This window comes from Enterobacter sp. 4974935 (assembly GCF_058661735.1).
In genome coordinates, this window is record NZ_JBZWGT010000003.1 from 3,650,232 (window position 1) to 3,707,902 (window position 57,671).

At 55.1% G+C, this 57,671-nt stretch carries 49 protein-coding genes, 1 pseudogene and 1 other annotated feature (2 of these 51 cut by a window edge); of the genes and pseudogenes, 17 read left to right on the top strand and 33 right to left on the bottom strand.

The window, feature by feature from the left end; genetic code table 11:
* Positions 1-2,346, top strand: partial view of an RNA polymerase-associated protein RapA gene (rapA, locus tag AC4OVS_RS18730; protein WP_023299306.1) — the 3' portion only. The gene continues 561 nt to the left of window position 1, outside the view; only the last 2,346 of its 2,907 coding nucleotides appear in the window; the start codon falls outside the window, past its left edge; it ends in the stop codon at positions 2,344-2,346.
* 12 nt (positions 2,347-2,358) lie between these two features.
* Positions 2,359-3,018: a bifunctional tRNA pseudouridine(32) synthase/23S rRNA pseudouridine(746) synthase RluA gene (gene rluA, locus AC4OVS_RS18735; protein ID WP_003856412.1), complete on the top strand. Its 660-nt coding sequence runs from the start codon at positions 2,359-2,361 to the stop codon at positions 3,016-3,018.
* A gap of 31 nt (positions 3,019-3,049) precedes the next feature.
* Here the strand turns inward: rluA and djlA are convergent, their stop codons facing one another.
* On the bottom strand, positions 3,050-3,865 hold the full coding sequence (gene djlA, locus AC4OVS_RS18740; RefSeq protein ID WP_023299305.1) for a co-chaperone DjlA: 816 nt from the start codon (positions 3,863-3,865) through the stop codon (positions 3,050-3,052).
* Between the two features lie 239 nt (positions 3,866-4,104).
* Between djlA and lptD the strand changes: the two genes are divergently transcribed.
* From lptD to apaH, 6 genes are read left to right on the top strand one after another with little or no spacing between them, the layout of a single operon-like run.
* Entirely contained in the window at positions 4,105-6,456 is a 2,352-nt protein-coding gene (lptD, locus tag AC4OVS_RS18745; RefSeq protein ID WP_023299304.1) for an LPS assembly protein LptD, read from the top strand.
* Between the two features lie 53 nt (positions 6,457-6,509).
* Positions 6,510-7,796: a peptidylprolyl isomerase SurA gene (gene surA / locus AC4OVS_RS18750; RefSeq protein ID WP_003856417.1), complete on the top strand. Its 1,287-nt coding sequence runs from the start codon at positions 6,510-6,512 to the stop codon at positions 7,794-7,796.
* Positions 7,796-8,782, top strand: a complete 987-nt coding sequence (gene pdxA / locus AC4OVS_RS18755) for a 4-hydroxythreonine-4-phosphate dehydrogenase PdxA (protein ID WP_022647019.1) — start codon at positions 7,796-7,798, stop codon at positions 8,780-8,782. The genes surA and pdxA overlap by 1 nt, the downstream gene beginning before the upstream one ends.
* Positions 8,779-9,600: a 16S rRNA (adenine(1518)-N(6)/adenine(1519)-N(6))-dimethyltransferase RsmA gene (gene rsmA / locus AC4OVS_RS18760; RefSeq protein ID WP_003856423.1), complete on the top strand. Its 822-nt coding sequence runs from the start codon at positions 8,779-8,781 to the stop codon at positions 9,598-9,600. The genes pdxA and rsmA overlap by 4 nt, the downstream gene beginning before the upstream one ends.
* A 3-nt stretch (positions 9,601-9,603) precedes the next feature.
* Positions 9,604-9,981, top strand: coding sequence for a Co2+/Mg2+ efflux protein ApaG (gene apaG / locus AC4OVS_RS18765; RefSeq protein WP_003856425.1), 378 nt, complete (start codon positions 9,604-9,606; stop codon positions 9,979-9,981).
* 4 nt (positions 9,982-9,985) lie between these two features.
* Positions 9,986-10,834, top strand: coding sequence for a bis(5'-nucleosyl)-tetraphosphatase (symmetrical) ApaH (gene apaH, locus AC4OVS_RS18770; protein ID WP_022647017.1), 849 nt, complete (start codon positions 9,986-9,988; stop codon positions 10,832-10,834).
* Positions 10,835-10,873: 39 nt separating this feature from the next.
* Here the strand turns inward: apaH and folA are convergent, their stop codons facing one another.
* The 3 genes from folA to kefF form a co-directional block, all read right to left on the bottom strand.
* Complete coding sequence (folA, locus tag AC4OVS_RS18775; RefSeq protein ID WP_003856431.1) at positions 10,874-11,353, bottom strand: type 3 dihydrofolate reductase; 480 nt, start codon at positions 11,351-11,353, stop codon at positions 10,874-10,876.
* 114 nt (positions 11,354-11,467) lie between these two features.
* Positions 11,468-13,333: a glutathione-regulated potassium-efflux system protein KefC gene (gene kefC, locus AC4OVS_RS18780; RefSeq protein WP_063137944.1), complete on the bottom strand. Its 1,866-nt coding sequence runs from the start codon at positions 13,331-13,333 to the stop codon at positions 11,468-11,470.
* Entirely contained in the window at positions 13,326-13,856 is a 531-nt protein-coding gene (gene kefF, locus AC4OVS_RS18785) for a glutathione-regulated potassium-efflux system oxidoreductase KefF (protein WP_063137945.1), read from the bottom strand. Before kefF ends, kefC begins: the two co-directional genes overlap by 8 nt.
* Before the next feature lie 363 nt (positions 13,857-14,219).
* On the opposite strand from kefF, the gene AC4OVS_RS18790 reads away from it, so the two are divergent.
* Positions 14,220-17,225: an autotransporter family protein gene (locus AC4OVS_RS18790; RefSeq protein ID WP_491922763.1), complete on the top strand. Its 3,006-nt coding sequence runs from the start codon at positions 14,220-14,222 to the stop codon at positions 17,223-17,225.
* A gap of 50 nt (positions 17,226-17,275) precedes the next feature.
* On the opposite strand, the gene AC4OVS_RS18795 is transcribed toward AC4OVS_RS18790, so the two are convergent.
* The 10 genes and pseudogenes from AC4OVS_RS18795 to AC4OVS_RS18840 form a co-directional block, all read right to left on the bottom strand.
* Positions 17,276-17,509: a YgdI/YgdR family lipoprotein gene (locus tag AC4OVS_RS18795; protein WP_003856439.1), complete on the bottom strand. Its 234-nt coding sequence runs from the start codon at positions 17,507-17,509 to the stop codon at positions 17,276-17,278.
* A 182-nt stretch (positions 17,510-17,691) separates the two neighbouring features.
* On the bottom strand, positions 17,692-20,916 hold the full coding sequence (carB, locus tag AC4OVS_RS18800; RefSeq protein WP_032625437.1) for a carbamoyl-phosphate synthase large subunit: 3,225 nt from the start codon (positions 20,914-20,916) through the stop codon (positions 17,692-17,694).
* 18 nt (positions 20,917-20,934) lie between these two features.
* Complete coding sequence (gene carA, locus AC4OVS_RS18805; protein WP_023299297.1) at positions 20,935-22,083, bottom strand: glutamine-hydrolyzing carbamoyl-phosphate synthase small subunit; 1,149 nt, start codon at positions 22,081-22,083, stop codon at positions 20,935-20,937.
* Positions 22,084-22,537: 454 nt separating this feature from the next.
* A complete protein-coding gene (gene dapB / locus AC4OVS_RS18810) occupies positions 22,538-23,359 on the bottom strand; it encodes a 4-hydroxy-tetrahydrodipicolinate reductase (RefSeq protein WP_491922627.1) in 822 nt (273 codons plus the stop codon).
* Between the two features lie 205 nt (positions 23,360-23,564).
* Entirely contained in the window at positions 23,565-24,515 is a 951-nt protein-coding gene (gene ispH, locus AC4OVS_RS18815) for a 4-hydroxy-3-methylbut-2-enyl diphosphate reductase (RefSeq protein WP_022647010.1), read from the bottom strand.
* A gap of 1 nt (position 24,516) precedes the next feature.
* The gene (gene fkpB, locus AC4OVS_RS18820) at positions 24,517-24,966 is read right to left on the bottom strand and encodes an FKBP-type peptidyl-prolyl cis-trans isomerase (RefSeq protein ID WP_023299296.1); all 450 of its coding nucleotides are present in this window, start codon (positions 24,964-24,966) and stop codon (positions 24,517-24,519) included.
* Positions 24,967-25,082: 116 nt separating this feature from the next.
* Entirely contained in the window at positions 25,083-25,583 is a 501-nt protein-coding gene (lspA, locus tag AC4OVS_RS18825; RefSeq protein WP_048966494.1) for a signal peptidase II, read from the bottom strand.
* Positions 25,583-28,399: an isoleucine--tRNA ligase gene (gene ileS, locus AC4OVS_RS18830; protein WP_491922628.1), complete on the bottom strand. Its 2,817-nt coding sequence runs from the start codon at positions 28,397-28,399 to the stop codon at positions 25,583-25,585. Before ileS ends, lspA begins: the two co-directional genes overlap by 1 nt.
* Before the next feature lie 45 nt (positions 28,400-28,444).
* Complete coding sequence (gene ribF / locus AC4OVS_RS18835) at positions 28,445-29,371, bottom strand: bifunctional riboflavin kinase/FAD synthetase (protein ID WP_023299293.1); 927 nt, start codon at positions 29,369-29,371, stop codon at positions 28,445-28,447.
* Positions 29,372-29,378: 7 nt separating this feature from the next.
* Positions 29,379-29,596 (bottom strand): annotated as a pseudogene (locus AC4OVS_RS18840) (DUF2575 domain-containing protein).
* Between the two features lie 101 nt (positions 29,597-29,697).
* On the opposite strand from AC4OVS_RS18840, the gene rpsT reads away from it, so the two are divergent.
* Positions 29,698-29,961 carry a 30S ribosomal protein S20 gene (gene rpsT / locus AC4OVS_RS18845; RefSeq protein WP_003856458.1) on the top strand — a complete coding sequence of 88 codons (264 nt, stop codon included), beginning with the start codon at positions 29,698-29,700 and terminating at the stop codon, positions 29,959-29,961.
* A 58-nt stretch (positions 29,962-30,019) separates the two neighbouring features.
* Here rpsT and nhaR read toward each other — a convergent pair whose 3' ends face one another.
* From nhaR to dnaK, 4 genes are all read right to left on the bottom strand, one after another.
* Positions 30,020-30,919 carry a transcriptional activator NhaR gene (nhaR, locus tag AC4OVS_RS18850; RefSeq protein WP_003856462.1) on the bottom strand — a complete coding sequence of 300 codons (900 nt, stop codon included), beginning with the start codon at positions 30,917-30,919 and terminating at the stop codon, positions 30,020-30,022.
* A gap of 58 nt (positions 30,920-30,977) precedes the next feature.
* A complete protein-coding gene (gene nhaA / locus AC4OVS_RS18855) occupies positions 30,978-32,153 on the bottom strand; it encodes a Na+/H+ antiporter NhaA (RefSeq protein WP_038415304.1) in 1,176 nt (391 codons plus the stop codon).
* 173 nt (positions 32,154-32,326) lie between these two features.
* Positions 32,327-33,472 carry a molecular chaperone DnaJ gene (dnaJ, locus tag AC4OVS_RS18860; protein WP_008502040.1) on the bottom strand — a complete coding sequence of 382 codons (1,146 nt, stop codon included), beginning with the start codon at positions 33,470-33,472 and terminating at the stop codon, positions 32,327-32,329.
* A gap of 87 nt (positions 33,473-33,559) precedes the next feature.
* Positions 33,560-35,473, bottom strand: a complete 1,914-nt coding sequence (dnaK, locus tag AC4OVS_RS18865; protein ID WP_006810169.1) for a molecular chaperone DnaK — start codon at positions 35,471-35,473, stop codon at positions 33,560-33,562.
* 296 nt (positions 35,474-35,769) lie between these two features.
* Here dnaK and satP point away from each other — a divergent pair, with 296 nt between their 5' ends.
* Positions 35,770-36,336 carry an acetate uptake transporter gene (gene satP, locus AC4OVS_RS18870; protein ID WP_022647004.1) on the top strand — a complete coding sequence of 189 codons (567 nt, stop codon included), beginning with the start codon at positions 35,770-35,772 and terminating at the stop codon, positions 36,334-36,336.
* Here the strand turns inward: satP and AC4OVS_RS18875 are convergent.
* From AC4OVS_RS18875 to tal, 3 genes are all read right to left on the bottom strand, one after another.
* A complete protein-coding gene (locus AC4OVS_RS18875; RefSeq protein ID WP_023305417.1) occupies positions 36,313-37,635 on the bottom strand; it encodes an MFS transporter in 1,323 nt (440 codons plus the stop codon). The genes satP and AC4OVS_RS18875 overlap by 24 nt on opposite strands.
* A gap of 122 nt (positions 37,636-37,757) precedes the next feature.
* Positions 37,758-38,345 (bottom strand): molybdopterin adenylyltransferase, encoded by a 588-nt coding sequence (gene mog, locus AC4OVS_RS18880; RefSeq protein WP_003856479.1) that lies wholly within the window; start codon positions 38,343-38,345, stop codon positions 37,758-37,760.
* Positions 38,346-38,455: 110 nt separating this feature from the next.
* The gene (tal, locus tag AC4OVS_RS18885) at positions 38,456-39,409 is read right to left on the bottom strand and encodes a transaldolase (protein WP_003856481.1); all 954 of its coding nucleotides are present in this window, start codon (positions 39,407-39,409) and stop codon (positions 38,456-38,458) included.
* A 262-nt stretch (positions 39,410-39,671) separates the two neighbouring features.
* Here tal and AC4OVS_RS18890 point away from each other — a divergent pair, with 262 nt between their 5' ends.
* Positions 39,672-41,105: an alanine/glycine:cation symporter family protein gene (locus tag AC4OVS_RS18890; RefSeq protein WP_023299289.1), complete on the top strand. Its 1,434-nt coding sequence runs from the start codon at positions 39,672-39,674 to the stop codon at positions 41,103-41,105.
* Positions 41,106-41,171: 66 nt separating this feature from the next.
* Entirely contained in the window at positions 41,172-41,945 is a 774-nt protein-coding gene (gene yaaA, locus AC4OVS_RS18895; protein ID WP_023299288.1) for a peroxide stress protein YaaA, read from the top strand.
* Positions 41,946-41,976: 31 nt separating this feature from the next.
* Here the strand turns inward: yaaA and AC4OVS_RS18900 are convergent, their stop codons facing one another.
* The 7 genes from AC4OVS_RS18900 to yjjY form a co-directional block, all read right to left on the bottom strand.
* Positions 41,977-42,264: a DUF2502 domain-containing protein gene (locus tag AC4OVS_RS18900; protein WP_022646999.1), complete on the bottom strand. Its 288-nt coding sequence runs from the start codon at positions 42,262-42,264 to the stop codon at positions 41,977-41,979.
* Positions 42,265-42,512: 248 nt separating this feature from the next.
* Positions 42,513-43,799, bottom strand: a complete 1,287-nt coding sequence (gene thrC, locus AC4OVS_RS18905) for a threonine synthase (protein WP_003856490.1) — start codon at positions 43,797-43,799, stop codon at positions 42,513-42,515.
* A 3-nt stretch (positions 43,800-43,802) separates the two neighbouring features.
* Positions 43,803-44,732 carry a homoserine kinase gene (gene thrB / locus AC4OVS_RS18910; protein ID WP_023299286.1) on the bottom strand — a complete coding sequence of 310 codons (930 nt, stop codon included), beginning with the start codon at positions 44,730-44,732 and terminating at the stop codon, positions 43,803-43,805.
* A 1-nt stretch (position 44,733) separates the two neighbouring features.
* Positions 44,734-47,196, bottom strand: a complete 2,463-nt coding sequence (gene thrA, locus AC4OVS_RS18915; protein WP_023305415.1) for a bifunctional aspartate kinase/homoserine dehydrogenase I — start codon at positions 47,194-47,196, stop codon at positions 44,734-44,736.
* 24 nt (positions 47,197-47,220) lie between these two features.
* Positions 47,221-47,338, bottom strand: a sequence feature (Thr leader region).
* Positions 47,277-47,345 carry a thr operon leader peptide gene (gene thrL / locus AC4OVS_RS18920; protein WP_015572623.1) on the bottom strand — a complete coding sequence of 23 codons (69 nt, stop codon included), beginning with the start codon at positions 47,343-47,345 and terminating at the stop codon, positions 47,277-47,279. It overlaps the preceding feature by 62 nt.
* A gap of 211 nt (positions 47,346-47,556) precedes the next feature.
* Positions 47,557-48,243, bottom strand: coding sequence for a tRNA/rRNA methyltransferase (locus AC4OVS_RS18925; RefSeq protein ID WP_022646996.1), 687 nt, complete (start codon positions 48,241-48,243; stop codon positions 47,557-47,559).
* Between the two features lie 399 nt (positions 48,244-48,642).
* A complete protein-coding gene (gene yjjY, locus AC4OVS_RS18930) occupies positions 48,643-48,783 on the bottom strand; it encodes a YjjY family protein (protein ID WP_001541509.1) in 141 nt (46 codons plus the stop codon).
* Positions 48,784-48,878: 95 nt separating this feature from the next.
* Here yjjY and arcA point away from each other — a divergent pair, with 95 nt between their 5' ends.
* On the top strand, positions 48,879-49,595 hold the full coding sequence (gene arcA / locus AC4OVS_RS18935) for a two-component system response regulator ArcA (protein ID WP_003856501.1): 717 nt from the start codon (positions 48,879-48,881) through the stop codon (positions 49,593-49,595).
* A gap of 48 nt (positions 49,596-49,643) precedes the next feature.
* Here the strand turns inward: arcA and creA are convergent, their stop codons facing one another.
* Positions 49,644-50,114, bottom strand: coding sequence for a protein CreA (gene creA, locus AC4OVS_RS18940; RefSeq protein ID WP_003856503.1), 471 nt, complete (start codon positions 50,112-50,114; stop codon positions 49,644-49,646).
* 214 nt (positions 50,115-50,328) lie between these two features.
* On the opposite strand from creA, the gene robA reads away from it, so the two are divergent.
* Positions 50,329-51,198, top strand: a complete 870-nt coding sequence (gene robA, locus AC4OVS_RS18945; protein ID WP_003856504.1) for an MDR efflux pump AcrAB transcriptional activator RobA — start codon at positions 50,329-50,331, stop codon at positions 51,196-51,198.
* On the opposite strand, the gene gpmB is transcribed toward robA, so the two are convergent.
* Positions 51,195-51,842, bottom strand: a complete 648-nt coding sequence (gene gpmB / locus AC4OVS_RS18950; RefSeq protein WP_006810187.1) for a 2,3-diphosphoglycerate-dependent phosphoglycerate mutase GpmB — start codon at positions 51,840-51,842, stop codon at positions 51,195-51,197. The two genes, robA and gpmB, sit on opposite strands and share 4 nt — an antisense overlap.
* A gap of 48 nt (positions 51,843-51,890) precedes the next feature.
* On the opposite strand from gpmB, the gene yjjX reads away from it, so the two are divergent.
* Positions 51,891-52,406 (top strand): inosine/xanthosine triphosphatase, encoded by a 516-nt coding sequence (gene yjjX, locus AC4OVS_RS18955; RefSeq protein ID WP_022646994.1) that lies wholly within the window; start codon positions 51,891-51,893, stop codon positions 52,404-52,406.
* Positions 52,407-52,433: 27 nt separating this feature from the next.
* On the opposite strand, the gene trpR is transcribed toward yjjX, so the two are convergent.
* Positions 52,434-52,763 (bottom strand): trp operon repressor, encoded by a 330-nt coding sequence (gene trpR / locus AC4OVS_RS18960; RefSeq protein WP_003856511.1) that lies wholly within the window; start codon positions 52,761-52,763, stop codon positions 52,434-52,436.
* Between the two features lie 55 nt (positions 52,764-52,818).
* Entirely contained in the window at positions 52,819-54,756 is a 1,938-nt protein-coding gene (sltY, locus tag AC4OVS_RS18965; protein ID WP_023305413.1) for a murein transglycosylase, read from the bottom strand.
* 226 nt (positions 54,757-54,982) lie between these two features.
* On the opposite strand from sltY, the gene ettA reads away from it, so the two are divergent.
* The gene (gene ettA / locus AC4OVS_RS18970) at positions 54,983-56,650 is read left to right on the top strand and encodes an energy-dependent translational throttle protein EttA (RefSeq protein ID WP_014882470.1); all 1,668 of its coding nucleotides are present in this window, start codon (positions 54,983-54,985) and stop codon (positions 56,648-56,650) included.
* 126 nt (positions 56,651-56,776) lie between these two features.
* Here ettA and AC4OVS_RS18975 read toward each other — a convergent pair whose 3' ends face one another.
* Positions 56,777-57,671, bottom strand: partial view of a LysR family transcriptional regulator gene (locus tag AC4OVS_RS18975; RefSeq protein WP_199125676.1) — the 3' portion only. 5 nt of this gene lie beyond the right edge of the window; the window shows 895 of its 900 coding nt (coding positions 6-900); the start codon falls outside the window, past its right edge; the stop codon is at positions 56,777-56,779.

The following is a 57,671-nucleotide window of genomic DNA, read 5'->3' on the forward strand; positions in this document are numbered from 1 at the left end:
GGCATGATCCTGCACCAGCAGCTGCTCTCTGGCGCTGCCGAGCGCGTGCTGATTGTGGTTCCAGAAACGCTGCAACATCAGTGGCTGGTTGAAATGCTGCGCCGCTTTAACTTGCGCTTCTCCCTGTTCGACGATGAGCGCTATGCCGAAGCCCAGCACGACGCGGACAACCCGTTTGAAACCGAACAGCTGGTCATTTGTTCCCTGGACTTCGTGCGCCGCAGCAAGCAGCGCCTGGAGCATCTGTGCGACGCTGAATGGGATCTGATGGTCGTCGACGAAGCGCATCACCTCGTCTGGAGCGAAGACGCGCCAAGCCGTGAATACATGGCGATTGAGCAGCTTGCCGAGCGCGTACCGGGCGTTCTGCTCCTGACCGCCACGCCGGAGCAGCTGGGTCTTGAGAGCCACTTCGCCCGTCTGCGTCTGCTCGATCCCAACCGTTTCCACGATTTTGAGCAGTTTGTTGAAGAGCAGAAAAACTACCGTCCGGTGGCGGACGCCGTCGCGCTGCTGCTGGCCGGTAATCGTCTCTCTAATGATGAGCTTAACACTCTCAGCGATCTGATTGGCGAGCAGGATATTGAGCCGCTGCTTCAGGCCGCGAACAGCGACAGCGATAATGCGGGATCCGCGCGTAAAGAGCTGATCGACATGCTGATGGACCGCCACGGTACCAGCCGCGTGCTGTTCCGTAACACCCGTAACGGCGTGAAAGGCTTCCCGAAACGCGAGCTGCACACCATCAAACTGCCGCTGCCGACCCAGTACCAGACGGCGATTAAAGTCTCCGGCATTATGGGTACCCGTAAATCTGCGGAAGATCGCGCGCGCGACATGCTCTACCCGGAGCAGATTTATCAGGAATTCGAAGGCGACACCGGCACCTGGTGGAACTTCGATCCGCGCGTGGAGTGGTTGATGGGCTACCTCACCGCTCACCGTTCCCAGAAAGTGCTGGTGATCTGCGCCAAAGCCGCTACCGCATTGCAGCTGGAGCAGGTTCTGCGTGAGCGCGAAGGCATTCGCGCCGCCGTGTTCCACGAAGGCATGTCCATAGTTGAGCGCGATCGTGCAGCAGCCTGGTTTGGTGAAGAGGACAGCGGCGCGCAGGTTCTGCTGTGCTCTGAAATCGGTTCTGAAGGCCGTAACTTCCAGTTCGCCAGCAATCTGGTGATGTTCGATCTGCCGTTTAACCCGGATCTGCTGGAGCAGCGTATCGGCCGTCTGGATCGTATCGGGCAGGCGCACGATATTCAGATCCACGTGCCGTATCTGGAGAAAACCGCCCAGTCCGTGCTGGTGCGCTGGTACCACGAAGGGCTGGACGCGTTTGAACACACCTGCCCGACCGGCCGCACCATTTACGATCAGGTCCATGGCGATCTGATCGGTTACCTGGCCGCGCCTGAAAATAGTGAGGGCTTTGATGAGCTGATTAAATCCTGCCGTGAGAAGCACGATGCACTGAAAGCGCAGCTGGAGCAGGGTCGCGATCGCCTGCTGGAGATCCACTCCAACGGCGGTGAAAAAGCGCAGCAGCTGGCCGAAAGCATTGAAGAGCAGGACGACGACACCAGCCTGATCAGCTTCTCCATGAATCTGTTCGACATCGTCGGTATAAACCAGGACGATCGCGGCGAGAACATGATCGTGCTGACCCCGTCCGATCATATGCTGGTGCCGGATTTCCCGGGCCTGCCGGAAGACGGCTGCACTATCACCTTTGAGCGTGATGTGGCGCTGTCCCGCGAAGACGCACAGTTCATTACCTGGGAGCACCCGCTGATCCGCAACGGTCTGGATCTGATCCTCTCCGGCGATACCGGCAGCAGCACCATTTCCCTGTTGAAGAACAAAGCCTTGCCTGTGGGCACGCTGCTGGTGGAGCTGATCTACGTTGTGGAAGCGCAGGCGCCGAAACAGCTTCAGCTTAACCGCTTCCTCCCGCCAACGCCGGTGCGTCTGCTGCTGGATAAAAACGGTACGAATCTGGCCGGCCAGGTGGAGTTTGAAAGCTTCAACCGTCAGTTGAGCGCGGTGAACCGCCATACCGGCAGCAAGCTGGTGAATGCGGTGCAACAGGACGTGCATGCCATTCTGCAACTGGGTGAAACCCAGGCCGAAAAAGCGGCCAGAGTGCTGATTGATGCGGCGCGCAGCGAAGCCGATGAGAAGCTTTCTGCCGAGCTGTCGCGTCTGGAAGCGTTGAAAGCGGTGAACCCGAACATTCGTGACGATGAGCTGGCCGCAATTGAGAGCAACCGCCAGCAGGTGCTGGAAAGCCTGAATCAGGCGGGATGGCGTCTCGACGCCCTGCGTCTTATCGTTGTGACGCATCAGTAAGCGGAGCGCAAAATGGTAATGGAGCCCTACAATCCCCCGATGGATCCGTGGCTGGTCATTCTGTATCAGGACGAGCACATTATGGTGGTTAACAAGCCGAGCGGCCTGTTGTCCGTGCCGGGGCGTCTGGAAGAGCATAAAGACAGCGTGATGACGCGTATCCAGCGCGATTATCCCCAGGCCGAGTCTGTCCATCGTCTGGATATGGCGACCAGCGGCGTGATTGTGGTGGCTCTTAATAAGGCGGCAGAACGTGAGCTGAAGCGTCAGTTCCGCGAGCGCGAGCCGAAGAAGCAGTATGTCGCCCGCGTGTGGGGCCATCCGGCGCAGGCGGAAGGGTTGGTGGATTTACCGCTGATTTGCGACTGGCCGAACCGGCCAAAGCAGAAGGTGTGTTATGAAACCGGCAAGGCTGCGCAGACCGAGTATGAAGTGCTGGAGTACGCGCCGGATAATACCGCGCGCGTCCTGCTGAAGCCGATTACCGGGCGCTCCCATCAGCTGCGTGTGCATATGCTTGCGATGGGTCACCCGATTCTGGGTGACAGATTCTATGCGCCGCCGGAAGCGCTGGCGTTAGCGCCGCGCCTGCAACTGCATGCGCAGACGCTCACCATCACCCACCCTGCTTTCGGCAACGCCATGACGTTCAAAGCCCCGGTGGACTTCTGAAAAAATGGCCCGACACTGTCGGGCCATTTTTTTATTTAAAACCTTTCTGCTCTTTAATCAGCTCGTAGGCTTTCTGGATTTCCTGCGCTTTCTGTTTCGCCATCTCCATCATCTCAGGCGGCAGGCCTTTCGCCACCAGCTTATCCGGATGGTGCTCGCTCATCAGCTTACGATAGGCGCGTTTGATGGTCGTGACATCGTCAGAGGGCTTCACGCCGAGGACATTACAGGCATCTTCAAGCGTAGGGCCACGCTGCGCCTGCTGCCAGCCGCCACCGGACGATTGCTGTTGATAACCGCCGCCAAAGTGCGCGCCACCCTGCATCATGCGCAGGAACTGATCGAACTGCATGCGGGAAATGCCCAGCTCTTCAGCAATCACATACAGGACGTCCCGTTCATTCGGATGCAGAGAGCCATCCGCGAAGGCGGCCTGGATTTGAATTTCCAGAAACATCCGAATTAAATCAAAGCGCCCGAAGCAGATGCTACGGAACTGCCGCATTTTTTCACGCAGCGGGTAGTTATCCGCTTTACCAATCCGGAATGCATTCTGCGCCGCGACGCGGGATTCGCCGTGCAGATTCATGCGATCCATAAAGACGCTGGCAACCTGAATATCGGCTTCCGTTACGCGCCCTTTTGATTTGGTTAAGTGCCCCATCACCTCGAAGGTGGTGGAGAAAAAGAGTGACTGGCGCTCGCGCTGGTTGGCAAACCAGGCCATTTTGCGGCTGCGTGCTTTATCAAACATATGGCCGATAATGAGGCCAAGAACAACACCCCAGAATCCGGCACCCATAATAATTGCGAACGCAACGCCGATTATTTTACCCCAATACTGCATATACTCCCCGAATGGTCATGTTCCTGGCCGACGCAACGCCATCATTACAGTGGTCGCGCCACGGTCAATTGAGGGACATCGCCTATAATTTGCATTATCATACTCGTCATTCGATAGCGAGCCTAACACTCTGGCGCGCAAACGGGCAGGATTAACGCTGGTACTGCGCTGATGAGTAAGATAGTCTCTGAGCGTTTGTAAGCCGTAGCCACTGATGACGGAACAATAAAATACAACGTATGAAAAAACGTATCCCCACCCTTCTGGCCACAATGATTGGCACCGCCCTGTATAGCCAACAGGGGCTCGCAGCCGATCTCGCCTCGCAGTGTATGCTTGGCGTCCCAAGTTACAATCGCCCACTGGTGAAAGGCGATACGAATGACTTACCCGTCACCATTAATGCCGACAGCGCAAAAGGTAATTATCCTGACAATGCAACCTTTACGGGCAATGTCGATATTAACCAGGGTAACAGCCGTCTGCTGGCTGACGAAGTGCAATTGCACCAGAAGCAGCCGGAAGGTGCTCAGGCGCCTGTCCGTACGGTGGATGCGCTGGGTAATGTGCACTATGACGACAATCAGGTCATCCTGAAAGGTCCGAAAGCCTGGTCGAATCTGAATACCAAAGACACCAACGTCTGGGAAGGTGATTATCAGATGGTCGGTCGTCAGGGGCGCGGTACCGCAGACCTGATGAAGCAGCGCGGCGAGAACCGCTACACCATTCTCGAAAACGGCTCGTTTACGTCCTGTTTGCCAGGGTCAAATACCTGGAGCGTTGTGGGCAGCGAAGTGATCCACGACCGTGAAGAACAGGTTGCAGAGATCTGGAACGCCCGTTTTAAACTCGGCCCGGTGCCCATTTTCTATAGTCCTTACCTGCAACTGCCTGTGGGTGACAAACGTCGTTCAGGCTTCCTGATCCCGAACGCCAAGTACAGCACGTCGAACTACTTTGAGTTCTACCTGCCGTACTACTGGAACATTGCGCCCAACATGGACGCCACGATCACGCCGCACTACATCCATAAGCGCGGTAACATCATGTGGGAGAACGAATTCCGCTATCTGACCAAAGCGGGCGCGGGTCTGATGGAGTTTGATTATCTGCCATCAGATAAGGTGTTCCAGGACGAACATCCGAGCGAAGGTGATAAGCACCGCTGGATGTACTACTGGAAGCACGCCGGGGTATTGGATCAGGTGTGGCGCTTCAACATCGACTACACCAAAGTCAGCGATCCGTATTACTTCAACGACTTCGACTCTAAATACGGGTCCAGTACCGACGGTTACGCCACGCAGAAATTCAGCGTGGGCTACGCCATTGAGAACTTTGACGCGACGGTGTCGACCAAGCAGTTCCAGGTATTTGATACGCAATCGCGTAGTACCTATGGTGCAGAGCCGCAGCTGGACGTGAACTGGTACCAGAACGATGTGGGTCCTTTCGACACGCACGTTTACGCTCAGGCGGTCCATTTCGTCAACACCAACTCGGATATGCCGGAATCAACGCGTCTGCATATCGAGCCGACGATCAATCTGCCGTGGTCAAACGACTGGGCAAGCCTGAATACCGAAGCCAAGCTGATGGCCACCCACTATCAGCAGAAAAATCTGGACTGGTATAACAAACGCTATGGCACCGATCTTGAAGAGTCGGTAAACCGTACGCTTCCGCAATTCAAAATGGACGGGAAGCTGATTTTCGAACGTGATATGGCTCTTCTCGCGGATGGATACACCCAGACGCTTGAGCCACGTATGCAGTATCTTTATGTGCCTTATCGCGATCAGAGCAAAATTCAAAACTATGACTCGTCCTTCCTGCAATCAGACTACAGCGGCCTGTTCCGTGACCGTACCTACGGCGGCCTTGACCGTATTGCGTCTGCTAACCAGTTAACGACCGGCGTCACAACGCGCATTTATGATGATGCTGCCGTTGAACGTTTTAACGTTTCTGTTGGTCAAATCTACTATTTCACCGAGTCTCGTACCGGTGATGACGACATTAACTGGGAGAAAGACAACAAAACGGGCTCACTGGTATGGGCGGGCGACACCTACTGGCGTATGACGGATCGTTGGGGTCTGCGCGGTGGTGTTCAGTACGATACACGACTGGACAATATCGCGACGGGCAGCGCTGCCATCGAATATCGTCGTGATGAAGATCGCATGTTGCAGTTGACGTACCGTTACGCCAGCCCGGAGTATATCCAGGCGACACTGCCAAACTATGCGAATACAGACCAATACAAAGACGGTATTTCACAGGTGGGTACCGCCGCGAGCTGGCCTATCGCCGATCGTTGGTCAGTCGTCGGAGCCTACTACTATGACACGAATGCCCAAAAACCTGCTGACCAGATGCTGGGTCTGCAATATAACTCCTGCTGTTACGCAATACGTGTCGGTTACGAACGCAAACTTAACGGCTGGGATACGCAAAACAGTCAGGGCAAATACGATAACGTGATTGGCTTTAATATCGAGTTGCGCGGCCTGAGCTCTAACTACGGTCTGGGCACGCAGCAGATGCTGCGCTCGAACATTCTGCCGTATCGTAGTTCATTGTAATGTGCTTGATTTACAACGTAATCCGCTTTGCGGTTAATTGAAATGGAAAAAGTATGAAGAACTGGAAAACGCTGCTACTCGGTGTCGCTATGGTTGCGAATACCAGCTTCGCGGCCCCACAGGTTGTCGATAAAGTCGCGGCTGTGGTTAACAACGGCGTCGTGCTTGAAAGTGACGTTGACGGTTTGATGAAATCTGTAAAGCTCAACTCGGGCCAGGCAGGTCAACAACTTCCGGATGACGCTACGCTGCGCCACCAGATCCTGGAACGTCTGATCATGGATCAGATTGTCCTGCAAATGGGCCAGAAAATGGGTGTGAAGATCTCTGACGAGCAGCTCGATCAGGCGATCGCTAACATTGCAAAGCAGAACAACATTACCCCGGACCAGATGCGTAGCCGCCTGGCCTATGACGGCATCAGCTATGCCACCTACCGTAATCAGATCCGTAAAGAGATGCTGATTTCAGAAGTGCGTAACAATGAAGTCCGTCGCCGCGTCACCATCCTGCCTCAGGAAGTGGATGCCCTGGCGAAACAGGTGGGTAATCAGAATGATGCCAGCACTGAACTTAACCTGAGCCACATCCTGATCCCACTGCCGGAAAACCCAACCTCCGATCAGGCGGCTGAGGCGGAAAGTCAGGCGCGCGCTATCGTTGAGCAGGCGCGTAATGGCGATGACTTCGGCAAACTGGCGATCACCTACTCTGCTGACCAGCAGGCGCTGAAAGGCGGCCAGATGGGCTGGGGCCGTATTCAGGAGCTGCCATCCCTGTTTGCCCAGGCGCTGAGCACGGCGAAGAAAGGCGACATCGTCGGTCCAATCCGTTCCGGTGTGGGCTTCCACATTCTGAAAGTGAACGACCTGCGCGGTCAGAGCCAGAACATTTCGGTTACCGAAGTGCATGCGCGCCATATCCTGCTCAAACCGTCTCCGATCATGACTGACGATCAGGCCCGTGCGAAGCTGGAACAAATCGCCGCAGACATCAAGAGCGGTAAAACCACCTTCGATAAAGCGGCAAAAGAGTTCTCTCAGGATCCTGGCTCTGCAAACCAGGGCGGTGACCTGGGTTGGGCGGCAGCGGATATTTACGATCCAGCTTTCCGCGATGCGTTAATGAAGCTGAATAAGGGTCAGATGAGCGCGCCAGTGCACTCCTCCTTCGGCTGGCATCTGATCCAGCTGATGGACACGCGCAACGTGGATAAAACCGACGCGGCGCAGAAAGATCGTGCGTATCGGATGCTGTTTAACCGTAAGTTCTCTGAAGAAGCCGCAACCTGGATGCAGGAACAACGCGCCAGCGCTTACGTGAAAGTGTTGAGCAACTAATGAAACCGCATCGTGTTGTGATCACTCCCGGCGAACCCGCCGGGATTGGGCCTGACCTTGTGGTTCAGCTCGCCCAGCGCAGCTGGCCGGTAGAGTTGGTTGTTTGCGCAGATGCAACACTGTTACAAGACCGGGCAGCCTTGCTCGGTCTGCCTTTAACGCTCCTCCCTTACGTTGAAGGCCAACAGCCCGCACCGCAGCAGGCTGGTACTCTCACCCTCCTTTCTGTTCCGCTCCGTGCACCTGTTGTCCCCGGTGAGTTACACATCGAAAACGGCCACTACGTTGTCGAGACGCTGGCGCGCGCCTGTGACGGTTGCCTTCAGGGCGAATTTGCAGCCCTGATCACCGGTCCGGTGCATAAAGGCGTAATCAACGACGCGGGCATTCCGTTTACCGGGCATACCGAATTTTTCGAAGAGCGTTCGCACAGCCCGAAAGTGGTGATGATGCTGGCAACCGAAGCAATGCGCGTTGCGCTGGTAACAACGCACCTGCCGATCAAAGCCATTCCGGATGCCATTACGCCTGAACTCCTGCGTGAGATCATTGGCATTTTGCATCACGATCTGCAAACCAAATTCGGTATTCCGCAGCCGCATGTGCTGGTTTGCGGCCTGAATCCGCACGCGGGTGAGGGCGGACATATGGGCACTGAAGAGATCGACACCATCATTCCGGTGCTTGAGGAGATGCGGGCGAAGGGGATGAACCTCAGCGGGCCACTGCCTGCCGACACCCTTTTCCAGCCCAAATACCTGGATAAAGCCGATGCCGTACTCGCGATGTACCACGATCAGGGTCTGCCCGTGCTAAAATACCAGGGATTTGGTCGCGGGGTGAATATCACCCTCGGCTTACCCTTTATTCGAACGTCCGTTGACCACGGTACTGCGCTGGATCTGGCAGGCCAGGGAAAAGCGGATGTCGGCAGTTTTATCACGGCGCTTAATCTCGCCATCAAAATGATTGTTAATACTCAATGACTAATCGAGTCCATCAGGGCCACTTAGCCCGTAAACGCTTCGGGCAAAACTTCCTCAACGATCAGTTTGTGATCGACAGTATCGTTTCTGCCATTAATCCGCAGAAAGGCCAGGCCATGGTCGAAATCGGCCCGGGTCTTGCCGCGCTGACCGAGCCGGTAGGCGAACGCCTTGACGAACTGACCGTTATCGAACTCGACCGCGATCTGGCCGCGCGTCTGCAAACGCACCCTTTCCTCGGGCCGAAGCTGACGATTTATCAGCAGGATGCGATGACCATGAACTTTGGCGAACTGTCAGAAAAAATGGGACAGCCGCTGCGCGTGTTCGGTAACCTGCCGTACAACATCTCCACCCCGCTGATGTTCCATCTGTTTAGCTATACTGATGCCATTGCCGACATGCACTTCATGTTGCAAAAAGAGGTCGTTAACCGTCTGGTTGCAGGGCCGAACAGTAAAGCGTATGGTCGTTTAAGCGTGATGGCGCAATATTACTGCAACGTGATCCCGGTATTAGAAGTGCCGCCTTCCGCGTTCACGCCACCACCAAAAGTGGATTCTGCGGTTGTGCGCCTGGTGCCACATAAAACGATGCCGTATCCGGTCAAAGACCTGCGCGTGCTGAGCCGTATCACGACAGAAGCCTTTAACCAGCGCCGTAAAACGATTCGTAACAGCCTTGGCAATCTGTTTACCGTTGACGTGTTAGCTGAGTTGGGCATCGACCCGGCAATGCGTGCGGAAAATATTTCCGTAGAGCAGTACTGCAAGCTGGCTAATTACATCAGCGACAATGCGCCGCCGAAGGAGAGCTAAGCCATGATTGATTCGCCCCGCGTCTGTGTTCAGGTTCAAAGCGTCTACATTGAGTCCCAATCCACACCGGATGAAGAACGTTTTGTCTTTGCTTATACCGTAACCATTCGCAATCTGGGGCGGATGCCTGTGCAACTGCTCGGGCGCTACTGGCTTATCACCAACGGCAATGGCCGCGAAATTGAAGTCCAGGGTGAAGGTGTGGTCGGTGAACAACCCCATATCGCCCCTGGCGAAGAGTATCAGTACACCAGCGGTGCGGTCATTGAAACGCCACTGGGTACCATGCAGGGCCATTACGAAATGGTCGATGCCGACGGTAATGCTTTCCGCATTGCTATTCCCGTATTCCGTCTCGCCGTACCTACACTTATTCATTAATCTAATGTCTACATATCTGATTGGCGACGTTCACGGTTGCTACGATGAACTGATCGCATTATTAAAACAGGTCGACTTCACCCCCGGGCAGGACACGCTCTGGCTGACGGGCGATTTAGTGGCGCGCGGCCCTGGCTCCCTTGACGTCCTGCGTTACGTCAAATCTCTGGGCGACAGCGTGCGGCTGGTACTGGGCAACCACGATCTGCATCTGCTGGCCGTATACGCCGGGATCAGCCGTAATAAGCCGAAAGATCGCATTACCCCCCTGCTGGAAGCACCGGATGCCGATGAGTTGCTCAACTGGCTGCGTCGCCAGCCACTGCTACAGATTGACGAAGAGAAAAAGCTGGTGATGGCTCATGCCGGCATCACGCCTCAGTGGGATCTTGAGACGGCAAAAACCTGTGCGCGCGACGCCGAAGCGGTGCTGGCGAGCGACTCCTACCCGTTCTTCCTCGATGCGATGTACGGCGACATGCCGAATAACTGGAGTGATGACCTCAGCGGCCTGGCGCGGCTACGTTTTATCACCAATGCTTTTACGCGGATGCGCTACTGCTTCCCGAACGGGCAGCTGGATATGTATTGCAAAGATACGCCGGAAAATGCCCCTGCGCCGCTTAAGCCATGGTTTGCGATTCCGGGCCCCGTGACAAACGAATATAGCGTGGTATTTGGGCACTGGGCATCACTGGAAGGAAAAGGCACCCCGGAAAATATCTATGCGCTGGATACCGGATGCTGCTGGGGCGGGGATTTAACCTGCTTACGCTGGGAAGATAAAACCTACTTTGTCCAGCCATCCAACCGACAGCTGGATTTAGGCGAGGGAGAGGCGGTCGCCTCCTGAAGATGTTTATCCTCTCCCTTTGGGGAGAGGATAAAAACGTTAACGACGTTCCAGAATTTCGAAGCAGTAGCTGTGCGAGTTCTGCGCATCCGCATCGTGAAACTCACTGAATACGGACTCCCACTCGTCCGGATCGTAATCCGGAAAATGGGTATCCCCTTCCACTTCCGCATCAATGTGCGTCAGATACAGTTTCTGCGCTTTTGGCAGGAACTGCTCATACACGCGACCACCACCGATCACCATGATCTCTTCGGCATCGCCGCAGGCGGCAATCGCTTCATCAACGGATTTCACCCACTGCACGCGATCGTCAGTGCCCGGCTGGCTACTGATCACAATATTCTTACGACCCGGCAATGGACGACCAATCGACTCCCAGGTCAGGCGGCCCATCACTACCGGCTTGTTTAACGTAGTACGTTTAAACCATGCGAGATCGGCAGGCAGGTTCCACGGCATGGCGTTTTCCATGCCGATAACGCGGTCTACCGCCAGCGCTGCAATCAGACTGATCATTGAAAATTTCCCGGATGCAAAAAATTGCCGCCACTATACGGAAAGCTTAATCTTTCGTCGACTGGCGGCAGGGTAAAGAATTAGAAATTTTTTAATATTGCTGGCAACTCCACTTCACGCAGAGGGTTTACTCTCCGGTTCATCCGCAGGATCACCGGTATGCTTGCCCTCTTCCGTCCCTTGCCAGCCGTGGCGCTGAACCAGCGACAGGTGATTACGATCCTCGTTGATGATTTCCGTCAGCATGGTGCTGGTGCGTTTAAACACCGCTGCGCGTTCGGTTGCCGTACTGCTCGCCATCGCCACCATCTCTTCCACCATCTCATGGTTAAAGCGGCGGAACAGATCGGCACGTTCACGCGCTTCATACGCACCAAGCCCCAGACTTTCCAGCGCCATGCGGCCAGATTTGAGCGCCCCTTCGAAGGTTTCACGTTCAGGGGCTGCCACCCCCGCCTGACGCAGCTGGATGTAGTGATCCACATCGCGCGCACGTGAGATAATGGTCAGATGCGGAAAATGCTCTTTAACCAGCTCAACCATCTGCATGCTGGTCTCAGGATCGTCGATGGCGTTAATCAGCACCTCGGCTTTCGCCGCCCCGGCGGATTCCAGCAGGTCCGCCCGGGTCGCATCACCGTAAAACACTTTCATATCGAATTTACGCAGCGTATCAACATGGTCAGGATCGTGATCGAGGATAACCATTTTCACACCGCTGGAGAGCAGTAAACGGCCTGCGATCTGCCCGAAGCGGCCAAATCCGGCGATGATCACGCGCGGCTGCTCCTCGTCGATCTCATCGGCTTCTCGCTCCTGTTCGCTTCCCGTTTTTTCCAGACGCGTCAGCAGCACCAGCAGAATTGGCGTTGCGGCCATCGACAGCGCGACCGCCAGCGTCAGCGCTTTTGCCCATTCCGGATCGAGTACATCTGCCATCTGCGCTGCGCCAAAGACCACGAAAGCAAACTCACTCCCCTGCCCCAGCAGCACAGCAAACCAGCGGCGTTGCGGTTTTGGCACGTTTAACGGTCGGGCAATCAGCCACAGCATCGCCATTTTAATGACCAGGAAACCCACCAGCAGAATGATGATGCGCAGCGGGTGGGTTACCAGCGTCCCGAAGTCGATAGACATCCCGACGCCGATGAAAAACAGCCCAAGCAGCAATCCTTTAAACGGCTCGATATCGCTTTCCAGCGCGTGACGATATTCGGAGCTTGCCAGTAAGACCCCTGCGAGGAAAGCGCCCATCGCCATCGACAGCCCAGCCTCTTCAAGCAGCAATCCAAAACCAAACACCAGGAATAACGCAACGGCGCTGAATACTTCGCGCAGGCCAGAGCGAGCCACAAAGCGCAGCAACGGACGCGTTACGTAGCGCCCCAAAAGAATTACCAGCGCCAGCGCACCGACAACCTTCAGCGCAGATAAGGCAAATGCCCCCAGCGTCGTTGATGCGCCGCTGGTTGCCAGCAGCGGGATCATCGCTACCAGCGGGATGGCGGCAATATCCTGGAACAGCAGTACGGAGAAGGTGCTGCGCCCCATTTGCGAGACCGTCAGGTTACGTTCGTTCATTGCCTGCATGGCAATCGCCGTCGAGGAGAGCGCCAGCGTCATGCCAATCAGCTCTGCGACTTTCCACTCCATCCCCAGCAAAATGCAGAACCCGCCCAACAGCAGACCGCAGGCCAGCATTTGCAAAGCGCCACCGCCAAACACCGAGGCGCGCAGTTTCCACAGCCGCTGCGGATCCAATTCCAGGCCAATCACAAACAGCATCAGCACCACGCCGATTTCCGCAAAATGCAGGATTGACTCGGCATCCGTCACCAGCCGAAAGCCCCAGGGGCCAATCACACACCCGGCAATCAGATAGCCGAGCACCGAGCCCAGCCCCAGACGGACCGCCACGGGCACAATTAATGCCGCCGCGCCGAGGTAAATCAGCGCCTGTATCATCGTATGGCTATCCATTGTGCCCCTCCTGCCACTCGAGTAAGCGTTGTTTGTAGTGACTAGCCTGCGCCTGCAAGGTTTCATCGTCGCAGACAAAAGTACAGTGCATTGCAAAAGGCGGAAGCCAGTTCAGGCCACAGTAAAGGGCGGTAGCCTGGAGCGGCTGCGCCAGCACGTCAAATCCGGGGAAAGCGCCAATCTCAAAGTGGCTTTCACCCCCACCGGTGGTTACAGCCCACATCAGGCTTTTTCCCTGAAGCGCTTTGCCGTTATGTCCGTATGCCCAACCGTGCGACAAGACTTTGTCGATCCACAATTTCAGCAGCGGAGGTGTGCTGTACCACTGCATCGGATGCTGCCAGACGATCAGATCGGCACGAGAGAGCGCCTCCTGTTCGGCGGCGACATCGATACTGAAATCAGGATAGAGTTGATAGAGGGAACGTATCTCAACGTTTTCGAGCGTCCTTGCCTGCTCAAGCATCCGTTTATTCGCATGCGAATGTTGCGGATAGGGATGCGCATAAATTATCAGAACCATGAATATGCCTGTCTTTTACTTTTCTTGTAGCATTGAGTGTAGACAGTTACCACCCCGACTTAAAGGGGCTATCTAACGGTTAAAAGTAAAACGCAAGTATTGGCAACCCATCCCACCTTACCAGCGACAGTGGCGCTAAACACGAAGAGCGATACGCGAGACAAATTCATCCTACAAAATAGTTATGGCCATTCATATTATCAACAGATATTTTTAGCGAAACTTAAGTCATTATTTAATAAATCAACCTGTACATAACCTATTGAAAAAATAATAATTTTATGCTTTTTTTGTTTTAAGCTCACGCTTTAAGACGGACTAAATACGTTTTACGCACGTTATCTAATGTTCCTTCTCACTCAAATGGATGTGTACATGAGCAACAATTTCTTTAGATTAAATCATACAACCAAAACTCTTGGAAAGATATTTCCTGCCTTGTTGATATGCACCCCTGCGGTTGCGTTTTCTGCAACGATTGACCAATCAACTTCTGTTCCTCAAGATTTCTCAGCCGATGCTGAATATATTATTAATGAAAACGTGACAATCTCCTCCGCCGGTAGTGAAGCGGCGGTATCGGTCTCTGGGTTTGCGATCGATAATGTCACTAACAAAGGAAATATTTCCGGTACAGGAACTGGCCTGGATATTAATACTGGCGCGCAACGTGTAGTTATTAACAATGACAGTGGTGCAACCATTTCTTCCACCACAGCGAATGCTGTCAATATTCAGTCATTACTCGGCGATTTCAACAACAATGGAAATATCATCGGTGCGGTAAATGGCATTTATGTCAGTGAAAGCTCCTCAGCAGTAAATATTACCAACACCAGCACTGGAGTGATAAAAGGAAAAACAGGCCTGAGTTCTCAGACTGGCATTGGTATTAATAACAGCGGTGCAATTATTGGTACAAGCGGTGACGCTATCACACTAGGCACTGGCAATACAAAGATATTAAACAGTGGTACGGTACAAGGAACCCAGAACGGCATTAATGTAAAAGATACGGCAAAAGTAGATATTACGAATAGCGGAACGATTAGTGGCGATACTGCGGCTATTATGTTCGCCAGCAATAAAAATAACACCCTGGTACTTGATACGGGTTCCACTCTTATCGGTGACGTTATTTCCACCAATTCCATGGGAAACACTCTCACTCTGATCGGCACCGGTACGGAAGACAGTAACTTCGTGGGTCTGAATGAAGGCGACGGTTTTGCCAGCGTAAAAATGGAGGGTGAAAGCTGGGCACTGTCGGGCGATCTCGACATTATTGGCTCTGGCGACTCCTTGCTGATAGAGACTGGCGCGTTAACCCTGTCGGGTGCGGTATCGAATACCGGTAATACGCGGGTGGCCAAAGACGCCTCGCTGCAACTGGGCGATGGCGAAAAAACTGCGACGCTCAGCGGTGGGCTCACCAACAATGGTACCGTCATTTTTAATCAGGGTAGCGATTTCACTTTCGCCACCGACATGACCGGTAGCGGTAACGTCGAAAAAGTTGATTCCAACACGCTGACCCTGACAGGCAAAAATAGCTATACAGGGAATACGGTTCTGCACGGTGGCACCACGCTGGTCTCCACCGGAGCAACGCTCGGCGTCAAGGGCAGTAACGCCACCGTTACCGTTGAAAACGGCGCGACCTTTGCCACCGCAGGCGAAGTGAACAACAACATCGCGATTCTTAGCGGCGGTACGCTGGCGGCATGGAATGCAGTCCAGGGTAACTCCACGCTCAGCGCTTCCGGTGTTGATACCATCAACGGCAACGTGGCTAATGGCGGCACGCTGTTGCTGAGTGCGGCTGATAATAGCGTTGGCAATAATTTTACGATTAATGGCGACTACACCGGCTCTGACGGTAGCCAGATTGTGATGAACAGCACTCTGGGTGAAGATAACTCACCAACTGACCACCTCACCATTACGGGCAGCAGCTTCGGTCAGTCCGGCGTCAGCATTACCAACATTGGCGGCGCAGGCGCGCAAACCATTAACGGTATGGAAATTGTCAGCATTGGCGGCAGTTCCGAAGCCCAGCTGACGCTGGCAAAACCGGTCGTCGCAGGCGCCTGGGAGTATAACCTCTACCAGCACAGTGACGGAAACTGGTATCTGGAATCAAAGGCGACGCCTTCTGATGATCCTTCCGACGACACCGATGACGGTGGCAATAATGATGACGGCGGTAACACCGATGACGGTGGCAACACCGATAATGGTGGTAACACCGATGACGGTGGTAACACAGATGACGGTGGTAACGCCGATGATGGTGGTAACACCGACAACGGCGGCAACACTGACAACGGCGGCAACACCGACAACGGCGGCAACACTGACAACGGCGGCAACACTGACAACGGCGGCAACACCGATAACGGCGGCAACACCGATAACGGCGGTAACAGTGCCCCGGAAGTTATGGCACCTGAAGTGGGTGCTTACTTAGGTAACTACCTTGCTGCGCAGAGCATGTTCCTGCATAAGCGCGACGATCGCGACCAGCTCACTTTCCGCAATGAAGACGATCTGAACACCTGGATGTACGTTAAGGGTCGCTATCATGAGAACGATGCGGGTGGCGATAAAGTCAGCTACGACACCACCACCACCGTTCTGCAAGTCGGCAGCGATTTCATGAGCAAGCCAATGGATAACGGCATCCTGCGTGCCGGTGGTATGTTCGGTGCAGGCCAGGCGAAGACCCACTCTGATGCGAAGCACAACGTGCGTGACGCACAGGGTAAAGTTGATGGCTTCAATGTTGGGCTGTACGCCACCTGGCAGGAAGATCAGAAATTACGTCTGGGCAGCTACGTTGATACCTGGGCCGCTTATAGCTGGTACAACAACAAAGTCACCAGCAATCGTAACGATGAAGATTACGATAGCGAAGGTTTCGCCGCGTCTGTTGAAGTCGGCCACGCGTGGGTTATCCAGTCTGAAAATGAACGTACATGGAAGATCGAGCCACAGGCGCAGGTGATCTACAGCTATCTCGATCAGGAAAATCACACCGATCGCGACGGCGTACGCGTAACCACGCTGGACAATGACAGCGTCTTTGGTCGTCTTGGCGTTAAAGCAAGCTACTTCCAGCAGAAGGACGTCAAGGCCTGGCAGCCATACGTCGCAGTTAACTGGTTGAAAGGTGCTGGTCAAAACGATCTGGCATTCAATGACGAAACCGTCAGCAACGATACGCCAGAAGATCGTGGTCAGTTAGAGCTGGGCGTAACCGGCAACCTGAACGAAACCACAACGATCTCCCTGCGTGCCAGCGGTGAGTGGGGTGAAAACAGCTATGCCGCTTACGGCGGTCATATTTTGTTAAACCATCGCTGGTAATCGATCATTCTGACGCAAAAAAAGCAGTGGCATGTGCCACTGCTTTTTTTTTAGTTATCCAGCTCACCCATTGATTTAACCTGGTCACGGTTAATCTGTTCAGTTTGACCGGTTTCGGCGTTTTTGTACGATACCAGACCGGTATCGTCATCCACCTGCGGTTTCCCGTCAGTAACGATAGTTTTACCATCGGTGGTTTTTACGGCCTGATTTGACGAACAGCCCGCCACGGTGAACATTGCAGTGGCAGCCAGAACGGAAGCGATCAGTAGTTTATTTTGCATGGTGTTTTCCCCTGCTCTCAGTTGAATTTTCGTTATCGACCTAACCATTTTAGGCTAACTGACTGAAAGCGGATGAAAAACCAGAAGGTTCTTAAGATGGGTAAAGAAAACCGTAGGGCGGGTAAGCGAAGCGCCACCCGCCACTTGCCCGGCGGCGCTAACGCTTGCCGGGCCTACGCAGATTACTTGCTAATCTGAGCGTGCATTTCCTGCACCGAAATCACCTTCTCGGTGGCATCCGCATTCAGCGCCATGGCCGTCGCGAAACCGCCGTTCAGGGTGGTGTCGTAATGCACTTTATACTGGAGCGCGCTGCGGCGAATCAGCTTGGAGTCTTCAATCGCCTGGCGACCTGCGGTGGTGTTGATGATGTAGGTGTACTCACCATTCTTGATACGGTCCTGAATGTGCGGACGACCTTCATGCACCTTGTTCACCAGACGCGGGTTGATCCCAGCTTCACCCAGCACAATTGCCGTGCCGTGGGTTGCATCCAGCTCGAAGCCCTGTTTAAGCAGCTTGGCGGCCAGGTCAACCACGCGCTCTTTATCGCCTTCGCGAACGGAGAGCAGCGCACGGCCCGATTTTCTCATGGTGGAGCTGCTGCCCAGCTGTGCCTTGGCAAACGCTTCTGCGAAGGTGCGGCCCACGCCCATCACTTCCCCGGTAGAGCGCATCTCTGGCCCTAATAGAGGGTCAACGCCCGGGAATTTGTTGAACGGCAGCACCACCTCTTTCACCGAGTAGTACGGCGGGATGATTTCTTTCGTGACGCCCTGCTGAGCCAGCGTCTGGCCAGCCATCACGCGCGCCGCCACTTTCGCCAGCGGAATACCGGTCGCTTTAGAGACGAACGGTACGGTACGCGCCGCACGCGGGTTGACTTCAATCAGATAAACTTCGTTGTCTTTCACTGCGAACTGGACGTTCATCAGGCCGCGAACCTGCAACTCGAAGGCCAGCTTCTGCACCTGCTGACGCATCACATCCTGAATCTCCTGGCTCAGGGTGTACGCAGGAAGAGAACATGCGGAGTCACCGGAGTGCACGCCAGCCTGCTCGATGTGCTCCATGATGCCGCCAATCAGCACCATTTCGCCGTCGCAGATAGCGTCAACGTCGACTTCAACCGCGTCGTCGAGGAAGCGGTCGAGCAGCACTGGCGCATCGTTGGAGACGCTCACCGCTGTCTGGAAGTAGCGACGCAGGTCGGCTTCGTCATAGACGATTTCCATCGCACGGCCGCCCAGTACGTAGGATGGACGCACCACCAGTGGGTAACCAATCTCTTTCGCTTTCTCAACGGCCATTTCAATCGCGGTCACGGTGGCGTTCGCCGGCTGTTTCAGCTTGAGACGATCAACTGCCTGCTGGAAACGCTCGCGGTCTTCCGCACGGTCAATAGCGTCCGGGCTGGTGCCGATGACCGGCACACCTGCTGCTTCCAGCGCACGCGCCAGCTTCAGCGGAGTCTGGCCGCCATACTGCACGATCACGCCTTTCGGCTTCTCGATGCGCACGATTTCAAGCACGTCTTCCAGCGTAACCGGCTCGAAGTAGAGGCGATCGGAAGTGTCGTAGTCGGTCGAGACGGTTTCCGGGTTACAGTTGACCATGATGGTCTCGTAACCGTCTTCGCGCAGCGCCAGCGAGGCATGCACGCAGCAGTAGTCGAACTCAATGCCCTGGCCGATACGGTTTGGACCGCCGCCCAGCACCATAATCTTGTCGCGGTCGACGGACGGGTTCGCCTCGCACTCATCTTCATAGGTGGAGTACATGTACGCGGTATCGGTCGAGAACTCTGCCGCACAGGTATCCACGCGCTTGTAAACCGGGTGCAGGTCATACTGGTCGCGCAGCTTGCGGATCTCCGCTTCACGTACGCCCGCCAGTTTAGCCAGACGCGCATCGGCGAAGCCTTTACGCTTCAGCATGCGCAGGAAGTCTGCGTCAAGGCCGTTGATGCCCAGCTCTGCCACTTTCTCTTCCAGACGCACCAGCTCTTCAATCTGCACCAGGAACCAGCGGTCGATGTTAGTCAGGTTAAATACGCCGTCGACGGAGAGGCCCGCACGGAAGGCATCGGCGATGTACCAGATACGCTCTGCGCCCGCGTCTTTCAGCTCGCGGCGGATTTTGGTCAGTGCTTCCGGGTCGTCCAGGCTGACTTTCGGGTCAAAGCCGGTCGCGCCCACTTCCAGGCCACGCAGCGCTTTTTGCAGGGATTCCTGCTGCGTGCGGCCAATCGCCATGACTTCACCAACGGATTTCATCTGGGTAGTCAGACGGTCGTTCGCGCCGGCGAATTTCTCGAAGTTAAAGCGAGGAATTTTAGTCACAACGTAGTCGATGGACGGTTCGAAGGACGCTGGCGTGCGGCCACCGGTGATGTCGTTCATCAGCTCGTCAAGGGTGTAACCCACCGCCAGTTTCGCCGCCACTTTCGCAATCGGGAAGCCGGTGGCTTTGGAGGCCAGCGCGGAGGAACGGGACACGCGCGGGTTCATTTCGATAACAATCAGACGGCCGGTTTTCGGGTTCACCGAGAACTGCACGTTCGAGCCGCCGGTTTCCACGCCGATTTCACGCAGTACCGCCATCGAGGCGTTACGCATGATTTGGTACTCTTTGTCGGTCAGCGTCTGAGCTGGCGCAACGGTGATGGAGTCGCCGGTGTGGATCCCCATCGCGTCGAAGTTTTCGATGGAGCAGACGATGATGCAGTTGTCGTTTTTATCACGCACCACTTCCATCTCGTACTCTTTCCAGCCAATCAGCGATTCATCAATCAGCAGCTCTTTGGTTGGGGAGAGATCCAGACCGCGTTCGCAAATCTCTTCGAACTCTTCGCGGTTGTAGGCGATACCGCCGCCGGTGCCGCCCATGGTGAATGATGGACGGATGATGCACGGATAGCCCACGTCAGCCGCGACGGCCAGCGCTTCTTCCATGTTGTGTGCGATACCGGAACGCGCGGTGTCGAGGCCAATTTTTTTCATTGCTACGTCGAAGCGACGACGGTCTTCTGCTTTATCAATCGCGTCGGCGGTTGCACCAATCATGGTCACGCCGAACTCTTCCAGCACGCCCTGACGCTCCAGCTCCAGTGCACAGTTCAGCGCCGTCTGGCCGCCCATGGTCGGCAGCACCGCATCCGGACGCTCTTTCTCGATAATTTTGCGTACCACTTCCCAGTGAATCGGCTCAATGTAGGTCGCATCTGCCATTTCCGGGTCGGTCATGATGGTGGCCGGGTTTGAGTTTACCAGGATGACGCGGTAACCCTCTTCACGCAGGGCTTTACACGCCTGCGCGCCGGAGTAGTCAAATTCGCAGGCCTGGCCGATCACGATCGGGCCAGCGCCAAGGATCAGGATGCTTTTTATGTCTGTACGTTTTGGCATGGTCTTCTCAGCTCCTGATTATTTAGCAGTCTTACGGTATTGCTCGATAAGTTCGATGAAGTGATCGAACAGCGGCGCGGCATCGTGTGGGCCCGGGCTGGCTTCAGGGTGGCCCTGGAAGCTGAACGCAGGCTTATCGGTGCGATGGATACCCTGCAAGGTACCATCGAACAGTGACTTATGCGTCACGCGCAGGTTAGCTGGCATCGTCGCTTCATCCACAGCGAAGCCGTGGTTCTGCGCGGTGATCATTACCGTGTTGTTGTCGATATCTTTCACCGGGTGGTTACCACCATGGTGGCCGAACTTCATCTTGACGGTGTTCGCTCCGCTCGCCAGCGCCAGCAGCTGATGGCCGAGACAGATGCCGAATACCGGGATATCGGTTTCAAGGAAGGACTTAATGGCGTCGATAGCGTAGTCACACGGCGCCGGGTCGCCAGGACCGTTAGAGAGGAAGATGCCGTCCGGGTTCATCTTCAGAACATCTTCCGCAGACGTTTGTGCCGGGACGACCGTCAGGCGGCAGCCACGGTCAACCAGCATACGCAGGATGTTGCGCTTGGCACCAAAATCGTAGGCCACCACGTGGAACGGCAGCTCGCTTTCCGGTTTCGCTTCCGGCAGGTCGCCTTCCAGCGTCCAGCTTCCCTGCGTCCAGCTGTAGGCTTCTGTGGTAGTCACTTCTTTCGCCAGGTCCATCCCGTTCAGGCCCGGGAAGGCTTTCGCTTTTTCCAGCGCCAGCGCCGCATCGAGGTTGTCCCCTGCGATGATGCAGCCATTTTGTGCACCCTTCTCGCGCAGCAGACGCGTCAGCTTACGGGTATCGATATCGGCAATCGCCACAATGTTATGGCGCTTCAGGTAAGAAGAGAGGTCTTCGGTGTTGCGGAAGTTGCTGGCAATCAGCGGCAGGTCGCGAATGACCAGGCCTTGTGCATGTACCTGAGAGGATTCTTCGTCAGCCGCATTGGTGCCGACATTGCCGATATGAGGATAAGTAAGAGTAACGATTTGGCGAGAATAGGAAGGATCAGTGAGGATTTCTTGATAACCGGTCATTGAAGTATTGAAAACGACTTCCCCAACCGCCGAACCCGTTGCCCCTATGGCCCGACCGATAAACTGGGTTCCGTCTTCCAGAACCAATAGCGCTGACTTAATCAAAACACCCTCCAGAGAATATTCACTCACTTTATTTGCATATTAATTCATAACCATGTCATGGATCAATGCAAATGTGTTGCCAGCGGATTTTTGGCAAACGGCGGCATTCTGGGGATTTGCCATGTAAAAGTCAACTTAAAACGGGGATTTTGTTTATTCTTTTGCAGGCCTGATGGCTTGATTTCAAATTAAGCGGCAAAAAGATCAACTAAATCACTGTGGAAACCGCTTGCGCAGGCAGTTTAAAAGAAACAATCGTCTTACGGGAATAAAAAGTGGACCAGATGGTCAAAATTTACAGTACAGTAACATAAAATAGCATGAAAACACTTACTTTAAATGAGTTAAATGCAATAATCCTTTGAAATAGACAAAATAAAAGGGCAATAAAATATTGCCCTATGCAATCAAACAGTTACGACTGCAATAACCACATCACGATGGGTAATAAAGCTTACAAATTGTTGAGCTCGAGCACATCTCGCATATCAAAAAAACCATTTGGCTTATCTTTTAGCCACAGTGCGGAGCGTACCGCCCCGTTTGCAAACGTCATGCGGCTGGATGCTTTATGTGTGATTTCGACCCTTTCACCAATATCGGCGAACATAGCGGTATGTTCGCCGACGATATCACCCGCGCGAACGGTGGCAAAACCAATAGTGCCAGGCACGCGCTCGCCAGTGTGACCTTCGCGAGAATAGACCGCGATGTCTTTCAAATCTTTATCCATTGCATAAGCAATCGCTTCGCCCATCGCCAGCGCCGTGCCAGATGGGGCATCGACTTTATGGCGGTGGTGCGCTTCAATAATCTCAATGTCGGTATAGTCGCCCATCACCTTCGCTGCCTTTTCCAGCAGTTTCAGCATGACGTTAACGCCGACGCTAAAGTTCGCAGCGAAGACAATCGCAATGTCGGCGGCTGCTTCCTGAATGGCCTGTTTACCGGCATCATCGAAACCGGTGGTGCCAATCACCATCCCTTTACCGTGCTGGCGGCAAAACGCCAGGTGAGTCAAAGTGCCTTCCGGACGGGTAAAGTCGATGAACACGTCAAAGTCTTCTTTCACCGCCTCCAGGTTGCTCTGCACGGTAACGCCTGTCTTGCCCGCGCCTGCCAGTTCGCCCGCATCGGTGCCCAGCAGGGATGAACCTTCACGCTCCAGCGCCGCGCCAAGTGCCACGCCATCCATCTGTAGTGCCGCCTGAATCAGCTGGCGACCCATACGTCCACCCGCGCCCGCAATGGCGACACGGATCTGTGCATCATGCATAGTTATTCTCTTACGTTAAAATGATGTAAACCGTTTTCAGATTAACCAGCCTTCGCTAAGGCTGCCAACTGAAAACACCAATAATTAGAATTTAACGTGAAACCGACTCAGATATCAGTAAAAGACATGATTTTGTCGTCACGATAAGATACGAAGCAAAAAAAAGGCCAGCACAGAAGGTGCTGGCCTTTCATCAGAAAAGAAATTATTCCACTTCGCGGGCGTCAATTCGCAGCTCTTTCGGCACTTCAAAGACAATATTCTCTTCACGGCCTTCCAGCGGCACCGCTTCGCCACCACCCAGCTCTTGCAGGCGGGCAATGACGTTTTGCACCAGAATATCCGGCGCTGAAGCACCTGCGGTAACACCGACGCAGGCCGCGTTTTTCACCCACGCTTCCTGAATGTCCGTTGCGTCGTCGATCAGAAACGCCGCTTTCCCCATACGCTGCGCCAGTTCGGCCAGACGGTTAGAATTAGAGGAGTTTTTTGAACCGACCACCAGCACCACGTCCGCCTGTTCAGCCAACGCGCGCACGGCTTCCTGACGGTTGGTGGTTGCGTAGCAGATATCATCTTTGCGCGGCCCGACGATTTTTGGGAAGCGCTGGCGCAGGGCGTCAATCACGTCTGAGGTGTCGTCCACGGAAAGCGTCGTCTGGGTCATAAACGACAGACGCGCTTCGTTTTTCACATTCAGCGTAAAAACGTCTTCCGGCGACTCAACCAGATACATGCCCCCTTCCGGGTTGCTGTACTGACCCATGGTGCCTTCAACTTCCGGGTGACCGGCATGGCCAATCAGAATCGACTCTTCACCACGACGGCTTGCACGCGCCACTTCCATATGCACCTTGGTCACTAACGGACAGGTGGCATCGAATACGGTCAGATCGCGGCTTTTGGCTTCGTTACGTACGGCCTGGGATACGCCGTGCGCGGAGAAGATGAGGATTGCGCCGTCCGGCACTTCGCTGATCTGCTCGATAAAAATCGCACCGCGCTCGCGCAGGCTGTCGACCACGTAGCGGTTGTGCACCACTTCGTGACGCACGTAAATCGGCGCGCCGTAAATCTCCAGCGCATTTTCAACAATGCTGATAGCGCGGTCTACACCGGCGCAAAAACCGCGCGGGTTAGCCAACAGGATCTGCATTTCAGTCCTCCAGCGCCGGATCGATCTCCAGCACTTCTACATCAAAATGAACGGTACGCCCGGCAAGCGGATGGTTGAAGTCAACGGTGATGGAATCCCCGTTGATTTCGCGGATCACGCCAGGCATTTCGCTGCCGTCCATAGCGGTAAAGAGCATAATCGCCCCGATCTCCGGTTCACCCGCATCCATAAACTCACGGCGCGAGAAGTACTGAATCAGATCCGGGCTTGGCACACCGAATGCCGCATCCGGCTCCAGTGAGAACGCTTTTTTCTCACCCACTTTCAGCCCGAGAAGCTGTTGTTCGAGGCCTTCAGACAGGGAGGTGTCGCCCAGACGAAACAGCGCCGGTTTGCCATTGTTGCGGGTGGACTCGGCCGTGGAGCCGTCATCCAGCTTCAGCGTGAAATGAACGAGAACCGCGCTGTTGCTCTGTACGGATTTAGACATGCAAATTGCTCGCTTGTTTTGGGTCACCTGTTGCCCGGTGGCGCTACGCTTACCGGGCCTACGGGGGCCACAAATTCTGTAGGCCGGGATCGCTACGCGTCACCCGGCTGGTTTTGTTACACCTGCGCTTTCGCGGCCGGTTTAGGCAAGAAGCCTTCCAGCACGATTAACGCTGCACCAACGCATATTGCGCTATCGGCGAGGTTAAAGGTCGCAAAGTGCCAGTCGCCGACGTAGAAGTCGATCATATCGACTACAAAGCCGTGCCACAGGCGGTCAAACAGGTTACCCAGTGCGCCACCAATGATCAGCGCGTAGGCGATGTTATTCAGCTTTTGCGTGGCCTTCGAGCGGTACATCAGCACCGCGAGCACGACGCAGATACCCATTGCGATACCTGCGAAGAACCAACGCTGCCAGCCACCGCTGTCGGCAAGGAAACTAAACGCCGCGCCGTAGTTGCGGGCGTAGTGCAGGTTAAGCGACGGGAACAGCGGGACCGTATCCCCCAGAGCGAAATTCTGGAGGATCAGGAACTTGCTGCCCAAATCAATAATCAGCACCACTACCACCAGCCACAGCCAGCGCAGTCCTGTTGAACAGAGAGTTTTACTCATCAGGCAAACTTACGTTTTTCGCCGTCGCCGGCGACGTTGCTTACACAGCGTCCGCAGATGTCTGCGTGTTCCGCCACCTGGCCGACATCGGTAGTGTAATGCCAGCAACGCGGGCATTTTTCACCATCGGCTTTGCTCAGTGCGACCTTCAGTCCTTTGAGCAGTTCGCTCTGCTGAGCATCAGCAGATGCCTCGGCATAATCCGCAACTTTCGCACCGGAGGTCAACAGGACAAATCGTAATTCATCGCCCAGCGCGGTCAGCTTCGCGGCCAGCTCAGGCTCTGCGTACAGGGTCACCGTCGCTTCCAGAGAGCCACCGACTTTCTTGTCAGCGCGCGCCTGCTCGATAACCTTGTTCACTTCGCCACGCACTTTCAGCAGCTCGTCCCAGTAGGCGTCGTTCATTGCTTCAGTGCTGGAGAGGTCGAACAGACCTTCGTACCACTCGCCGGTGAAGACATACTTCTCACGGTCGCCCGGCAGGTAACCCCAGATTTCATCTGCGGTGAAGGACATGATCGGCGCCATCCAGCGTACCAGCGCCTCTGCGATGTAGAACAGCGCGGTCTGGCAGCTACGACGCGCCACGCTGTCCGCTTTCGCGGTGTACTGGCGGTCTTTGATGATGTCGAGATAGAACGACCCCATCTCAATGGAGCAGAAGCGCATCAGGCGCTGCACCACTTCGTGGAAGTCGTAAGACTCATAGGCTTTCAGAATATCTTCCTGTGCCGCTTTCGCGCAGCCTACCGCCCAGCGATCGAGCACCACCATCTCTTCCGGCTTCACCATGTCTTTTACCGGATCAAACCCGTTCAGGTTCGCCAGCAGGAAGCGCGCGGTGTTACGGATACGACGATAGCTGTCAGCAGCACGTTTCAGGATCTCGTCAGACACCGCCATTTCGCCCGTGTAGTCGGTGGATGCCACCCACAGGCGTAGAATATCCGCGCCCAGCTTGTTCATCACGTCCTGCGGAGAAACGGTGTTACCGATGGATTTGGACATCTTACGGCCCTGACCATCCACGGTGAAGCCGTGGGTCAGTACCTGGCGGTAAGGTGCTTTGCCCTTCATGGCGGTGGAGATCATCAGGGATGACATGAACCAGCCGCGGTGTTGGTCGGAGCCTTCCAGATACATGTCGGCAGCGTGACCGGCGAACTCAGGGCGCACGTCAACCACGGAGGAGTGGGTAGACCCGGAGTCGAACCACACGTCCAGGGTATCCGGCACTTTCTCGTAGTTGTCCGCGTCAGCGCCCAGGATGTCACGGGAATCGAGATCCCACCACGCCTGAATGCCGTCAACTTCAACGCGCTTCGCCACCTCTTCCATCAGTTCCAGGGTGTTCGGATGCAGTTCCTGCGTCTCTTTATGCACGAACAGCGACATCGGCACGCCCCAGGTGCGCTGACGGGAGATACACCAGTCAGGACGGTTAGCCACCATGGATTCGATACGCGCCTGGCCCCAGTCCGGGATCCACTGCACGCCTTTGATCTCTTTCAGAGACTGCTCGCGCAGGCCTTTCTGGTCCATGCTGACGAACCACTGCGGGGTCGCACGGAAGATAATCGGGGTCTTATGGCGCCAGCAGCACGGATAGCTGTGCTGCATTTTCTCAACGTGCAGCAGCGCGCCGCTGGTGCGAAGCATGTCAACGATGATGTCGTTGGCTTTAAAGACGTTGATACCGTCCAGCGCCGGGTAGGTGCCAGGCAGGTAAGAGCCATCCGGACCGACCGGGTTGGCGATTTCCAGACCGTATTTCAGGCTGATGTTGTAGTCGTCAGGACCGTGGCCGCCGGCGGTATGCACCGCACCGGTACCCGCGTCCAGCGTGACGTGGTCGCCCAGGATCGCCGGAACGTCGAAGTCCAGGAACGGGTGTTTGAAGCGCATCAGCTCCAGCGCGTCGCCTTTTACGGTGCCCAGCACGCTGTAATCGGTGATGTTCGCGCGTTTAAGCACGCTTTCAACCAGATCTTTTGCCAGGATAACCGCGCGACCATCAATTTGTACCAGCGCGTACTCAAACTCACCGGACAGGGAAATGGCACGGTTGGCTGGTAACGTCCACGGGGTGGTGGTCCAGATAACCAGCGAGACTGGACCGCTTACGCCTGGCAGGCCAAATTTAGCTTTGATCGCATCCTGATCGACCGCTTCGAACGCCACGTCGATAGAAGGCGAGGTTTTGTCGTAATACTCTACTTCCGCTTCTGCCAGCGCAGAACGGCAGTCCACGCACCAGTGCACCGGCTTAGCGCCTTTATGCAGGTGACCATTGCCGATGATTTTACCCAGCGCACGGATAATGTTGGCTTCGGTTTTGAAGTCCATGGTCAGGTACGGGTGCGACCAGTCGCCCAGCACGCCCAGACGGATGAAGTCAGCGCGCTGACCGTCAACCTGGGTGGCAGCGTATTCGCGGCATTTCGCGCGGAACTCTGCGGCGGTGAACTTCTCACCCGGCTTACCGTACTCTTGCTCCACTTTCAGCTCGATTGGCAGACCATGGCAGTCCCAGCCCGGAACATAAGGCGAGTCATATCCCGCGAGTCCTTTGGACTTCACGATAATGTCTTTCAGAATCTTGTTTACAGAGTGACCAATATGAATGCTGCCATTCGCATAGGGAGGGCCATCATGCAGAATGAAGGTTTTTTTGCCTTTTTTGGCTGCACGAATGATGCCGTACAGGTCATCATCAGTCCAACGCGCCAGCATTCCCGGTTCGCGCTTGGCGAGATCGCCGCGCATCGGGAACCCTGTTTCCGGCAAATTCAGGGTTGATTTATAGTCACTCATCAGATTCTCGGTTCCGTATTTATCACGTAGGCAGTTAAGCCGGTTCTAAAGCCCAAAAAACTCGCGGGCCGTTAATTCATCTCGCGCGATTTGCGCCTTAAGTTCATCCAGCGAAGCGAATCGCTGTTCATTGCGTATTTTTTTACGCAGTATCACATCTATATGGCGACCGTAAAGGTCCATTACAACGTCCAGCAGGTGTACTTCTAACTGTTGACGCACACCGGAAACCGTTGGACGTGTACCAATGTTGGCAACACCGTAGAAAGGCTTCTCACCCAGTCCTGCCACTTCCACCGCATAGACCCCTTTAACCGGGGAGACCTGACGACGCAGCGGTATATTCGCCGTCGGAAAACCTATCGTGCGGCCCAGCGCATCGCCATGGACCACACGACCTGAAATTGTGAACGGATGACCCAGCAGCGTTTCTGCCGTGTCCAGTTCATCGTTCGCCAGCGCCTGACGTACCGCCGTGCTGCTGACGCGCACCCCGCCCTCACAGAAGGTCATCGTACTGGTGACGTCAAACCCGTACTCCAGGCCAGCCTTCTGTAATAACAAGAAATCGCCCTGACGACCAGCGCCAAAGCGGAAATCATCGCCCACGGCGAGAAACTGCACGCCAAGCTGCCTGACCAACAGATCGCTGACAAAGTTTTGTGCGGTCAGCGCGGCAAACCGACGGTCGAAGCGTACGCACAGGACGTAGTCCACGCCGGACTCCGCCAGGTAGCGTAACTTCTCACGCAGACGCGTCAGCCGCGCGGGAGATTTCTCGCCGGCAAACAGCTCCAGCGGCTGCGGTTCGAAAATCATCACCACAACGGGCAGGCCACGCGCCTCCCCTTCTTTACGCAATCCCTGCAACAGCGCCTGATGCCCACGATGCACGCCGTCAAAATTACCAATGGTCAGCACGCACCCGTGCGGGGCTTGACTGAGATTATGTATGCCGCGTATCAGCTTCATGACTGGCTCAAAACAGTGAAAATCGCCAAAGTATACCTTGTACGGCGGTTAAGGTTAACCGGCGATTGTTCACGCGAAACAGAAAGCCGTATGATTTCATCAGGCTGACCTTTCACAGCAAAAAAATCTGCCCGAGAACTGCGATTTTTATGCCGAAAGGCTGTATTCACGAAAGACAAGCTGGTAGAATCCTGCGCCATCACTACGTAACGTAGCGTCGCTCATTAACGGCGCTTATTTGCACAAATCCATTGACAAAAGAAGGCAAAGAGGGCATATTCCTCGGCCTTTGAATTGTCCACATAGAACATATTTGGGAGTTGGACTTGGCTAATATCAAATCAGCTAAGAAACGTGCCGTTCAGTCTGAAAAGGCTCGTAAGCACAACGCAAGCCGTCGCTCTATGATGCGTACTTTCATCAAGAAAGTATACGCAGCAATCGAAGCAGGCGACAAAGCTGCAGCGCAGAACGCATTTAACGAAATGCAACCAATCGTGGATCGTCAGGCTGCTAAAGGTCTGATCCACAAAAACAAAGCAGCGCGTCATAAAGCAAACCTGACCGCGCAGATCAACAAACTGGCTTAATCGCTACTTGTTGTTGCTTGTTTGAAAGAACCCGCTTAACGCGGGTTTTTTTATGTCTTCAGATTGCCGGCGGCGTAAACAGCGCCGAGTAGTCGCGGTTGCAGATTCGCTGCACCGCCGGGTGCTGAATCATCCTTTCGGCGAATATGGCGTGATACTCTTCCATCACGTTATCCACCCTGCCAATCTCGGTAATCTTGTCGTCTGAATAGAGATCGTGCGCGTACAGCGTCGGGGCAACGAAGATAGCGTTGTGCGCCTCGCCAAAAGCCTTCATCAAAGCCGCATCGTCGAACTCACCGAGGATCTCCACGTTCAGCCCCTGCGAGTTAAACCAGTTCAGCAGCTTACGTCCGAGCATAGACCGCCTACCCGGCACCAGCAGGCGGCGCTCTTCCAGGCAGGCAGGAAACGGTTTTTCCGGCGGCGGATTAATGCACCAGAAACTGACGCCGCATTCGCCAATTTTCACCGAGAACAAACCTTCCTGCTGCGTGGAGTCGATTGGGCAGTCCGAGATAATCATATCCAGCTTATGCTGGCTCAGCTGTTCCAGCAGCATCTCGTGAGTGGACTCAAAGCAGCGTAAATGAATCTGTTCATCTTCCACCACCGCCGCATCCAGCACACCGCTTACCAGCCGTTTGGACAACGCATCCGCCACGCCCACGTCAAAGAGCAGGTTCGACTCTTTGCGATAGTTAACGATATCCAGCATCTCCTGGCTCAGGGTGAACATCTTGTCCGCATAGCGGAACACCAGTTCGCCCAGCTCGCTCGGCTCAATGCCACGTCCTTTCCGCTTAAAAAGCTTGCCCTGTAAGCGCTCTTCCAGGGCTTTGATTTGCCCGGTAATAGTTTGTGGTGTCAGGTAGAGCGCCTCTGCCGCTCCCACGACCGAGCCCTGCTTGTAGACATGCCAGAAGTAATAGAGATGGTTATAGTTCAAATGAGACATCACGTTTTCACTCCCTGATAGTTTATCGGGAGAAGGCTTCCCTTCTCCCGGTTTCCTGTTATGCCTGGACAGCCTGTCCGGACAACTTCACCTTCAACAAGGTATAACCAATAACCGCGGCCAGTAACGACCCGATAAGAATGCCGAGTTTCGCCCAGACGATAAGCTCAGGCGCGCTGGCACCAAACGCCAGCGTCGAGATAAAGATCGACATGGTGAATCCAATACCGCACAGCACGCCGATGGCCATAATCTGACTAAAGGTGGTTCCGTTTGGCAATGACGCCAGCTTCAGCTTCAGCGCCAGCCAGCAGAACAGGCTGATACCCAGCGGCTTACCGATAAACAAACCAGCGATGATACCCAGCGGCAGCACAGAGGTGAGTCCGTCCAGGGTAACACCGGCCAGGGAAACACCCGCGTTGGCAAATGCAAACAGCGGCAGGATCATAAAGCCCACCCACGGATGAAGCACATGCTCCAGCTGTCTGGCAGGCGATTTGCCGTCCTGCTCCTTCAGCGGAATAAAGAAGCCAACGATGACGCCCGCCAGCGTGGCATGCACGCCAGACTTCAGCACCGCCGTCCACAGCACCATCCCCACCAGAATATAAATACCCGTGCGTCGGACGTTGAAGACGTTCAGCAACGCCAGCACCGCAATAGCCACGGCCGCCACGCTCAGCGACAGAACCGACAGATCGCTGGTGTAGAACAGCGCGATAATCACGATAGCGCCCAGGTCATCGATAATCGCCAGCGCCATCAGGAAAATTTTCAGTGCTACCGGGACGCGGCTACCGAGCAAGGCTAAGACCCCGAGCGCAAACGCGATATCCGTTGCGGCCGGGATCGCCCAGCCGTCACGCGCAACCGGATCCTGCCACGCAAACGCGAGAAAGAGCAACGCGGGAACGATCATCCCGCCAATCGCCGCGATCACCGGAAACGCCGCGCGCTGACGGCTGGCAAGAGAACCGATCACCAGCTCACGTTTGACCTCCAGGCCTACCAGCAGGAAGAACACCGCCATCAGCGCATCGTTGATCCACAGCAGCATGTTCTTGTTAATTTCCAGCGCCCCGACCTTCAGCTCGACGGGGGTTTCCAGAAATGCGTGATAGAGATCGCGCGTCATGCCCATATTGGCGAGCAGCATGGCGGCTGCAGCAGCAATAATCAGGATGACGCCGCCGGATGCCTCACTGCTAAAGAAACGGTGTAGTAATTTCACGTTTAAACTCTCTTTTACAACAATACCTCGGTAAAACCATAATATCAGCGCAAACAGATCGGTAAAAACAGATTAATATTGGTTATAGATTCAGTTTAACCGAGGAATAACGCTATAAAGCAAAAAGCCCGGAATCGCTTCCGGGCTTTAAAGGATAGTAACCAGCTGGCAGGTTAGCGGGTTAAATCGTCGAAGAATTTTTTGACGCCATCGAAGAAGCTTTTGGAGCGCGGGCTGTTTTTCTCACCCGTCGGGCCACCAAAACTCTCCTGAAGCTCTTTCAGCAGCTGTTTCTGCTTGTCGTTCAGGCCGACCGGCGTTTCAACGACCACGCGGCATAACAGGTCACCCTGCGCGCCACCGCGAACGGATTTAACGCCTTTGCCGCGCATGCGGAACAGCTTCCCGGTCTGGGTTTCGCCAGGGATTTTCAGGTTAACGCGACCGTCCAGCGTCGGCACTTCGATTTCGCCGCCCAGCGCCGCCATCGCAAAGTTGATTGGCACTTCACAGTACAGGTTGTTACCTTCACGCTCGAAGATGGCGTGCTGTTTAACCTGAACCTGAACGTACAGATCCCCTGCCGGTGCGCCGTGCTCGCCCGCTTCCCCCTCACCTGCCAGACGGATGCGGTCGCCCGTATCCACGCCTGCCGGGATCTTAACGGACAGCGTTTTGGTTTTCTCCACGCGACCGTGACCGTGGCATTTGGTGCACGGATCTTTAATCAGCGTACCGCGACCATGACAATGCGGACAGGCCTGCTGCACCGCGAAGAAGCCCTGGCGCATCTGCACCTGACCGGAACCGTGACAGGTTGGACAGGTCTGTGGCTGAGTCCCCGCTTTCGCGCCGCTGCCGTGGCAAACGTCACACTCTTCCAGCGTCGGGATACGGATCTCTTTGGTTACGCCACGAACCGCTTCTTCCAGCGTCAGGTCCATGTTATAGCGCAGATCTGCGCCGCGCGCCGCGCGCTGACGACCACGACCGCCGCCGAAGATATCGCCAAATACATCGCCAAAGATGTCGCTGAAATCAGCGCCGCCGCCGAAGCCGCCGCCACCAAATCCACCGCCGCCCATGCCGCCCTGTTCAAAGGCCGCGTGACCATACTGGTCATAAGCCGCACGTTTTTGTGCATCGGTCAGGACTTCGTAGGCTTCTTTAATCTCTTTAAATTTGGCTTCAGCCTCTTTGTCACCCTGGTTACGGTCAGGGTGGAATTTCATGGCCAGGCGCTTATATGCCTTTTTGATTTCACGCTCTTCCGCAGTTTTCGGAACGCCTAAAATCTCGTAATAGTCTTGCTTTGCCATTGGTTTTTTTAAGCCCCTTAACATGCGAGCACGGGCGTGGAGAATACTCCTACGCCCGTGCCGATTAATTACCCTGCATCAGGGCGATTATTTTTTATCTTTCACTTCTTCGAACTCAGCGTCGACAACATCGTCGTCTTTCGCGTTGTTCTGGGAAGCATCAGCGCCCGCCTGCTGCTGTGCGTGCTGCTGCTGAGCGATTTCCATCAGCTTCTGAGAAACCTGTGCCAGCTCCTGCATCTTCGCTTCAATGTCCGCTTTGTCTTCGCCTTTCAGAGACGTTTCCAGCGCGCTCAGTGCAGTTTCGATCGCAGTTTTGTCTTCCGCTGGTAGTTTATCGCCCGCTTCTTCAACCTGCTTACGGGTGCTGTGCAGCAGATGGTCACCCTGGTTACGGGTCTGAACCAGCTCTTCGAACTTACGGTCGGATTCCGCGTTAGCTTCGGCATCACGAACCATTTTTTCGATTTCCGCTTCGTTCAGGCCAGAAGATGCCTTGATGGTGATCTTCTGCTCTTTACCGCTGTTTTTGTCTTTCGCAGACACGTGCAGGATACCGTCAGCATCGATGTCGAAGGTGACTTCGATCTGTGGCATGCCGCGTGGTGCCGGGTTAATACCGTCCAGGTTGAACTGACCCAGAGATTTGTTATCCGCCGCACGCTTACGCTCACCCTGAATCACATGGATGGTTACCGCAGACTGGTTGTCTTCAGCGGTGGAGAACACCTGGCTGTGTTTCGTCGGGATAGTAGTGTTTTTGTTGATGAGCGGAGTCATCACGCCACCCATGGTTTCGATACCCAGTGACAGCGGAGTAACATCCAGCAGCAGTACGTCTTTCACTTCACCCGTCAGAACACCACCCTGAACCGCAGCACCGATAGCAACCGCTTCGTCCGGGTTCACGTCTTTACGTGGCTCTTTACCAAAGAATTCAGCAACTTTCTTCTGAACCATTGGCATACGGGTCTGACCACCTACCAGGATAACGTCCTGAATATCAGACACGGACAGGCCAGCGTCCTGCAATGCAACTTTCAGCGGCTCGATAGAACGGTTCACCAGGTCTTCTACCAGGCTTTCCAGTTTCGCACGGGTCACTTTGATGTTCATGTGTTTTGGACCGGTCGCGTCTGCGGTGATGTACGGCAGGTTCACGTCGGTCTGCTGAGCGGAAGACAGTTCGATCTTCGCTTTCTCAGCGGCTTCTTTCAGGCGCTGCATGGCCAGCGGGTCGTTACGCAGGTCAATGCCCTGATCTTTCTTAAACTCGTCAACGAGGTAGTTGATCAGACGGGTATCGAAGTCTTCACCACCCAGGTGGGTATCACCATTGGTTGCCAGAACTTCGAAGGTTTTTTCGCCGTCAACGTCGTCGATTTCGATAATAGAGATATCGAAGGTACCACCACCCAGGTCGTAAACCGCGATAGTACGGTTACCAACTTCTTTATCCAGACCGTAAGCCAGTGCTGCTGCGGTTGGTTCGTTGATGATACGTTTTACTTCCAGACCTGCGATACGGCCAGCATCTTTGGTTGCCTGACGCTGAGCATCGTTGAAGTAAGCAGGTACGGTGATAACAGCTTCAGTTACCGGTTCACCCAGGTAATCTTCCGCGGTTTTCTTCATTTTCTTCAGCACTTCAGCAGAGATCTGCGGAGGTGCAGTTTTGGTGCCTTTCACATCAAGCCATGCATCGCCGTTATCGGCTGCGATGATTTTGTAAGGCATGATGGAAACGTCACGCTGAACTTCTTCGTCCTGGAAGCGGCGGCCAATCAGGCGTTTGATCGCAAACAGGGTGTTTTGCGGGTTTGTCACTGCCTGACGTTTAGCCGGCTGACCAACCAGAGTTTCACCATCCTGGGTATAAGCAATGATAGAAGGCGTGGTGCGATCGCCCTCGGCGTTCTCCAGCACACGTGCAGTAGTGCCATCCATAATCGCTACACAAGAGTTGGTAGTACCCAGGTCGATACCAATAATTTTACCCATCTAAACGTCTCCACTAAAAATTCAGTCAACATGTGGTTGTGTACCTGTAATAAGGGCAGAACGTGCTTTTTCAACTGCCCAGATTTGATTTTTTTCAGGTCCACACACTGCGGTTGCTTACAAGATGGGGTCACAACGGCATCCATCAAGGGGGAAGGATAAAAAATTTTTTAATTTCACCCCGATGAGATCATAGACGGCGCCGATGCCGCCCATTATGATGCCGCGCCCCGTCAGGGAGAACTGGCGCGGGTTTAACCATTTCACCATATTAATGATGATTTTTTTGAGGACTTATGGGCAACACTAAGTTGGCTAATCCGGCTCCGCTGGGCCTGATGGGTTTTGGCATGACCACCATTCTGCTGAACCTGCACAACATCGGGATGTTCCCGATGGACGGCGTAATCCTGGCGATGGGTATTTTTTACGGCGGTATCGCGCAAATTTTCGCGGGCCTGCTGGAATATAAGAAAGGCAATACCTTCGGCTTAACCGCCTTTACCTCTTACGGTTCGTTCTGGCTGACGCTGGTCGCCATTCTGCTGATGCCTAAAATGGGCCTGGCAGATGCTTCAAACGCCCATTTCCTGGGCGTGTACCTGGGACTGTGGGGCGTGTTCACCCTGTTCATGTTCTTCGGCACCCTGAAGGCGAACCGCGCGCTGCAATTCGTCTTCCTGAGCCTGACCGTGCTGTTCGCTCTGCTTGCCGCGGGTCACCTGGCGGATAACGAAGGCATCGTTCACGTTGCCGGCTGGGTCGGTCTGGTGTGCGGCGCAAGCGCTATCTACCTGGCAATGGGTGAAGTGCTGAACGAGCAGTTCGGCCGCACCGTATTACCGATTGGTGAAAAACACTGATCCCTCTGTCGTGCCCGCGTCGCGGGCACGACATCCCTCTGACTGGCGAAGCCACATCCCCAATACCAGCCCCATCAGCGATAACGCCAGCACGTACCATGCAGGTGCAAGGGGTGACAGCCCCATCAACACCGTGACCACAATCGGGGTCAGCCCACCGAAAATGGCATACGAGACGTTATAAGAGAAAGAGATGCCGGTGAAGCGTACCTCCGGCGGGAAGGCGCGGACCATTACGTACGGTACGGCGCCAACGACGCCCACGCACAGCCCGACGATGCCGTACAGCAGGAACAACTGTTCAGGATGGCTGCCCGCAAGATGGTAGAATGCCCAGCTCGACGCGGCCAGCAGCAGGCTGCCGACAATAAAGGTCACGCTGGCACCGAAACGATCCGCCGCCAGTCCCGCGGCCAGACAGCCAAAGCAGAGCATAATTGTCGCGATACTGTTCGCCTGTAACGTCACAGCAGGCGCAAAACCGTACTGTTTTTGCAGCCAGACCGGCGACATCAAAATGACCACCACGATACCCGCAGACAGCAGCCAGGTCAGAAGCATCGACACGACTACCGCTTTTTTATGCCGCACTACTACGGTTTTTACCGGCAATTCTTGCGCCAGCGCCTTCCGCTGCTGCATTTCCAGAAATACTGGCGTCTCCTGCAACCAACGTCGCAGGTACATTGCCACCAGCCCAAACGCCCCGCCCAGCAGGAACGGGATACGCCAGCCCCAGTCGTGAACGGCCTGTTGCGTCATGCTGGTATTGATGATGGTTGCAACCACGGAGCCAAGCAGGATCCCAATCGTCAGCCCTGCGGTCAGCGTTCCGCACGCAATGCCGATGCGGCGCACCGGGACGTGCTCAGCGACAAACACCCACGCGCCCGGCACTTCCCCGCCGATGGCCGCGCCCTGGAGAATACGCATCAGCAGCAGCAATAACGGGGCGATAATGCCCATCGACTCATAGGTAGGCAAAAGGCCAATCGCCAGCGTCGGCACGGCCATCAGCAGGATGCTGAGGGTAAACATCTTCTTGCGCCCAACCAGATCGCCAAAGTGCGCCATAACAATGCCGCCCAGCGGACGCGCCAGATACCCGGCAGCGAAAATGCCGAAGGTTTGCACCTGACGCAGCCATTCAGGAATATCCGCCGGGAAAAACAGCGCCCCCACGACGGCGGCGAAGAAGACAAAGATGATGAAGTCGTAAAACTCCAGCGCGCCGCCCAGAGCAGCGAGCGTGAGGGTTTTGTAGTCCTGTCGATTCAGAGGTCGGGTGTTATGTGACATAGCGAACCATTGTGCATGTGTTGTGGATTATTTTTTACAGCAATCGTAAAGAAAAAATTACTATATCGTAAATCCATTTACACGCTACTGCGGCTGGCGCTAATGTCACATTTAAAGCATTTTCAGGAGATTGTTTCGCGGCGAGCGCTTTTAGGGCGAAATGCTGCTACCACATTGCCGTCAGTTTCCACGTACGGACCGTCAAGCAGTTGTATACAATACGGTACACTTGCAAAGATACCGTGGACGATAACGCTCCCGTCTTCGGCTTTTACTCCTTCCAGCGTTTCTTTTATCGACTTCGGCTGCCCCGGCAGGTTCAGGATCAGCGCCTGTTTGCGGATCACCCCGACCTGACGGGAAAGAATGGCCGTCGGGACAAAGTGTAGACTGATCTGGCGCATCTGTTCACCGAAGCCCGGCATTTCACGATCGGCGATAGCCAGCGTCGCGTCCGGCGTTACATCGCGGCGCGCGGGGCCGGTTCCGCCCGTCGTCAGCACAAGGTGGCAGCTCATCTCATCCACCAGCTCACACAGGGTCTGCTCGATGATCGGCTGCTCGTCCGGGATCAGGCGAGTCTGGATCTCAAACGGGGTAGTGAGCGCGCTGCCCAGCCACGCTTCCAGAGCAGGGATGCCTTTATCCTGATAAACACCGCTGGAGGCGCGGTCAGAAATCGACACTAAGCCGATGCGTAAGGTATTCATATCCATTCCATTCAAAAAGTACTGATTAAAGGGAATGATACACGCAGAGAGAAAATTCAGACAGAGGCGGGGGAAAGAGGCGTGACCGGGAACCCGGTCACGCAGAATGATTACAGCAGGTCGCCGATCATTTTTTCCAGTTTTTCCTGGTCGATAGCAAACTTACGGATACCGTCCGCCAGTTTATCTACGGCCATTGGATCCTGGTTGTGCTGCCACAGGAACTCGGACTCGGTGATGCGCTCTGGGCGCGCTTTCACTTCACCGGTGTAGGACAGTTTACGCTCGATAGCTCCTTCGCTTTCTGCCAGCTCTTTCAGCAGCGCAGGGGCGATGGTCAGGCGGTCACAGCCAGCCAGCTCAATGATTTCACCGACGTTACGGAAGCTTGCGCCCATAACAACGGTCTCATAGCCGTGCTGTTTGTAGTATTCGTAGATTTCTGTCACGGAAATCACGCCTGGATCTTCAGACGCCGCATACTCTTTCTTGTCGGTGTTGGCTTTGTACCAGTCCAGAATACGGCCCACAAACGGAGAAATCAGGTATACGCCAGCTTCGGCACATGCACGCGCCTGTGCGAAGGAGAACAGCAGAGTCAGGTTACAGTTGATCCCTTCTTTTTCCAGCTGTTCAGCGGCGCGAATGCCCTGCCAGGTAGAGGCCAGTTTGATCAGGATACGGTCGTTGCTGATGCCCGCATCGTTGTACAGTTTGATCAGGCGTTTTGCTTTGGCAATAGACGCTTCGGTGTCGTAGGACAGGCGAGCATCAACTTCAGTAGAGATACGGCCAGGAACGAGCTTCAGGATTTCCAGACCGATGTTTACTGCCAGTTTGTCAGTCGCATCTACAACCTGCTGCGCGCGGTCATTGCTCTGTGCTTTTGCCCAGGTCACCGCCTCGTCGATCAGTTTGCGATACTCAGGGATCTGCGCGGCGTTAAGGATCAGAGAAGGGTTGGTTGTAGCATCCTGCGGCTGGTACAGCTTCATTGCCGCAATATCTCCGGTGTCAGCGACGACAGTGGTGAACTGACGAAGGGAGGTCAATTTATCCGTCATGATAGTGTTTCTCTTTTAACGTTCCCTGGATAATTCACACTACCGACAGCCTGCCAGCAGCGGAAAAATGACAGGTTTACTTGTTAGGGGGATGTAACCGGTCTGCCCTGATGATAACACGAGTGAGAGGCAGCGCAACCGCAGACAGTGCGCTTAGGCAGAGTATGATAAACTCAGAATATTAACAGGCTGCTAAGTAACAGCATGCACAATCAGTGGTAGCGCTTACATATTCACGTTGGCATCAACAAGAGGGACGTTAGTGCCTGATTTCTTTTTCTTTATTAACGAAGTCCTCTGGGGTTCTATCATGATATACCTGCTTTCAGGAGCAGGTATCTGGTTTACGTGGCGCAGCGGACTGATTCAGTTTCGCTATATTCGCAAATTTGGCAGAAGTCTGAAAAACAGCGTCACACCACAGCCGGGCGGCCTGACCTCATTTCAGGCGCTCTGTACCAGCCTGGCCGCGCGCGTCGGCAGCGGTAACCTGGCCGGTGTCGCGCTGGCAATCGGCGCGGGCGGTCCGGGCGCGGTATTCTGGATGTGGGTGACGGCGATTATCGGTATGGCCACCTCCTTTGCTGAATGCTCGCTTGCGCAGCTCTACAAAGAAAAAGACGGCAACGGTCAATTTCGCGGCGGCCCCGCCTGGTATATGGCTCGCGGACTGGGAATGCGCTGGATGGGCGTCCTGTTCTCAATCTTTTTACTGATGGCCTATGGTCTTATTTTCAATACCGTTCAGGCTAATTCCGTCGCCCACGCGCTGCGCTTTGCCTTCAATTGTCCGGAGTGGCTGACGGGCAGCGCGCTTGCCCTTCTCACCCTGCTGACCATTGTGACCGGGCTGAGAGGGGTAGCCCGCCTGATGCAGTGGCTGGTTCCGCTGATGGCGCTGCTGTGGGTGTCAACCAGCCTGTTGGTATGCGCGATACATATCGACGAAGTGCCGAACGTCATCGTCACCATTTTCCAAAGCGCGTTCGGCTGGCGCGAAGCGGCTTCCGGCGCGCTGGGTTACACCCTTAGCCAGGCTCTCACTGCGGGTTTTCAGCGAGGCATGTTCTCCAACGAAGCGGGAATGGGCTCCACGCCGAATGCCGCCGCAGCGGCCGCATCCTGGCCCCCGCATCCCGCCGCGCAGGGCATTGTACAGATGATAGGCGTCTTCACAGACACCATTGTTATCTGCTCCGCCAGTGCGATGATAATGTTGCTGTCCGGCGCCGTTGAACATCCATCCGGCAGTACAGCAGGCATTCACTGGGTACAACAGGCGCTGGTCTCACTCGTCGGCGGTTGGGGCGCAGGCCTTGTCGCCCTTGTCGTGGGGCTTTTTGCCTTCAGTTCTATTGTGGTGAACTATATCTATGCCGAGAACAACCTTATTTTCCTGAAAGTTGACTCGCGTCTGGCCCGCAACATCCTTCGCGCGGGTGTGCTGGCGATGGTATTTGTCGGTTGCCTGCTCAGCATGCCGATGATCTGGCAACTGGCGGATGTCATTATGGCGCTGATGGCCATCACCAATTTGACGGCAATTTTGCTTCTTTCACCGGTTGTAGCGCTGATCGCGCGCGATTATCTGCGTCAGCGCAAGCTCGGCGTACAGCCCGTTTTTGACGCCTCACGCTATCCCGAAATCGAATCACAAATTGCCCCTGGCACCTGGGATGATTTGCCGCGGCAATAACAGCTATCGATCAATTCAGGGCGATTTTTTGTTAAAGTCGCTCTAAATTTCCTGCAAGGACTGGATATGCTGATTCTGATTTCACCTGCCAAAACGCTCGACTACCAGAGCCCGCTCGCCACTGAGCGTTATACCCAGCCGGAATTGCTGGACTACTCGCAACAGCTGATCCACGAGGCGCGTAAGCTTTCGGCTCCGCAAATCGCTTCGCTGATGAGCATCAGTGATAAACTCGCCGACCTGAACGCCACCCGTTTTCACGAGTGGCAGCCTGACTTCACGCCCGCTAACGCCCGCCAGGCGCTGTTGGCCTTCAAAGGTGACGTCTACACTGGCCTGCAAGCAGAAACGTTTAGCGAAGCCGATTTCGATTTTGCCCAGCAGCATCTGCGCATGTTATCCGGCCTGTACGGGGTGCTGCGCCCGCTGGATCTGATGCAGCCATATCGTCTGGAGATGGGTATCCGCCTGGAAAACGCCAAAGGCAAAGATTTGTACCAGTTCTGGGGCGATGTCATTACCGATAAGCTTAACGCGGCGCTGCAAGCCCAGGGGGACAACGTGGTGATCAACCTGGCCTCCGATGAGTACTTCAAATCGGTGAAGCCGAAAAAGCTGAATGCGGACATTATCAAGCCGGTGTTCCTCGACGAGAAAAACGGCAAATTTAAAGTGATCAGCTTCTACGCCAAAAAAGCGCGCGGTCTGATGAGCCGCTTCATCATTCAAAACCGCCTGACGAAGCCAGAGCAGCTCACTGGCTTTAACAGTGAAGGGTATTTCTTCGACGAGGCATCGTCAGGAAAAAACGAGCTGGTGTTTAAGCGTCACGAGCAATAAAAGACAACCCCGCCAGCTGGCGGGGTTTGTGTTAATGGTGCTTCCGGTCCGGCCCCGGGCGATGATCGTCATGACGGTGATGATCGTGACGATCGCGATGTTCATCGTGCGGACGCCAGTGGTTATCGCGCCAGTCATAGTGCGCTTTCCACCAGTCATGGTCGCGCCAGCGGCCGCCATCCCAGTAGTGTCCGTTATTATCCCGATCGCCAATTTGCAGTTTTACCGCAGGGACGAGGGTGATCTCAGCTGCCTGCACCGCCATGGGAGCGACCAGCATCAGTGAAAGCGCGATAAGTGCAGGTTTCAGTGTAGACATAGGTGACTCCTTATTCTTCTTGCCCAACGTGGGCCGATGTAAGGAGAGTACGTGATGGGAACGGTGGATGTTATTCTCTGCAATCCTAAACCCTAAGTAACCGCATTTATTGGGAATTTCTGCTTTTTTCCTGCTGTTTTTCTCCTTATTTTCTCCATAAAAAAGCCGGGTGGCGGCTTCGCCTTACCCGGCCTACTTTCTGAAATGTTCCAGGCCCGGTAAGGCGTAGCCGCCACCGGGCAATAAACTCACGCTCGGGTCATCATCAGCTTACGCAGTGCGGCAAAGTCTGCGGGCAGCTCATGGGACAGCAACGGCAGGTCGGCGCGCTCGGCCAGCTCTTTTGGCAGCGGCAGCGTTTCACCCAGGATCGCTTCCACGCTCTCTTTGAACTTGGCCGGATGGGCGGTACCGAGGAACAGGCCATACTCACCCGGTTGAAGCTGATCGCGCAGGGCACGATAGGCAATCGCCGCGTGCGGCTCAGAGGTATAGCCCACCGCTTTCAGCTCGCGCATGGTGGCTTTCGTGGTTTCGTCCGTCACCGCTGCGTAGCCCAGGTCGCCCAGACGCCAGACCTTACGGCGGAACAGCTCTTCCACACGCGGCCAGTTGTTAGGCTGTGACACATCCATCGCATTGGAGAGCGTGGCTTGCGTCGCGTTCGGCGCCCATTTTCCGTCCTTCAGGAAACGCGGCACGGTGTCGTTGGCGTTGGTAGCGGCGATAAAGCGCTTCACCGGCAGGCCGAGTGATTTCGCCAGCAGGCCCGCCGTCAGATCGCCGAAGTTCCCGCTTGGCACAGAAACTACCAGCTGATTGCGCGCGTCCTGCGGCAGCTGGGCCACCGCTTCGAAGTAGTAGCAGATCTGCGCCAGCAGACGGCTGATGTTGATGGAGTTGGCAGAGTTCAGCCCCAGCGCCGCCTTCAGCTCTTCGTCATCAAAGGCCTGCTTCACCAGCGCCTGGCAGGCATCGAAATCGCCGTCGATCGCCACGGTTTCAATGTTGCCCCCAAGAGTGCAGAACAGTTTTTCCTGAAGCGGGCTGATTTTGCCTTTCGGATAGAGGATCACCACGCGGACGTTTTTCAGGCCGTAGAACGCATGAGCCACCGCCGCACCGGTATCACCTGAGGTCGCGGTCAGGATGGTCACCGGTTTGTCGCCGCTGATGTGGGTCAGCATCTGCGCCATAAAGCGACCGCCGAAATCTTTGAACGCCAGCGTCGGGCCGTGGAACAGCTCCAGACAGCCAACGTCAGGCTCCACCTGCTTCACCGGGGCCGGGAAAGCAAACGCCGCGCGCACGCGCTCTTCGAGCAGCTCCTGCGGGATTTCGTCGCCAATAAACGCAGACAGAATTTTGGTGCTGCGGGTGACAAAGTCCTGCTTAAGCAGTTCATCGATTTCAGTCAGTTGAAATTCCGGCAGGTCGTGGGGGAAGAACAGCCCCTGATTTTTGCCCAAACCCTGCGTTACCGCCTGCGCAAAGCTGACCTGCTCGTTATGATCTTTAAGGTTGTAGAGTTTCATTCGTTATCCCAGTACTCGTGCGCCAGCCGTGTCCAGACGGCAAATATGAACAAAGCCTTCCTGATTTTGCAGGTAGTGTTTAGAGAGCCAGTCCGCCACGCGCTGCGCGGTGTCTGGCTTGTCGCATAAGGCGAACAGCGTTGGGCCGGAGCCGGAGATGCCGCACGCCTGTGCGCCGATATCCATGGATGCCTGTCGCGCTTCGTTAAAGCCCGGCAGCAGCTTCGTGCGATACGGCTCGGCAATAACGTCTTTCATCAGTTTCGCCGCCAGCTGCGGCTGTCGGGTATAGCAGGCATGAATAAAGCCCGCCAGATGACGCCCGTGGGCGATACAGTCCTGACGACGATACTGCGCCGGCAGGATCGCACGCGCTTCGGCGGTAGAAACCTTAATGCCCGGATAGGCAAGCACCCACAGCCACTCATCAAACCCTGGCACCTGCTGGCTGATGATGCCATTTTCTTCAATCATCAGCTGCATGCCGCCAAGGAAGCACGGCGCCACGTTATCATAATGAATGCTGCCGGAGATGCGCCCTTCCAGCTCGCCCATCAGCGCCAGCAGGCGGCTGTTGTTCAGCGGCTTGCCGCAGTGCTCATTCATCGCCACCAGCGCGGCGACCACCGAGCAGGCGCTGGAGCCGAGTCCCGAACCAATCGGCATGCTCTTTTCCAGCGTCATGGCGACCGGCACGTTTTTACCGATCTCCTGACAGAAGCGTTCCCAGCACTGATAAACGATATTCTCACGCGGTTCAGGCGGCAGCTTGCTGGCAAAACGGCCGACGTTATTCAGGCTGAAGCGCTCTGCCGCCTCAACCGTTACCGTATCGCCCAGCAGCGAACCATCCACCGGCGTAACCGCCGCGCCCAGCACGTCAAATCCGACGCTCATATTGGCGCTGGAAGCCGGGGCATATACTTTAACCATCTTAAACTCCTAACTTCCATGACAGGGTACGCAGCAGATCGGCAAACACGCCCGCCGCCGTCACATCATTCCCTGCGCCATAGCCGCGAAGTACCAGCGGCAGTGGCTGATAATAATGGCTGTAGAACGCCAGGGCGTTCTCGCCGTTTTTCACCTTGTACAGCGGATCGTTGCCATCCACTTCGGCAATCTTCACGCGGCAGACGCCGTCTTCTTCAATATTGCCAACATAGCGCAATACCTTACCTTCATCACGGGCTTTCGCAACGCGGGCGGCAAAGGCGTCGTCAAGCTGCGGCAACCTGGCCATAAAAGCGCTGACGTCGCCGCTGTCATCAAATTCTGCTGGCAGCACCGGCTCAATCACGATATCCGAAAGCTCCAGCTCGCGGCCGGTTTCGCGCACCAGGATCAGCAGCTTACGCGCCACATCCATACCGGAGAGGTCGTCGCGCGGATCCGGCTCGGTGTAGCCCAGCTCGCGCGCGGCGCGGGTGGCTTCCGACAGGCTCATCCCTTCGTCCAGCTTGCCGAAGATAAACGACAGGGAGCCGGAGAGGATGCCGGAGAAACGCTGTAGTTCGTCGCCCGCGTTCAGCAGGTTTTGCAGGTTCTCGATGACCGGCAGGCCCGCGCCCACGTTGGTGTCATACAGAAACTTGCGGCGCGACTTGCTCGCCGCCAGACGCAGCTGGTGATAGTAATCCATCGACGAGGTGTTGGCCTTTTTGTTCGGCGTCACCACATGGAAACCTTCGCGCAGGAAATCCGCGTACTGATCGGCCACAGCCTGGCTGGAGGTACAGTCGACGATCACCGGGTTAAGCAGGTGATACTCTTTCACCAGACGGATCAGACGACCCAGGTTGAACGGCTCTTTCGCCTCTTCCAGTTCCGCCTGCCAGTTTTCCAGGTTCAGACCGTGGACGTTAGTCAGCAACGCTTTCGAGTTCGCAATTCCGCAGACGCGCAAATCGATATGTTTCTTCTTAAGCCACTCCTGCTGGCGCTTTACCTGCTCCAGCAGCGCGCCGCCGACGCCGCCGACGCCCACCAGGAACAGCTCAATCACCTGGTCGGTGTTGAACAGCATCTGATGCACCACGCGCACGCCGGTAGTGGCGTCATCGTTATCCACGACAACGGAAATTGAACGCTCTGATGAGCCCTGGGCAATCGCCACGATATTGATATTGGCCCGCGCCAGGGCGGCAAAGAATTTGGCGGAGATTCCGCGCAGGGTGCGCATGCCGTCGCCTACCACGGAGATCACGGCCAGACGCTCCTGAATAGAGAGCGGCTCCAGCAGCTCTTCTTTCAGCTCCAGGTAGAACTCTTCTTCCAGCGCGCGACGGGCGCGCAGGCAATCGCCCTGCGGGACGCAGAAGCTGATGCTGTATTCGGAAGAAGACTGCGTGATCAGCACCACGGAGATCCCGTTACGGGACATGGCCGCAAATACGCGTGCCGCCATGCCAACCATACCTTTCATACCCGGGCCAGAGACGCTGAACATCGCCATGTTATTAAGGTTCGAAATGCCTTTTACCGGCAGGTCATCTTCATCAGCGCTGGCGCCAATCAGCGTACCCGGCGCCTGCGGATTACCGGTATTTTTAATCAGGCAAGGGATCTGGAACTGGGCAATCGGGGAGATGGTACGTGGGTGAAGCACTTTGGCGCCGAAGTAGGAAAGCTCCATCGCTTCCTGGTACGACATCGACTTCAACAGCCTGGCGTCCGGCACCTGGCGCGGGTCACAGGTATATACACCATCAACGTCAGTCCAGATCTCACAACAGTCTGCACGTAAACAGGCCGCCAGCACGGCAGCGGAGTAGTCAGAGCCGTTACGCCCCAGCACCACCAGTTCGCCCTTCTCGTTACCGGCGGTGAAGCCTGCCATCAGGATCATGTGGTCAGACGGGATTTTGCTCGCCGCAATGCGGCGTGTCGACTCGGCAATGTCGACGGTGGATTCAAGGTAGTGTCCCACAGCCAGCAGTTTTTCAACCGGATCGATGACCGTCACGTGGTGACCGCGCGCTTCCAGCACGCCCGCCATGATGGCGATAGAGAGTTTTTCACCCCGGCAAATCAGCGCCGCGTTGATGCTGTCCGGGCATTGACCCAGCAGGCTGATACCGTGAAGGACGTGTTTAATTTGGGCAAATTCGAGTTCCACGGTGCTTTTCAGCTGCGCCAGCGGGAAGCCAGGCTGGGCGTCTGCCAGCCCCTGAAGCAGTTCAGCGAAGATACGTTCGGCGTCGCTGATGTTCGGAAGTGCATCCTGGCCACCGATGGTTTTTTCAATCATCGCCACCAGGTGGTTCGTGATTTTTGCCGGGGCAGAGAGCACGGTAGCAACCTGCCCCTGCCTGGCGTTACTTTCCAGGATATCGGCAACACGCAGAAAACGCTCTGCATTTGCCACTGATGTACCGCCGAACTTCAACACTCGCATGGTTCTACCTCATTTCCTTTAGCCGAAAAAAAAGCCCGCACTGTTCAGGTGCGGGCTTTTTTCTGTTTTTCCTGTACGCGTCAGCCCGCATCGTTACCTGTGGTAATGATGATGGTTGTAGTAATGGTGGTGATGCTGATGCGTTTCATGGATGTTGTGTACTCTGTCATTATTATCTGTCTGTGCTCTATTCTTTTAGGGTTAAAGGATCGGACACCTTAAGTCAATGAATTTTTAATTTGATCACAATTCGGGACATTCTCACGTCCCGCTGCGTGCAGATTTATTTTCATCGGAATACCCCAGATGCAACCCCAGACATCAGCAGGATCGGCCATAATAAAAACCTATGACACTATTTTACTCGGCTAATTTTTTTTCAATATCATGAAGCAATCGGTGCAGCATTGCCGTGTCGCGCTGTTCAAGACGCCCCAGGCGCTGCTGTAACCAGTCCACCATTTTTTGATCGTCAGCGACGCCCAGTTGCTCGAGAAGCTTATCTGCACGAATACGCAGCGCCGCCAGCTGGTTTTCATCCGTTACTGACGCTGGCGGCTGAGAAATTTGTATTAAGGATGCTAATTGATAGCAGTACACCATCACCGCCTGCCCCAGATTGAGTGACGGATAATCCGCCACCATCGGCGCGCCCGTCAGGACGTCAGCCAGTTCCAGTTCTTCGTTAGTCAGCCCGGAATCTTCTCGCCCAAACACCAGCGCGGCTTTCTCCAGCCACTGGCTTTTTTCTTCCAGTATTGGCACCAGTTCAGCAGGCGTGGCGTAATAATGAAACTTCGCCCGGCTGCGCGCGGTCGTCGCGACGGTAAACGAAATATCGTGCAGTGCCTCAGCGAGCGTAGCGTAAGTGGTTATATTATCGAGAATATCACCCGAACCGTGCGCCACCCATCGCGCAGCAGGCTCCAGATGCGCCGTGCTGTCTACGATACGCAAATCGGTAAAACCCATGGTCTTCATGGCACGCGCCGCAGCGCCAATATTTTCAGCTCTTGCTGGTGCCACCAGCACAATCGACAGATGCATTTATGCTCTCTTTTTAATCAGTTAGCAGGTAAAAATGTGATTCACTTCAACATATTACGCAGCACGAATTTACAATTTTGCAACACAAATCACCGAAATAGCGTTTCATAACAATTAAAAAAAGCTAAACTATTTTGTGGCTGAACAATCAGTTAGAATGTTAACAGAAGTCCATTATCCTTATGTTTTGTAATGATAATGACCTTATGAATACTCTTTTCCGATTGGATTCGTACCGTTTATCAATCAATGTCCGCAACTAGTTGGTTTATTGAAAAATTGTGACAAAGGCTAGCATTCAGCTACGATGATTTCATCAAACTGTTAACGTGCTACAATTGAACTTGATATATGTCAACGAAGCGTAGTTTTATTGGGTGTCCGGTGTCACTTAGCCTGTTATGTTGCTGTTAAAATGGTTAGGATGACAGCCGTTTTTGACACTGTCGGGTCCAAAGGGAAAGTACCCACGACCAAGCTAATGATGTTGTTGACGTTGATGGAAAGTGCATCAAGAACGCAATTACGTACTTTAGTCACGTTAAGCCGATCATGTTAATTTGCGACATGCATCAGGCAGGTCAGGGACTTTTGTACTTCCTGTTTCGATTTAGTTGGCAATTTAGGTAGCAAACATGCAGACCCCGCACATTCTTATCGTTGAAGACGAGTTGGTAACACGCAACACGTTAAAGAGCATTTTCGAAGCAGAAGGCTACGATGTCTTTGAAGCGACCGATGGCGCAGAGATGCATCAGATCCTTTCTGAAAATGATATCAACCTGGTGATTATGGATATCAATCTGCCGGGCAAAAACGGGCTTCTTCTGGCGCGCGAACTGCGTGAACAGGCGAACGTCGCGTTGATGTTCCTGACAGGCCGTGACAACGAGGTTGATAAAATTCTTGGTCTGGAAATCGGCGCGGATGACTACATCACCAAGCCGTTCAACCCTCGCGAGTTAACCATTCGTGCACGCAACCTGCTGTCCCGCACCATGAATCTGGGTACGGTCAGTGAAGAGCGTCGTAGCGTCGACAGCTACAAATTCAACGGCTGGGAACTTGATATCAATAGCCGTTCGCTGATTAGCCCGAACGGTGAGCAGTACAAACTGCCGCGCAGTGAATTCCGCGCGATGCTGCACTTCTGCGAAAACCCGGGCAAGATCCAGTCCCGTGCAGAACTGCTGAAGAAAATGACCGGTCGTGAGTTGAAGCCACACGATCGTACCGTTGACGTAACCATCCGTCGTATTCGTAAACATTTCGAATCTACGCCTGATACGCCGGAAATCATCGCCACGATCCATGGTGAAGGCTATCGTTTCTGCGGTGACCTCCAGGAGTAATCCTCCCGTCACGCAGTAAAAAACGGCGCTTTTGCGCCGTTTTTTTTATCAATGCCACGGCATAATCGGCACCGCGCTAATCGCGTTTTTCGGTGAGCCTTCCACGACTTTGTCGGAATAAGCCAGATAAGCCAGTGTGTTGCGCTTCGCGTCATAAAAACGGACCACCTGTAGCTTTTTGAACACCAGCGAGGTCCGTTTCTGGAATACAACGTCGCCCTGCGCTTTGCCGTTTTTAATTTTGTCACTCAATTCCACCGGACCAACCTGCTGGCAGGAGATGGCCGCGTCAGACGTGTCTTCAGCCAGCCCCAGGCCGCCTTTAATCCCGCCGGTCTTCGCCCGGCTGACATAGCAGGTGACGTTTTTAACGTCCGGATCGTCAAAGGCCTCCACCACAATTTTGTGGTCCGGCCCAAACATTTTAAACACGGTGTCCACGGAGCCAATTTGCTCCGCCTGTGCCACGCGCCCTGCCATCAGCGCCAGTGCTGCAAAGACTAAAACCTTGTATTTCATATTGTTACCATTCATAAAAATTACGCTGAGCGATTATTCAACAGGTTAGATAAAAATGTAGCAAGATCACAGGATTAGAATATATCCGCATTTAAATCACCACAAAAAGCATTTATGCGCAAAAAAAACACTGAATGCTAAAACGTCAAAAAATGCTATTATCCGCTAACCTGTAAACAGGCACCTGCGGCAGTTTTAAGGATGAGGATAGTATATGGATCAGGCTGGAATTATTCGCGACCTGCTCACCTGGCTGGAAGGTCATCTCGACCAGCCTTTGTCACTGGATAATGTGGCGGCAAAAGCAGGCTATTCCAAGTGGCATCTGCAAAGGATGTTCAAGGATGTCACCGGTCATGCTATCGGTGCCTATATTCGCGCACGTCGTTTATCAAAGTCTGCTGTCGCGTTGCGCCTGACCGCGCGACCAATCCTGGATATTGCCCTGCAATATCGCTTCGATTCACAGCAAACCTTCACTCGCGCCTTTAAAAAACAGTTCTCGTTAACGCCAGCGCTTTATCGCCGCTCGCCGGACTGGAGCTCCTTTGGTATGCGTCCGCCGCTGCGTCTGGGCGAGTTTGCGATGCCAAAATATGAAATCATCACCCTGCCGGAAACGCACCTGGTCGGCACCACGCAGAGCTACTCCTGTTCCCTGGAGCAGATCTCCGAGTTCCGCCATCAGATGCGCGTTCAGTTCTGGCGCGAATTTTTAAGCCATGCTCCGGCGATCCCGCCGATTCTGTATGGCCTGAACGAAACGCATCCCAGCCAGGAAAAAGACGACGAGCAGGAGGTGTTCTATACCACGGCGCTGACGCCTGACATGGCGAACGGTTACATTCATGGCTCGAAGCCTGTCGTGCTGGAAGGCGGCGAGTATGTGATGTTCTCATACGAAGGGTTAGGAACGGGCGTTCAGGAGTTCATCCTGACCGTTTACGGGACCTGCATGCCGATGCTGAATCTGAATCGCCGTAAAGGTCAGGACATTGAGCGCTACTATCCGGCGCAAGATGCAAAACCGGAAGAAGGCCCTATCAATCTGCGTATGGAATTCCTGATTCCGGTACGTCGTTAACGCTGCAACTCATCCAGTGCAGGGGCATCAAGATGCGAAATGTCCCCTGCCATCTCAACCACCCACCCCGATGCCAGCCAGGCACTTTCCTGATAGTCGATACGGGAAATGGAACAGTTGCGCAGACGCAAACGGCGTTCGGCGTAAGCTGGCAGCCCCAGAATGGTACTCACCAGGCAACCCAGCGCGATACCGTGGCTCACCAGCAGCGGTCGGCTACCTGCCGGGAGTTTCAGGCACTCGGCCAGCGCGGCATGCATGCGCACGCTCAGCTCCTGCATGGATTCCCCCTCAGGGATGCGACCATCTTCAGTGCCGTTCACCAGCGTGCGACGCCAGCCTTCTTCGGTTTCCGTCAGCGTATCGATAGGGCGTTTTTCCAGCACGCCCATATCCAGCTCGCGCAGGCGCGGTTCAAGGGTCACGTCGCAGCCACAGGCATCGGCGATGATGCGTGCCGTCTGCTGCGTGCGGCCTAAATCACTGGAGATGACGTGAGTGATACCCAGCGTTCTGGCGCGCTCCGCCACCTGCCACGCTTGCTGCACACCTTTGTCGGTGAGAGGACTGTCTGACTGGCCTTGAATACGTCGCTCGGCGTTCCACTGCGTTTCACCGTGGCGAACAAGGTATACCTGTAACATGCTTTTTTTCCGTTATACTGCGATGAATTTTTTAAATCGAGCTTAATTATGCACCATGTTGTCTCTGCTACCACCAATCCTGCCAAAATTCAGGCAATTCTAAGGGCATTTGAAGAGATCTTCGGCGAAGGATCCTGCCATATTGACGCCGTCGGCGTCGAGAGCGGTGTGCCGGAACAGCCGTTTGGCAGCGAGGAAACACGCGCTGGCGCACGAAATCGCGTGGCGAATGCAAAAGCCGCCGCGCCAGATGCTGACTTCTGGGTCGCGATTGAAGCAGGTATCGACGAAGGGGCGACCTTCAGCTGGGTTGTCATCGAAAGCCGCGAGCAGCGCGGCGAAGCGCGTTCAGCCACGCTGCCGCTGCCGGAGGTCATACTGGAGAAAGTCCGCGCGGGTGAGGCGCTGGGGCCGGTAATGTCGCACTACACCGGCATTGATGAGATTGGTCGTAAAGAGGGGGCGATTGGCGTCTTTACCGCGGGCAAGCTCACCCGTTCGAGCGTTTACCACCAGGCCGTTATTCTGGCGTTAAGTCCGTTCCATAACGCGATTTATCGTTAAGTTTGTAGGCCGGATAAGGCGAAGCCGTCATCCGGCGTTTTTCAGCAATACCGCTTCAAGCCACTGACGCAGTTCAACCGGCGCCGACTTCAGGCTGTTTGAACCCCGGGTAATCGTCGCGATGCCCGCGCCCAGCTCGTTTTTCAGTTCACGCTGGCTCATTTCGCCACGCAGCAGTTCCTCAATAATGCGTACCCGTGTACCCAGCGCTTCACGCTCGTCTGGCGTCAGCATCAGCTGTAGCAAGGGTAAATGCAGATCTTTGTCGTAAGACTGGCGGAGCAACTCCACAAAACGAAGCCACTCCTGATGACGCTGTTCGGCCATGGCCGAGGAATACGGGGAATGCTGGGTCATGTTATGCTGCCTCTTGTACTCATTAGCGAGTACAGCATAACACAACCCACGCCGATCAGTAACGTCTCTGCCACTCGGCATCGCTCATCAGGGCATCTTTCTCCCCCATGAAGTGCCGATAGTAGGCGTCATACGCCAGCACGTTCTTCACATATCCGCGCGTTTCCGAGAACGGAATGCTCTCGACGAACGCCACGGCGTCGAGTCGCCCTGCGCTGTTACCAAGCCATGTCCGCACGCGGCCTGGCCCGGCGTTGTACGCCGCTGACGCGAAGATACGGTTATTACCGAACTGCTGATAGACGTACTGCAAGTAGCTGGTACCGATGTTGATGTTGGTCTCCGGATCCAGCAGCTGGGACGGGCTGCTGTAGCCTGGGATATTAAACATCTTCACCGTGTGCGTCGCGGTGCCCGGCATAATTTGCATCAGGCCGCTGGCCCCCACCGGCGAACGCACTTTCGGGTTCCAGGCGCTTTCCTGACGGGCAATGGCCATCGCGTAGCTTTGCGGAATATCTTTGCCGCTGGTGTAGCGATCGAACAGATCCTTATAAGCCAGCGGGAAACGCTCTTCGAGATGATCCCACAGCTTGCCGGCGATCGTCGCCTGCACGCTCAGATCCCACCAGCGATTATCAAACGCATAGCGGGCAAGCTGCGCCTTCTCGTCGGTGGTACGGCTGGTGACCAGGTTGGCCCATTCGCTGCGCGCGGTATTATCCAGATTCCAGTACATCAGCTCGCGCACGCGCGCCATTTCCGGACCCTGCGTCAGCGCCGGGTTCGCGTTGGCTGGCGCTTTGTCGATCTTCAGGGTGTACTCCTCGCCCAAACGCTGCGCCGCCGCCATCGGGTAGAAGCCGCGCTGCTGCATCAGGGAGTGGAGGATCGCTTTGGCTTCGTCTTCACGACCACGCTCCAGCAGCAGGTCCGCCTGCCAGTAACGCCATTCATCTTTCTCTTTAGCATCCATCGGCAGGCGCGCCAGCCAGGTATTGAGGCCACGACGATCGCCCGTTCCCAGCGCCATGCGCACGCGACGCTCCACCAGCGAGACAGAGTTTGAACGCATTACCGCGTCGTCACGCCAGCGCGCCTGTTCGTCGGTGACATCTGTTCCCATCAGTCGCCATGCCACAATATCGCGCAGTTCCTGGGTTTGATCGTCATTAAGCTGCTGGGCCTGCACCAGCTGCGGGATCATCAGCCGGGCGTTTTCCACATCCTCACGCGCCACGCTGGAAAAGGCCACCGCCGCCATCTGGCGGGTAAAATCGGTCGCGCCGGTGGTACGCGCAAACGTCAGCACGGTATTGGGATCGTTTGCCAGACTGATAACGGCAGAGGCAATGGTCTGATAATCCGCGGGCATCTGGCCCGCCAGCACGGTGACCAGCCGGGTGTTACCGGCCTTCATCGCCAGGCGAATACGTTCCAGGTAAGAGAGCGGATCCTGCTTGCCCGAGGCGCGCCAGGCGCTGAACAGCGGGTCACAGGCGTTTGGCTGGCTTTTGCCCGTCAACCACAGCTCTTTCGCGCCGGTCCAGGCTTCCTCCTGCTGACCGGTCGCCCATTTCGCATAATAGTAATTACACTGCGCTTCCGTCGCGCCCGGCTTATCCGGGCTGAAAGCCAGCAGGCCGCGCCAGTCTTCGCGACGGGCCAGCTCGTTCACAAACCGTGACTTCAGGGTGCGCGCAGGCGGCAGTGTCGGGTTCGCCTGAATGAAGTTATTTACGGTGACGGTCGGTTGATTCATGAGATCATCAGTGATCTGACGATACTCCAGATACGGATACAGCGGATAATCCTTCAGCGTCGGCATCAGCGCCTGCACGGTATCCATCTGCTTGTTGTCCCATGCCTGCTTAATCTGGGCATAGCGGTTACGTTGTTCATCCAGTGAATCGGCATGCACCGCCTGGCTTACCGCCATTACGCATACGCTGGCAGCCAGCAGACGCCAGACCACCCGTTTGGCTTTTTCCACAAGCTCTTCCTCATTGTTTTTCGTCAGTTGCAGCGTCTTGCCACGTTAAAGTTACCTCAACTTATGCTAACCAGGCATCCCACAACGCGCCACGTCATGGACACTTTTTTACCTTTCTTGCGCGTTTTAACACTCCCGACGTTCCTGGCTGGGATTAGGGCGTGAAAAAGGCTACACTTCGAGGCTGAAATTCATTCTCATCACGATAAAAGAGGCGAAGTCCAACGTGGCTCAATTCGTTTATACCATGCATCGTGTCGGCAAAGTTGTCCCGCCGAAACGTCATATTCTTAAAAATATCTCGCTGAGCTTTTTCCCGGGCGCAAAAATCGGTGTTCTGGGTCTCAACGGTGCCGGTAAGTCCACCCTGCTGCGCATCATGGCCGGCATCGATACAGACATCGAAGGTGAAGCCCGTCCGCAGCCTGGCATCAAGATCGGCTACCTGCCGCAGGAACCTCAGCTGAACCCGGAACACACCGTGCGTGAATCCGTTGAAGAAGCGGTATCCGAAGTGGTTAACGCCCTGAAAGGTCTGGATGAAGTGTATGCCAAATACGCCGAGCCGGATGCGGACTTCGACAAACTGGCCGCTCAGCAAGGCAAATTTGAAGAGATTATCCAGGCGCACGACGGTCACAACCTGAACGTGCAGCTGGAGCGCGCGGCAGATGCCCTGCGTCTGCCGGACTGGGATGCGAAAATCGCGAATCTCTCCGGTGGTGAACGCCGCCGCGTGGCGCTATGCCGCCTGCTGCTGGAAAAACCAGACATGCTGCTGCTCGACGAACCGACCAACCACCTGGATGCGGAATCCGTGGCGTGGCTGGAACGCTTCCTGCACGACTTCGAAGGCACCGTGGTGGCAATTACCCACGACCGCTACTTCCTCGACAACGTGGCGGGCTGGATCCTGGAGCTGGACCGCGGTGAAGGGATTCCGTGGGAAGGCAACTACTCTTCCTGGCTGGAGCAGAAAGATCAGCGTCTGGCGCAGGAAGCGTCTCAGGAAGCGGCGCGCCGTAAGTCTATTGAGAAAGAGCTGGAGTGGGTTCGCCAGGGCGCGAAAGGCCGTCAGTCCAAGGGCAAAGCCCGTCTGGCACGCTTCGAAGAGCTGAACAACACCGAATACCAGAAGCGTAACGAAACCAACGAACTGTTTATCCCGCCTGGAGCACGTCTGGGGGATAAAGTGGTTGAAGTGACCAACCTGCGTAAGTCATACGGCGACCGCCTGCTGATCGACGATCTGACCTTCTCCGTACCGAAAGGCGCTATCGTCGGCATCATCGGTCCGAACGGCGCGGGTAAATCCACCCTGTTCCGCATGATGTCCGGTCAGGAACAGCCTGACAGCGGCTCTATCACCCTGGGTGAGACCGTGAAGCTGGCCTCCGTTGACCAGTTCCGTGACGCGATGGACAACAGCAAAACCGTGTGGGAAGAAGTCTCCGGCGGTCTGGATATCATGCGTATCGGCAACACCGAGATGCCAAGCCGCGCCTATGTTGGCCGCTTTAACTTCAAGGGCACCGACCAGGGCAAACGCGTGGGCGAGCTGTCTGGCGGTGAGCGTGGTCGTCTGCACCTGGCGAAGCTGCTTCAGGTTGGCGGCAACGTTCTGCTGCTCGATGAACCTACCAACGACCTGGACATCGAAACCCTGCGCGCGCTGGAAAACGCCCTGCTGGAATTCCCGGGCTGCGCCATGGTTATCTCGCACGACCGCTGGTTCCTTGACCGTATCGCAACCCACATTCTGGACTACCAGGACGAAGGTAAAGTGGAGTTCTTCGAAGGTAACTTCACCGAATACGAAGAGTACAAGAAACGCACGCTGGGCGCAGACGCGCTGGAGCCGAAGCGTATTAAGTACAAGCGTATTGCGAAATAAAAGCAAAACGGCAACTTCGGTTGCCGTTTTTTATGTTTGTTCCCTCTCCCCGTGAGGGGGCCAGAGTGAGGGCATCAGGCCGCACAGTGTGTAGGCCGGGTAAGGCGAAGCCGCCACCCGGCTTTTTTATTTGCCCACGTAATACCGCTTCACCTCATCAAACTGCATCGCAAAGTCGATATAGCTCATCAGCGCAGGCGAATTGAGCTTACGGCTCGGATAGGCCAGCCAAAGATCGTTCCCCTCAACGCGCCACTCCGGTAGCACCTTTACCAGCGCGCCCTTTTCGATTTTATCTTCCAGCAGGAATGCGGGTAACAGCGTGATCCCCGCCCCGGCAATGGCGCATTCTCGGGCGTACACCAGGTTATCCGTCATGTGGGCGTTATCCGGCAGGTAGCGGTAATCCACACTCTCGCTTCGCAGAAGCCACTCCGACCATGCCCGGTGCGTAATGCAGCGGTGATCCACCAGCTGTCGTGGATGGATTAACGGCGCCCGACGTGCCAGATAGTCAGGCGAGGCCAGCATGTAGCGCGGACAGTGCCCAATCATGCGGCCAATCAGGGAAGAATCCTGCGGTTTGCCGGTGCGCAGCGCCACGTCAAAGCCCGACTCGACCAGATCCACCACATCGTCTGAAATTGATACATCCAGCGACACGTCAGGGTAGCGAAGCTGGAACTCGGCATTCATATGCGCCAGCAGCGTCGCGCCAATCCCTGCCGGACAGGTGATCCTCAGCCGTCCGCTGGGGTTTTCTCGCAGCCGCTGAATGGCATACTCCGCGCGCTCGCTGGCCGCCAGCATCTCGCGGCAGTGCACCAGATAGTGCTCGCCCGCAAACGTCAGGCTTATTCTGCGCGTCGTGCGGTTAAGCAGGCGGATCCCCACCTGCTGCTCCAGCTGGCTAATGCGCTGGCTGACGCTGGATTTCGGCAGTTCAGCCTTCTGCGCCGCCGCAGTAAAGCTGCCCATCTCAGCCACCAGCGCAAACAGCGCCATATCCTGTAGCTGTTTA

Excerpts from the sequence above, each read along its gene's own strand:
- thrB (WP_023299286.1), bottom strand. The coding sequence starts at position 44,732 with ATGGTTAAAGTATATGCCCCGGCTTCCAGCGCCAATATGAGCGTCGGA.
- AC4OVS_RS18790 (WP_491922763.1), top strand. The coding sequence starts at position 14,220 with ATGGATGTGTACATGAGCAACAATTTCTTTAGATTAAATCATACAACC.
- carB (WP_032625437.1), bottom strand. The coding sequence starts at position 20,916 with ATGCCAAAACGTACAGACATAAAAAGCATCCTGATCCTTGGCGCTGGC.
- ispH (WP_022647010.1), bottom strand. The coding sequence starts at position 24,515 with ATGCAGATCCTGTTGGCTAACCCGCGCGGTTTTTGCGCCGGTGTAGAC.
- satP (WP_022647004.1), top strand. The coding sequence starts at position 35,770 with ATGGGCAACACTAAGTTGGCTAATCCGGCTCCGCTGGGCCTGATGGGT.
- dapB (WP_491922627.1), bottom strand. The coding sequence starts at position 23,359 with ATGCATGATGCACAGATCCGTGTCGCCATTGCGGGCGCGGGTGGACGT.
- AC4OVS_RS18875 (WP_023305417.1), bottom strand. The coding sequence starts at position 37,635 with ATGTCACATAACACCCGACCTCTGAATCGACAGGACTACAAAACCCTC.
- dnaK (WP_006810169.1), bottom strand. The coding sequence starts at position 35,473 with ATGGGTAAAATTATTGGTATCGACCTGGGTACTACCAACTCTTGTGTA.
- gpmB (WP_006810187.1), bottom strand. The coding sequence starts at position 51,842 with ATGTTACAGGTATACCTTGTTCGCCACGGTGAAACGCAGTGGAACGCC.
- arcA (WP_003856501.1), top strand. The coding sequence starts at position 48,879 with ATGCAGACCCCGCACATTCTTATCGTTGAAGACGAGTTGGTAACACGC.
- lspA (WP_048966494.1), bottom strand. The coding sequence starts at position 25,583 with ATGAGTAAAACTCTCTGTTCAACAGGACTGCGCTGGCTGTGGCTGGTG.
- fkpB (WP_023299296.1), bottom strand. The coding sequence starts at position 24,966 with ATGTCTAAATCCGTACAGAGCAACAGCGCGGTTCTCGTTCATTTCACG.
- folA (WP_003856431.1), bottom strand. The coding sequence starts at position 11,353 with ATGATCAGTCTGATTGCAGCGCTGGCGGTAGACCGCGTTATCGGCATG.
- surA (WP_003856417.1), top strand. The coding sequence starts at position 6,510 with ATGAAGAACTGGAAAACGCTGCTACTCGGTGTCGCTATGGTTGCGAAT.
- creA (WP_003856503.1), bottom strand. The coding sequence starts at position 50,114 with ATGAAATACAAGGTTTTAGTCTTTGCAGCACTGGCGCTGATGGCAGGG.
- AC4OVS_RS18795 (WP_003856439.1), bottom strand. The coding sequence starts at position 17,509 with ATGCAAAATAAACTACTGATCGCTTCCGTTCTGGCTGCCACTGCAATG.
- trpR (WP_003856511.1), bottom strand. The coding sequence starts at position 52,763 with ATGACCCAGCATTCCCCGTATTCCTCGGCCATGGCCGAACAGCGTCAT.
- yjjX (WP_022646994.1), top strand. The coding sequence starts at position 51,891 with ATGCACCATGTTGTCTCTGCTACCACCAATCCTGCCAAAATTCAGGCA.
- nhaR (WP_003856462.1), bottom strand. The coding sequence starts at position 30,919 with ATGTCTCATTTGAACTATAACCATCTCTATTACTTCTGGCATGTCTAC.
- mog (WP_003856479.1), bottom strand. The coding sequence starts at position 38,345 with ATGAATACCTTACGCATCGGCTTAGTGTCGATTTCTGACCGCGCCTCC.
- rluA (WP_003856412.1), top strand. The coding sequence starts at position 2,359 with ATGGTAATGGAGCCCTACAATCCCCCGATGGATCCGTGGCTGGTCATT.
- apaG (WP_003856425.1), top strand. The coding sequence starts at position 9,604 with ATGATTGATTCGCCCCGCGTCTGTGTTCAGGTTCAAAGCGTCTACATT.
- ileS (WP_491922628.1), bottom strand. The coding sequence starts at position 28,399 with ATGAGTGACTATAAATCAACCCTGAATTTGCCGGAAACAGGGTTCCCG.
- djlA (WP_023299305.1), bottom strand. The coding sequence starts at position 3,865 with ATGCAGTATTGGGGTAAAATAATCGGCGTTGCGTTCGCAATTATTATG.
- AC4OVS_RS18925 (WP_022646996.1), bottom strand. The coding sequence starts at position 48,243 with ATGCATCTGTCGATTGTGCTGGTGGCACCAGCAAGAGCTGAAAATATT.
- kefC (WP_063137944.1), bottom strand. The coding sequence starts at position 13,333 with ATGGATAGCCATACGATGATACAGGCGCTGATTTACCTCGGCGCGGCG.
- thrA (WP_023305415.1), bottom strand. The coding sequence starts at position 47,196 with ATGCGAGTGTTGAAGTTCGGCGGTACATCAGTGGCAAATGCAGAGCGT.
- tal (WP_003856481.1), bottom strand. The coding sequence starts at position 39,409 with ATGACGGATAAATTGACCTCCCTTCGTCAGTTCACCACTGTCGTCGCT.
- thrC (WP_003856490.1), bottom strand. The coding sequence starts at position 43,799 with ATGAAACTCTACAACCTTAAAGATCATAACGAGCAGGTCAGCTTTGCG.
- dnaJ (WP_008502040.1), bottom strand. The coding sequence starts at position 33,472 with ATGGCAAAGCAAGACTATTACGAGATTTTAGGCGTTCCGAAAACTGCG.
- yaaA (WP_023299288.1), top strand. The coding sequence starts at position 41,172 with ATGCTGATTCTGATTTCACCTGCCAAAACGCTCGACTACCAGAGCCCG.
- AC4OVS_RS18900 (WP_022646999.1), bottom strand. The coding sequence starts at position 42,264 with ATGTCTACACTGAAACCTGCACTTATCGCGCTTTCACTGATGCTGGTC.
- kefF (WP_063137945.1), bottom strand. The coding sequence starts at position 13,856 with ATGGTTCTGATAATTTATGCGCATCCCTATCCGCAACATTCGCATGCG.
- apaH (WP_022647017.1), top strand. The coding sequence starts at position 9,986 with ATGTCTACATATCTGATTGGCGACGTTCACGGTTGCTACGATGAACTG.
- ribF (WP_023299293.1), bottom strand. The coding sequence starts at position 29,371 with ATGAAGCTGATACGCGGCATACATAATCTCAGTCAAGCCCCGCACGGG.
- pdxA (WP_022647019.1), top strand. The coding sequence starts at position 7,796 with ATGAAACCGCATCGTGTTGTGATCACTCCCGGCGAACCCGCCGGGATT.
- robA (WP_003856504.1), top strand. The coding sequence starts at position 50,329 with ATGGATCAGGCTGGAATTATTCGCGACCTGCTCACCTGGCTGGAAGGT.
- lptD (WP_023299304.1), top strand. The coding sequence starts at position 4,105 with ATGAAAAAACGTATCCCCACCCTTCTGGCCACAATGATTGGCACCGCC.
- rsmA (WP_003856423.1), top strand. The coding sequence starts at position 8,779 with ATGACTAATCGAGTCCATCAGGGCCACTTAGCCCGTAAACGCTTCGGG.